Origin of the sequence: Pseudomonas sp. NPDC090755, from assembly GCF_044769005.1 — a bacterium.
GTDB lineage: Bacteria > Pseudomonadota > Gammaproteobacteria > Pseudomonadales > Pseudomonadaceae > Aquipseudomonas.
The window spans coordinates 167,166-211,858 of sequence record NZ_JBIVXC010000010.1 but is presented as its reverse complement, the minus strand read 5'-3'; the positions used below and the strand labels follow the sequence as shown (position 1 = coordinate 211,858).

The 44,693-nt window shown below is 61.9% G+C and carries 39 protein-coding genes, 5 tRNA genes and 1 riboswitch; of the genes, 13 read left to right on the top strand and 31 right to left on the bottom strand.

The genetic code is table 11. From position 1 onward, the window contains the following. Positions 1-256 precede the first annotated feature (256 nt). The 15 genes from ACIQUS_RS16760 to ACIQUS_RS16690 form a co-directional block, all read right to left on the bottom strand. A complete protein-coding gene (locus tag ACIQUS_RS16760) occupies positions 257-1,198 on the bottom strand; it encodes a ketoacyl-ACP synthase III (RefSeq protein WP_403048505.1) in 942 nt (313 codons plus the stop codon). A 289-nt stretch (positions 1,199-1,487) separates the two neighbouring features. Next, positions 1,488-3,056: a flagellar hook-associated protein 3 gene (locus ACIQUS_RS16755; protein WP_403048503.1), complete on the bottom strand. Its 1,569-nt coding sequence runs from the start codon at positions 3,054-3,056 to the stop codon at positions 1,488-1,490. Positions 3,057-3,069: 13 nt separating this feature from the next. Continuing rightward, positions 3,070-5,115: a flagellar hook-associated protein FlgK gene (gene flgK, locus ACIQUS_RS16750; protein ID WP_403048501.1), complete on the bottom strand. Its 2,046-nt coding sequence runs from the start codon at positions 5,113-5,115 to the stop codon at positions 3,070-3,072. Positions 5,116-5,125: 10 nt separating this feature from the next. Beyond that, positions 5,126-6,322: a flagellar assembly peptidoglycan hydrolase FlgJ gene (flgJ, locus tag ACIQUS_RS16745; protein WP_403048499.1), complete on the bottom strand. Its 1,197-nt coding sequence runs from the start codon at positions 6,320-6,322 to the stop codon at positions 5,126-5,128. Positions 6,323-6,333: 11 nt separating this feature from the next. Beyond that, a complete protein-coding gene (locus ACIQUS_RS16740) occupies positions 6,334-7,443 on the bottom strand; it encodes a flagellar basal body P-ring protein FlgI (RefSeq protein WP_403048497.1) in 1,110 nt (369 codons plus the stop codon). A gap of 12 nt (positions 7,444-7,455) precedes the next feature. Continuing rightward, positions 7,456-8,151 carry a flagellar basal body L-ring protein FlgH gene (flgH, locus tag ACIQUS_RS16735; protein WP_403048494.1) on the bottom strand — a complete coding sequence of 232 codons (696 nt, stop codon included), beginning with the start codon at positions 8,149-8,151 and terminating at the stop codon, positions 7,456-7,458. Between the two features lie 54 nt (positions 8,152-8,205). After that, complete coding sequence (gene flgG / locus ACIQUS_RS16730; RefSeq protein ID WP_285865250.1) at positions 8,206-8,991, bottom strand: flagellar basal-body rod protein FlgG; 786 nt, start codon at positions 8,989-8,991, stop codon at positions 8,206-8,208. A 45-nt stretch (positions 8,992-9,036) separates the two neighbouring features. Beyond that, on the bottom strand, positions 9,037-9,777 hold the full coding sequence (locus tag ACIQUS_RS16725; RefSeq protein ID WP_403048492.1) for a flagellar basal body rod protein FlgF: 741 nt from the start codon (positions 9,775-9,777) through the stop codon (positions 9,037-9,039). A 167-nt stretch (positions 9,778-9,944) separates the two neighbouring features. Continuing rightward, on the bottom strand, positions 9,945-10,127 hold the full coding sequence (locus tag ACIQUS_RS16720; RefSeq protein WP_403048490.1) for a hypothetical protein: 183 nt from the start codon (positions 10,125-10,127) through the stop codon (positions 9,945-9,947). A 72-nt stretch (positions 10,128-10,199) separates the two neighbouring features. Next, a complete protein-coding gene (gene flgE / locus ACIQUS_RS16715; RefSeq protein WP_403048488.1) occupies positions 10,200-11,519 on the bottom strand; it encodes a flagellar hook protein FlgE in 1,320 nt (439 codons plus the stop codon). Positions 11,520-11,546: 27 nt separating this feature from the next. Continuing rightward, a complete protein-coding gene (gene flgD, locus ACIQUS_RS16710; protein ID WP_403048486.1) occupies positions 11,547-12,248 on the bottom strand; it encodes a flagellar hook assembly protein FlgD in 702 nt (233 codons plus the stop codon). A gap of 13 nt (positions 12,249-12,261) precedes the next feature. Next, a complete protein-coding gene (flgC, locus tag ACIQUS_RS16705) occupies positions 12,262-12,705 on the bottom strand; it encodes a flagellar basal body rod protein FlgC (RefSeq protein WP_403048484.1) in 444 nt (147 codons plus the stop codon). 3 nt (positions 12,706-12,708) lie between these two features. After that, a complete protein-coding gene (gene flgB, locus ACIQUS_RS16700) occupies positions 12,709-13,116 on the bottom strand; it encodes a flagellar basal body rod protein FlgB (protein WP_403048482.1) in 408 nt (135 codons plus the stop codon). Between the two features lie 1,370 nt (positions 13,117-14,486). Beyond that, a complete protein-coding gene (gene cheR / locus ACIQUS_RS16695; protein ID WP_285865243.1) occupies positions 14,487-15,314 on the bottom strand; it encodes a protein-glutamate O-methyltransferase CheR in 828 nt (275 codons plus the stop codon). A gap of 51 nt (positions 15,315-15,365) precedes the next feature. Beyond that, positions 15,366-16,295: a chemotaxis protein CheV gene (locus ACIQUS_RS16690; protein WP_403048480.1), complete on the bottom strand. Its 930-nt coding sequence runs from the start codon at positions 16,293-16,295 to the stop codon at positions 15,366-15,368. A 69-nt stretch (positions 16,296-16,364) separates the two neighbouring features. Here ACIQUS_RS16690 and flgA point away from each other — a divergent pair, with 69 nt between their 5' ends. The 4 genes from flgA to ACIQUS_RS16670 all read left to right on the top strand — a co-directional run bounded on the left by flgA (position 16,365) and on the right by ACIQUS_RS16670 (position 18,946). Beyond that, entirely contained in the window at positions 16,365-17,117 is a 753-nt protein-coding gene (gene flgA, locus ACIQUS_RS16685; protein ID WP_403048478.1) for a flagellar basal body P-ring formation chaperone FlgA, read from the top strand. A gap of 174 nt (positions 17,118-17,291) precedes the next feature. Next, positions 17,292-17,609, top strand: a complete 318-nt coding sequence (gene flgM / locus ACIQUS_RS16680) for a flagellar biosynthesis anti-sigma factor FlgM (protein WP_403048476.1) — start codon at positions 17,292-17,294, stop codon at positions 17,607-17,609. 45 nt (positions 17,610-17,654) lie between these two features. Continuing rightward, positions 17,655-18,122 (top strand): flagella synthesis protein FlgN, encoded by a 468-nt coding sequence (locus ACIQUS_RS16675; RefSeq protein ID WP_403048474.1) that lies wholly within the window; start codon positions 17,655-17,657, stop codon positions 18,120-18,122. A gap of 80 nt (positions 18,123-18,202) precedes the next feature. After that, positions 18,203-18,946, top strand: a complete 744-nt coding sequence (locus tag ACIQUS_RS16670) for a flagellar brake protein (protein ID WP_403048472.1) — start codon at positions 18,203-18,205, stop codon at positions 18,944-18,946. A gap of 58 nt (positions 18,947-19,004) precedes the next feature. Here the strand turns inward: ACIQUS_RS16670 and ACIQUS_RS16665 are convergent, their stop codons facing one another. The 3 genes from ACIQUS_RS16665 to bkdR all read right to left on the bottom strand — a co-directional run bounded on the left by ACIQUS_RS16665 (position 19,005) and on the right by bkdR (position 22,388). Continuing rightward, on the bottom strand, positions 19,005-20,351 hold the full coding sequence (locus ACIQUS_RS16665) for an MFS transporter (protein ID WP_403048470.1): 1,347 nt from the start codon (positions 20,349-20,351) through the stop codon (positions 19,005-19,007). 93 nt (positions 20,352-20,444) lie between these two features. Then, positions 20,445-21,686: a glutamine synthetase family protein gene (locus ACIQUS_RS16660; protein WP_403048517.1), complete on the bottom strand. Its 1,242-nt coding sequence runs from the start codon at positions 21,684-21,686 to the stop codon at positions 20,445-20,447. A 216-nt stretch (positions 21,687-21,902) separates the two neighbouring features. After that, positions 21,903-22,388 (bottom strand): Bkd operon transcriptional regulator BkdR, encoded by a 486-nt coding sequence (gene bkdR, locus ACIQUS_RS16655; protein ID WP_045189126.1) that lies wholly within the window; start codon positions 22,386-22,388, stop codon positions 21,903-21,905. 202 nt (positions 22,389-22,590) lie between these two features. Here bkdR and ACIQUS_RS16650 point away from each other — a divergent pair, with 202 nt between their 5' ends. From ACIQUS_RS16650 to lpdA, 4 genes are read left to right on the top strand one after another with little or no spacing between them, the layout of a single operon-like run. Next, positions 22,591-23,823 (top strand): 3-methyl-2-oxobutanoate dehydrogenase (2-methylpropanoyl-transferring) subunit alpha, encoded by a 1,233-nt coding sequence (locus tag ACIQUS_RS16650; protein ID WP_285865226.1) that lies wholly within the window; start codon positions 22,591-22,593, stop codon positions 23,821-23,823. Between the two features lies 1 nt (position 23,824). Continuing rightward, positions 23,825-24,883 carry an alpha-ketoacid dehydrogenase subunit beta gene (locus ACIQUS_RS16645; RefSeq protein WP_403048467.1) on the top strand — a complete coding sequence of 353 codons (1,059 nt, stop codon included), beginning with the start codon at positions 23,825-23,827 and terminating at the stop codon, positions 24,881-24,883. Further along, complete coding sequence (locus ACIQUS_RS16640; RefSeq protein ID WP_403048465.1) at positions 24,884-26,164, top strand: dihydrolipoamide acetyltransferase family protein; 1,281 nt, start codon at positions 24,884-24,886, stop codon at positions 26,162-26,164. A 2-nt stretch (positions 26,165-26,166) separates the two neighbouring features. Next, entirely contained in the window at positions 26,167-27,552 is a 1,386-nt protein-coding gene (gene lpdA, locus ACIQUS_RS16635; RefSeq protein ID WP_403048463.1) for a dihydrolipoyl dehydrogenase, read from the top strand. A gap of 54 nt (positions 27,553-27,606) precedes the next feature. Here lpdA and ACIQUS_RS16630 read toward each other — a convergent pair whose 3' ends face one another. After that, positions 27,607-28,605 (bottom strand): diguanylate cyclase domain-containing protein, encoded by a 999-nt coding sequence (locus tag ACIQUS_RS16630; protein ID WP_403048461.1) that lies wholly within the window; start codon positions 28,603-28,605, stop codon positions 27,607-27,609. Between the two features lie 206 nt (positions 28,606-28,811). Here ACIQUS_RS16630 and ACIQUS_RS16625 point away from each other — a divergent pair, with 206 nt between their 5' ends. Next, complete coding sequence (locus tag ACIQUS_RS16625) at positions 28,812-29,375, top strand: hypothetical protein (protein WP_403048459.1); 564 nt, start codon at positions 28,812-28,814, stop codon at positions 29,373-29,375. 50 nt (positions 29,376-29,425) lie between these two features. Here ACIQUS_RS16625 and ACIQUS_RS16620 read toward each other — a convergent pair whose 3' ends face one another. Both ACIQUS_RS16620 and ACIQUS_RS16615 read right to left on the bottom strand, forming a co-directional pair. Then, on the bottom strand, positions 29,426-31,132 hold the full coding sequence (locus ACIQUS_RS16620; RefSeq protein WP_403048457.1) for a hypothetical protein: 1,707 nt from the start codon (positions 31,130-31,132) through the stop codon (positions 29,426-29,428). Between the two features lie 246 nt (positions 31,133-31,378). After that, positions 31,379-32,299 (bottom strand): LysR substrate-binding domain-containing protein, encoded by a 921-nt coding sequence (locus ACIQUS_RS16615; RefSeq protein WP_403048455.1) that lies wholly within the window; start codon positions 32,297-32,299, stop codon positions 31,379-31,381. A gap of 152 nt (positions 32,300-32,451) precedes the next feature. Here ACIQUS_RS16615 and ACIQUS_RS16610 point away from each other — a divergent pair, with 152 nt between their 5' ends. Beyond that, positions 32,452-33,372, top strand: coding sequence for an alpha/beta hydrolase (locus ACIQUS_RS16610; protein ID WP_403048453.1), 921 nt, complete (start codon positions 32,452-32,454; stop codon positions 33,370-33,372). 313 nt (positions 33,373-33,685) lie between these two features. Further along, positions 33,686-34,912: an MFS transporter gene (locus ACIQUS_RS16605; RefSeq protein WP_403048451.1), complete on the top strand. Its 1,227-nt coding sequence runs from the start codon at positions 33,686-33,688 to the stop codon at positions 34,910-34,912. Positions 34,913-35,001: 89 nt separating this feature from the next. Here ACIQUS_RS16605 and ACIQUS_RS16600 read toward each other — a convergent pair. Next, a tRNA-Arg gene (locus ACIQUS_RS16600) sits at positions 35,002-35,078 on the bottom strand. Between the two features lie 219 nt (positions 35,079-35,297). Then, on the bottom strand, positions 35,298-35,876 hold the full coding sequence (gene phnN, locus ACIQUS_RS16595; RefSeq protein WP_403048449.1) for a phosphonate metabolism protein/1,5-bisphosphokinase (PRPP-forming) PhnN: 579 nt from the start codon (positions 35,874-35,876) through the stop codon (positions 35,298-35,300). Between the two features lie 379 nt (positions 35,877-36,255). On the opposite strand from phnN, the gene ACIQUS_RS16590 reads away from it, so the two are divergent. Further along, complete coding sequence (locus tag ACIQUS_RS16590) at positions 36,256-36,582, top strand: Arc family DNA-binding protein (protein WP_003254499.1); 327 nt, start codon at positions 36,256-36,258, stop codon at positions 36,580-36,582. A gap of 65 nt (positions 36,583-36,647) precedes the next feature. Here the strand turns inward: ACIQUS_RS16590 and mgtE are convergent, their stop codons facing one another. The 8 genes from mgtE to alaS form a co-directional block, all read right to left on the bottom strand. Next, positions 36,648-38,090, bottom strand: coding sequence for a magnesium transporter (mgtE, locus tag ACIQUS_RS16585; protein WP_403048447.1), 1,443 nt, complete (start codon positions 38,088-38,090; stop codon positions 36,648-36,650). Between the two features lie 332 nt (positions 38,091-38,422). Next, positions 38,423-38,499, bottom strand: a tRNA-Arg gene (locus tag ACIQUS_RS16580). 76 nt (positions 38,500-38,575) lie between these two features. Continuing rightward, positions 38,576-38,652: transfer RNA gene (locus ACIQUS_RS16575), tRNA-Arg, on the bottom strand. Positions 38,653-38,729: 77 nt separating this feature from the next. Further along, positions 38,730-38,806 (bottom strand) — tRNA-Arg (locus ACIQUS_RS16570). Positions 38,807-38,914: 108 nt separating this feature from the next. After that, a tRNA-Ser gene (locus ACIQUS_RS16565) sits at positions 38,915-39,005 on the bottom strand. Positions 39,006-39,077: 72 nt separating this feature from the next. Then, positions 39,078-39,266: a carbon storage regulator CsrA gene (gene csrA / locus ACIQUS_RS16560; RefSeq protein ID WP_010226667.1), complete on the bottom strand. Its 189-nt coding sequence runs from the start codon at positions 39,264-39,266 to the stop codon at positions 39,078-39,080. Between the two features lie 186 nt (positions 39,267-39,452). Next, positions 39,453-40,688: an aspartate kinase gene (locus ACIQUS_RS16555; RefSeq protein ID WP_403048445.1), complete on the bottom strand. Its 1,236-nt coding sequence runs from the start codon at positions 40,686-40,688 to the stop codon at positions 39,453-39,455. Between the two features lie 88 nt (positions 40,689-40,776). Continuing rightward, a complete protein-coding gene (alaS, locus tag ACIQUS_RS16550; protein WP_403048443.1) occupies positions 40,777-43,395 on the bottom strand; it encodes an alanine--tRNA ligase in 2,619 nt (872 codons plus the stop codon). 356 nt (positions 43,396-43,751) lie between these two features. Next, a riboswitch (FMN riboswitch) is annotated at positions 43,752-43,903 on the top strand. Between the two features lie 93 nt (positions 43,904-43,996). Here alaS and ACIQUS_RS16545 point away from each other — a divergent pair. Beyond that, positions 43,997-44,503, top strand: coding sequence for a 6,7-dimethyl-8-ribityllumazine synthase (locus ACIQUS_RS16545; RefSeq protein WP_403048441.1), 507 nt, complete (start codon positions 43,997-43,999; stop codon positions 44,501-44,503). Positions 44,504-44,693 lie beyond the last annotated feature (190 nt).

The following is a 44,693-nucleotide window of genomic DNA, read 5'->3' as shown; positions in this document are numbered from 1 at the left end:
CAGCGTAGGGCCGTATGCAGGAGCGAGCGGTTTTGCCTACTTTTTCCAAGAAAAAAGTAGGCCGCCGTAAAGGCGGAAGGGGCCAGCAGCGTCACCGCATGGAATGGATAAGCTCGCGCCCCCAACAACCAAAGCCCAAGCCCAAGCCCAAGCCCAAGCCCAAGCCCAAGGATCATCGCCCCCGGAATTCCGTGAAGAACAAAAAAAGGCGCCTGGCGGAATCCCACCAGGCGCCTTTTTCGTTACCACCGAGCGATCAGTCGCGATACAGAATCGCCGAACCCCACGACAGACCAACACCGAAACCACTGATGGCCACACGCTTCCAGCTGCCGTCGAGCATGTGCTTCTCCAGCAGCAGCGGCACGCTGGACGACACGGTATTGCCGGTTTCGAGCATGTCCTTGACGAACTTGTCCTTGACCTGTTTCTCCGGGTCTTCTTCGAAGCGACGAGCCACGGCATCGACAATCGCCGCACTGCCCTGGTGGATGCAAAACGCATCGATATCCGCTGCGGTCAGTTCCGAGGCCTCGAGCAGCTCATGCAGGTGCGCCGGCACCTTGAGCAGGGCGAAGTTGAACACCTGGCGACCGTTCATGAAGAAGTTGCCGTCGGTGACCTTCAGGTGCGCAGCGCCCGAACCGTCGGTGCCGAAGCGTGCCTGCCCCAGCTGCCAGGTGGCGTTCTCGCCCATCCAGGTGGCGGTGGCAGCATCGCCGAACAGCATGGTGGTGTTGCGGTCTTCCGGGTCGACGATCTTCGAGTACGGGTCAGCCGTGATCAGCAGGCCGTTCTTCAGCCCCGCTGCTTCCATGAAGCCCTTGATCGCGTACAGGCCATACACATAGCCCGAGCAGCCCAGCGACACGTCGAAGGCGGCCACACGGGTGGTCAGGCCAAGCTTGTCCTGGACGATGGCCGCCGTATGGGGCAGGCCTTCTTCATCACCGTTCTGGGTGACCACGATCAGCGCATCGATCGATTGCGGATCAAGGTCCGGATTGTTGGCGAACAATGCCTTGGCAGCCTCGACACACAGGTCGGAGGTTTCTTGCTCGTCTGCCTTGCGCGGCAGAAAGGTCGAGCCGATCTTGCCGAAGATGAATTCTTCATCCTTGCCGAATTTCGCGCCCTGGGCATAGTTGTCCAGGCCAGCGGTGGGCACGTAACTCGCGATACTTTTTATGCCAATCATTCTGGCTTCCCAATCAAAACAGCCAAAGACCGCCGCTCGCAGAACTGAGGGCGCCAAAAAACGGGGCAGCACCACCTTGGAGTGGCGCATGGCAGTGTTGTTGCCTGAACCTGCAAATAAAAAACCGGCAACAAATTCTTGCAAATGCCACCGATAGAATACAGGGAAGATGCCCGATTTGACTCATTGGTCACACTCATTTACCGCAAAGTAGGGGTTACCCGCGTGCAACCGGGCATAAAAAAACCCCGGCAGGCAGGCTGCCGACCGGGGTTTTATGCGGTTTGCGTCAGAGCTTGTTGAACAGGCTCAGTTGCGACAAACGGGAAAACGCCATCTGCGACGCCTCGAGCATGGCCTGCTGCAAAGTCAGGGTGATCGCAGCGGTGGACATGTCAGTGTTGCCGATCGCGCTCTGGGTGCTCTTGTTGGCCAGCCCCAGACTGCTGTTCTCCAGGGTCTGGATGTCGAGGGAATTACCCCGGGCGCCGATCGAGCCGCGGGTGATATCAATGCGCTCACGGGCGCTGGCAAGGTTCGCGATGGCCGAGCCCACGGCCTGTTTGAGGGCGAACTCGGATTTCTCGCCGGTTACCGGAGTGTCCAGGGCGGCACGCAGCTGCCCCAGGGTTTCCAGTACGTTCTGGGTCTTGTGGGTATTGGCACTGACCGCGAACTGATCCCCCGCCGCCGGCGTGTTGCCGTCCAGCTGGTAAGTCACCCCGGCCACCGTCAGCGAACTGCCGGTCACCGTACCGGTAGCCAGCGGCTTGCTGTCGGCCGTGTAGGGCTGGGCATACATTTCGTAGTCGGTGGCACTGGTGAACTTGATCACCGCCCCGTCACTGGGGAAACCGCTGCGGTAGGCATCGGCGTCGGTGATGGTGCTGCCGGTGATCTGCGTCAACGACGGATTGCCGGCGCTACGGGTGCTGGTCAGGGTGTCGGGACGCGCTTCAAGCTTGAACACATGCCCGGCCACCGCGGCGTCCGGATCATCACCTTCCTTGAGGTTCACACCGACTTCGAACTCGACACCGCGCAGCGCGATGCGATTGCCACCCTCGGCCTTGGTGTCGAACACGCCATTGGTGGGCGTCTCGCTGGTGATGTCGTTGCCGTTGGCGTCGGTGATGCTGTAGGTGGTGGCGCTGGTAAAGGTCAGGGTGTAAGGCTGGCCCTTGGCAAACCCACCGTTGTTGTAGGTGTTGACCGAGCTCAACAAGCCCTGGGACACATTGACACGGCCATCATCCGTTGCCGGCGCCTGCAGGCTGCTCTGGGTGCGGGACTTGTTGGTGGCCTGGTCGAAAATGCTGAAGCCGGTGTCGTTGGTGGCCAGGTGCAGGGTGTCGGAGATCTGCAGGCTGAGCTGGGTCTGGTCACCATGGTAGCTGTAGGTGCCGTCGCTGTTGCGCACGTAGGGTGGCGACGAGGTCTTGGAGCCACCGAACATGTAGTTGCCATTGGCATCGCGCGAATTGAGCAGGCCGAAGATGTTGGCCTCGATTTCCTTCAACTCGCTGCTGATGGAGGTGCGGTCGGCATCGCTCAGGCTGCCGCCACCGGCACGGATGGCCAGCTCGCTGGCACGCTGCATCGCCTCGTTGATGGTCGAAAGCACGCTCTCTTCCTGCAACAGGGCATTGTTCACCGTGGTGATGTTGGCGTTGTACTGGCCCAGCAAAGCGCTCTGCTGCTGCAGCAGCAACAGCCGCGCGGCGCCGACCGGATCATCCGCCGCCGTCTGGATACGCACGCCCGACGACACTTGCGCCTGGGTCTTGGCCGCGTCGGAGAAGTTCTTCGAGTAGCTGGTGGCGCTGGTCTCATAGAACTGAGCAGTGGAAATACGCACGATCGGCTACTCCTTACAGGGCGTTGATCAAGGTGCTGAAGGTTTCTTGCGCGGTCTTGATGATCTGCGACGACGCGGTGTAGTAGTGCTGGAACTTGACCAGGCCGGCAGCTTCGTCATCCAGGTTGACCCCGGACACCGCGCCACGGCTGGCCTTGGCCGAATCGATCACGGCGCCGCTGGCCTTGGTGTCGATCTGCGCCTGGCTGGCCTTGGCACCCACCCGCTCGACCAGCGAGGCATAGGCCGAGGTAAAGCTGATGCCGCCGCCGGAGCCGGTGCCGACCGTGGATTGGGTCTGCAGGCGAAGCAGGTCCTGGGCATTGCGGTTGTCGGACTTGCCGTCGACGTTGAAGCCCAGGGTGAAGCTGTCGTCACCGGCCGGGCTGCCGCCAATGGTGGTTTCGACCTCGAAGGTACGCGGGTTGCCGCTGCCATCGAGAATCGGTGCCCCCGTCGCATCGCGCATCGGCACGGCGAAGGACAGCTTGTTGTCCTGGCCTGGCACGATGCTGCCGCTGCCGATCTCGGTGCCCTTGGCATCGAACAGCTTGTAGCCCTGGGTGCCGCCGCTGGCGTCACTGAACACCACCCGCACCGGCATCGACTGCTTGATCGAGTCCTGCATCAGCGCAAGGTCGGCGCCGCTGTAGATATCCAGGCGATCGCCCAGGGTCGGCTGGCTGATGGTGCCGGTGCCACCATTGCCGCTGCCGGCGGTGGCGCTGATCGGCCCGGCGAAGGCTAGCTTGTTGGCATCGGTCATCACGGTATTGATGCTGCCCGCCGCCGCGCGGGTGGGAATGACCTTGAACGAGTCACCGGCCGCCAGGCCACTCCCGTTGAGCTTGAGGCTGAAACCGTCGATCACCGGCGCCGGATCGTCGTCCAGGCTGAAGGTACCCATGTCGGTGCCGTCGGAACGGCGCACGGTGTACTGCTTGTCGCTGGTGAACTTGACCTCGTAGTCGTGGGTGGTCAGCGCACCGCTGTTGGCGATGGTGACATCGAGGTTGCCCGAGCCTGCGCTGTTGCCGGAGGCCGCCAGGCTACGCTGGCTGATGGCAGTGGCGCTGTTGATGCTGGAGAACAGGTTGCTGCCGAACTGGCCGTTGGCATCGAGCCCCTGCCCCAGCTGGCTGTTGATGCTGTCGGCGACCACCAGGGCGACGCGCCCCAGTTCATTGATCGACGGGTTGAGCACATCGTTGCGATAACGCAGCAAGCCACCGATCTGGCCACCGGTGACCACCGAGGTGACATCGGAGCTGAAGGTCTGGTAGTTGATGGTCAGGCTGTACTGGCTCTTGTCGCGGGCGCTGGGCCCGACCGATAGGGTGTTGGCGGTGTTGCCGGTCACCAGCGACTGGCCGGTGCCCAGGTACACATCGATACTGCCGCCGCGCTCCTGCACGGTGACACCGACCAGCTCGTTGAGCGAGCGCACCGCTTCGTTGCGCGCATCGATCAGGTTGTTGGGGGTGTTGCCGGTGGACGACAACTGCACGATCTGCTTGTTGTATTCGGCAATGCTGGAGGTCAGCTTGTTGACCTGGCCGCTCAGGGTATCGAGCTGCGAATTGATGCTGTCGCTCTGTTGGCTCATCTGCGAGGAGATGGCGTTGAAGCGGTTGCTCAGGGTCTGCGCCTGGGTCAGCAGCAACTGCCGCGAAGCGACGTCGCCCGGGGTAGCCGACGCGGTCTGCAAGGCGGAGAAGAACGAGGTGAGCACCGAGCTGATGCCGGTGTTGCTGTCGGCCAGCAGCTTGTCGACGCTGGTGATCTGGTCCTGGAATGACAGGGCATCGGCGTTGAGCGAAGTGGCGGTGCGCAGCTGGTTGTCCAGGTAGCCGTTATAAATGCGGCGCACATCCGACAGGGTGGTACCGGTGCCGATGAAGCCGACGCCGATGTTCTGCATGCCCCCGGCGGCGACCTGCACGGTCTGCTGGCGCGAGTAACCCGAGGTCGCGGCGTTGGCGATGTTGTTCGAGGTCACCGCGAGCGCTGCCTGGCTGGCATTCAGGCCACTCAGCCCGATCGAGATCAGATTCGACATGCTTCAATCCTTATAGATTTGTGGTACCGCCAGCCAAGGCGTACTGCGGGGTGGGTTGCAACTGCCGGGCAATGTTGATGATCTTGCTCGCGTACGAGGGGTCAGTGGCATAGCCGGCCTTTTGCAGCTCTCTGGCAAACTGTTCCGGTGTATCGGCCGCACTGAGCGCATCTTTATAGCGCGCGTTGCTCTGCAACAAGGTGACCAGGTCGTGGAAGCTGTCCTGGTAGGAATCGTAGGAACGGAACGCCGCCGTTTCCTTGACGAACTGGCCGTCGCGGAACTCGCTGGTGATCGCCCGCGCCTGGCCACCCTGCCAGTTGCCGGTGGCCTTGATGCCAAACAGGTTGTGGCTGCTGCTGCCATCGGCCTGGCGCATGACCGACTTGCCCCAACCGGTTTCCAGGGCCGCCTGGGCCACCAGGTAGCGCGGGTCGATACCGATGCGCTTGGCGGCCTGCTCGGCCATCGGCAACATGGTGGCGACGAACTCATCGGAAGAACTGAAGGCACGCTTGGCCGGCGCCAACGGCGGCTGGGCCATGGCGCGTCCCTGGATTCGCAGTTCGCCGGGTGCGGCAAAGGCCTGGGCCGGCTGCCAGTCACCTTTGACCACGGCGTCACCGGCCAGGGTCGAGCGCCCGGGGATCGGTGCGGTATTGATGGCAGCCGGCGTACCGGCGGCCGACGGCACCAGGCCAGCCAGCAAGCGATCGGTGAGTTTGCCGGGCAAGGCCAGGCGACGGGAATTGAGCGCGGCCACATCATTACGGACGGTGCCGGTGGCCTGCGGCTGATCGGCCGCGCCAACCGCCGTCGCCCCCAGCGCACGAGGCTGGACATCGAAGCGTGGGAACGGGCTGTTGTTCACCGCTGCCGCCTTCTGCTTGGACAGCTGGCGCATCAGCACATCCTGCAGGCCGATACCGCCACCCTCGCGGGACATGCTCACCGCCAGCTGCTGGTCGTACATCTGCTGGTACTGCTTGGTGGTCTCGGTGTTGAGCGGGTTGTCCTTGGCCAGCACATCACTGGCCGAACGCATCGACTTGAGCATTTCGTTGAGAAACAGCGACTCGAATTCCTGGGCCACCTTGCGCAGGTTGGCGTCGCTGTCGCGGTCGCCGACCTTGAGCGAGCTCAGGCGATTGAGGTCGGTATAAGCGCCGCTGTCGGCGGCGCTGAATGCGCTTTTCGGCATGTCCATGGCCACCCCCCTCAGATCACGATCAGGTCGGCCTGCAGGGCGCCGGCCTGTTTCAGGGCTTCGAGGATCGCCATCAGGTCACTGGGGGCCGCGCCCACCTGGTTCACTGCGCGCACGATCTCATCCAGGGTGGTACCCGGACCGAACTTGAACATCGGCTTGGCTTCCTGCTCGGCATTGACCCGCGAGCGTGGCACCACCGCGGTCTGGCCATTGGAGAACGGCCCCGGCTGGCTGACGATCGGGTCTTCGGTGATGGTCACGGTCAGGCTGCCGTGGGTTACCGCCGCCGGCGACACCTTGACGTTCTGGCCGATGACAATGGTACCGGTACGCGAGTTGATGATGACCTTGGCCACCGCCTGGCCCGGATCGATCTCCAGGTTCTCGAGGATCGACAGGTAGTCGACCCGCTGGCTCGGATCGAGCGGCGCGGTCACCCGCACCGAACCACCGTCCACGGCCTGGGCCACGCCCGGGCCGAGCAGCTCATTGACCTTGTCGACGATGCGCTTGGCGGTGGTGAAGTCCGGACGATTGAGGTTCAGGGTCAGGCTGTTGCCCTGGTTGAAACCACTGGGCACGGCGCGCTCGACCGAGGCGCCACCGGGGATGCGCCCGGCCGACGGTACGTTGACGGTGATCTTGGAACCGTCACGGCCTTCGGCATCGAAGCCACCGACCACCAGGTTGCCCTGGGCGACGGCGTAGACGTTGCCGTCGATACCCTTGAGCGGGGTCATCAACAGGCTGCCGCCGCGCAGGCTCTTGGAGTTGCCGATCGACGACACGGTGATGTCCACCACCTGGCCTGGCTTGGCGAACGGCGGCAGGTCGGCATGCACCGACACGGCGGCGACGTTCTTGAGCTGCACGTTGCCGGTACCTGCCGGTACCTTGATGCCGAACTGCGAGAGCATGTTGTTGAAGGTCTGCAGGGTGAATGGCGTCTGGGTGGTCTGGTCACCCGTGCCATTGAGGCCCACCACCAGGCCGTAGCCGATCAGCTGGTTGCTGCGTACGCCGGAAATGCTGGCGATATCCTTCAGGCGTTCGGCCTGGACGGCAAACGCGGCAGACATCAGGAACGCGGCGGCGATCAGCTGCTTGAAGTTGAACATGGTCATCCGAACCTAGAAAGGCCAAAGCGGGCTGATGAAGAAGCGGTCGAACCAGCCCGGCTGGCTGGCATCGGCAAAGGAGCCGGTCCCCGAATAGGTGATGCGCGCATCAGCCACCCGGGTCGAGGGCACGGTGTTGTCGGTGGCGATGTCGTCGGCGCGGATCATGCCGGCGATGCGCACCAGTTCATCACCGGTGTTGAGGGTCAGCCACTTCTCGCCCCGCACGGCGATGATGCCGTTGGGCAGCACATCGGCCACGGTCACGGTGATCGAGCCGGTCAGGCTGTTGCCCTGCCCGGCCTTGCTGTCGCCCTTGGTGGCGCGGTCGCCGCTGTAGCCTGCACTCAGACTCAGGTCGCCATCGCTGAACGGGTTGTTGGTGGTCATGGACGAACCAAACAACGAGGTCAGGCCGATGTCGGCCTTGCTGTTCTTGGCGATCTGCGAATTGGCGTTCTTGCTTGCCTGGGTCCGCTCGTTGAGGGTGATGGTGATGATGTCACCGACCCGGAACGCCTTGCGGTCGCTGTACAGGTTCTGCTCGAAACCGGCCTGGTAGATCGAGCCGTTGTTGGCCGCCGCCGGCAGGGGCGTGCGCGGCAATACCGGCGCATAGTAGGGATCGTTGGGCTTTGGCGTCGGCGCAACGCAGCCGGCCAGCACGGTGACCCCACTCAGGGCAAGTACGGATAACAGACGACTCATGACTCTGACCTCACGGTGTAACAGGCGCTATGCGAGCGACCTCGAAGACTTCACTTACAGGTTCTGGGTAACGAACGAGAGCATCTGGTCGGCCGTGGAAATGACCTTGGAGTTCATCTCGTAGGCACGCTGGGTAGTGATCATGTTGACCAACTCTTCCACGGTACTGACGTTGGAGTTTTCCAGGGTCTGCTGCTGGACCATGCCGAAGCCGTTCAAGCCCGGGGTACCGACTTGCGGCGCGCCGCTGGCGGCGGTTTCCAGGAACAGGTTGCCACCCACCGCCTGCAGGCCGGCCGGGTTGATGAAATCGGCGGTCTGGATGTTGCCGATCACCTGCGCTGCCGGGTTGCCGGCGGTGGTGATGGACACCGTACCGTCGCGACCGACAGTGAAGGTCTGCGCCTCGGGCGGAACAACAACTGCCGGCTCCAGGGCAAAGCCGCTGGCGGTGACGATCTGGCCGTCGGAGTTCAGGTGAAAGGTACCGTCACGGGTGTACGAAACGGTGCCATCAGGCTGCAGGATCTGGAAGAAACCACGGCCATCGATGGCCATGTCCAGGGGGTTCTCGGTGGTCTGCAGGCTGCCGGCAGTGAAGTTCTTCTGGGTGCCGACGATGCGCACACCGGTACCCAGTTGCAGGCCCGAAGGCAGCTCGCTGTCCTGGGTCGAATTGGCGCCCGGCTGGCGGCGGGTCTGGTAGAGCAGGTCCTGGAATTCGGCGCGATCACGCTTGAAGCCGGTGGTCGAGACGTTCGCCAGGTTGTTGGAAATGGTGGTCAGGTTCATGTCCTGGGCGGACAGACCGGTTTTACTGACCCAAAGAGCCGGAAGCATGCTGTTCTCCTTGCGCGCCTGTTTTACGGCGCTACCTGAAAGTGATTAGCCGATTTGCAAAACCCGAGCCATGGCTTCATCGCCTTCCTTGGCCGTGGTCATCATTTTGATGTGCAGTTCGAATTGACGGGACAGCGCCAGCACCGAGGTCATTTCCTCGACCGCATTGACGTTGCTGGTCTCAAGGAATCCCGACACCAGCCGGACGTTGCCATCCGCCGCGAGCGGCTGGCCATTGTCGGGATGGATCAAGCCATCCAGGCCCTTGGTCATGGTCTTGAGGTCGGGGTTGACCATCTTGATCCGGTCGACCTGGGCCATCACCTGCGGCCCCTCGCCCATGGCGCGGATGGTGATGGTGCCGTCTTCACCGACCTCGATCTTCTGCTCCGGCGGCACGGCGATCGGCCCGCCATTGCCCATGACCGGCATGCCGTTGCCGGCACGCAGCACACCCAGGGCGTCGATGTTCATGCTGGCCGTGCGCACATAGGCTTCGCTGCCGTCGGGCGCCTGCACGGCGATGAAACCGTCACCGCCGATGGCCACATCCAGGTCACGGCCGGTCTCCAGCATCGAGCCTGGCGTGAAATCCGTCGCCGGCCGCTCGGTCATGGCATAGGCACGCGCCGGAAAGCTGTCACCGAATACCGGCATCGAGCGCGCCTGCTCCAGGTCGCGCTGGAAACCGGTGGTGGAAATGTTTGCCAGGTTGTTGGCATGCGCCTTCTGCGCCAGTGCGTTCTGGCTGGCCCCGGTCATGGCCACGTAAAGCATCTTGTCCACAGGATCTCCTCTGCACGGCCCCTCGCCGCGCTGCCACCTTGGCCTGCTTGAAGCAATTATCGAACCATAATGAACAAAGCCCCGTATTCCGGGGCTTTCAGGCTTGACGCAAGGGGGAGCGCCGTCAGTTTGTCGGCGAACTCTTGCCGCCAGCGGCAAGGCTGCCTTCAGTAGCGGCGGCAACCGGCATTGTCATAGGGCCCGGAATGCCGCACCCAGCCCTCGCCAGGATCGACCTGGGCACACAGGTAGCGCCCGGTGACCTTGCTTTGCCATTGGTACCAGGGCGCTGGCGCCGCCTGTGCGACAGAGCACAGCAACAGCACCGCTATCACTGCCAATCGCCTCATCCGCCCTCCTCCCCGATCGTTCACCTGATAAAAAAAGCCCCTGCAAGCAGGGGCTCGGCACACCATGACGCATCAGGTCATCTGGATGATGGTCTGCATGATGGTGCTTTCGGTGGAGATGGTCTTGGCGTTTGCCTGGTAGTTGCTCTGTGCCTTGATCAGGTTGACCAGCTCGCCGGTCAGGTCGACGTTGGAGTCTTCCAGGGAGCCGCCATAGATCTTGCCCAGGGTGCCGGTATCCGGCTCACCGATCACCGGCACACCGGAAGCGTAGGTTTCCTGCCAGCTGGTGCCGCCCACCGGCTGCAAGCCCTGGACGTTGGCGAAGTTGGCGATGGCCACCTGGCCGATCACCTTGTCCTGGCCGTTGGTGAAGTTGGCGAACAGGTTGCCGCTCTGGTCGACCGTCAGGCCGCTGAGCTCGCCGGTGGCGTAGCCATCCTGGTTCTTGGCGGTGGTGGCGGAGGCGGCGTTGTACTGGGTGGTCGCCAGCATGTCGAGGGCGACGCCACCGGCACGCGCGGTGGCGCCATTGGCCACCCAGTTGCCTGCTGCATTTTTCTCGGCCGGAATCCAGTTATCGATCTGGAACGACTTGTCAGCGCCGATGGTCAGCCCGCCAGGTACTGCCCCCGGGGTCATCGCGGCGGTATCGAGGGTACCGTCAGACTTGAACGGCAGCTTGTTGACCAGCGGCGTGGACAGGGTCGGGTCCGCCGGGTTGCGGCCGTTGATGGTGCTGTACATGGTCCAGGAGTTGGTGCCGGAATCCTTGACGAAGTACTGGTTCAGCTGGTGGGCGTTACCCTGGCTGTCGTACACATCGGTGTTGAAGGTGTAGTTATAGGTGGCGACGTTCGACGGATCGAACGGCGTGACCTTCGGCTCGGTGGCGCTGGAGTTGAGGTTGACCGTCTCGGAGATGCGCGAGGTCGGGCGCGGCTCCAGGTTGGAGGTGTCGATCTTGAGATCGGTCATCACGCCCTTGACCAGCTTGCCATCGGCATCCACGCCATAGCCTTGCAGATTGGAACCCTGGGCGTTGACGATGTAGCCGGCCTTGTCGCTGTAGAAGGCACCGGCACGGGTGTAGATCTTCGAGCCGTTGTCGTTCATGGCGAAGAAGCCGTTGCCGTCGATGGCCAGGTCCAGGCTCTGGCCGGTGCCGGTGAAGTTACCCTGGGTGAACATCTGCGACACGGCGGCAGTGGTCACACCACTGCCCACTGCGGTCTTGCCGCTGGTACCACGGATCGACGACGCGTACTGGTCGGCGAATTCGGCACGGGAGGTTTTGAAACCCGTGGTGGCAACGTTGGCGATGTTGTTGCCGGTGACATTCAGGGCCTTGTTTGCTGCATACAGGCCGCTAAGACCGATATTGAAAGACATGTGCTCACTCCTGCCGTGTTGTCGGCCCTAGATTCCAATGGATTGAATTTTCGACAGTCCGATGCTGCCGAGGCCGGCCAGGTTCAGCATCATTTCCGAACCATTGCTGCCCATGGTCACACTGCTGACCGAGGCCGGCAGGTTGGTCGTCATGGTCGTGGCCACCCCTTCGATGGTGCCCGAGGCCTTGAAGCTGTAAGTGCCGGCAGGTGCTACTTCGCCGTCGCTGTCCTTGCCATCCCAGGTGAAGTCCACCCGGCCGCCCTTCTGGCTGCCCAGGTCGAGGGTGCGCACCAGCTCGCCGTCACTGTCATAGATGCCGACAGTGGTCGCGGTGCTGGACGAGGTCAGGTTGACCGAGCCGCGCATTTCCTTGCTGGTGTCGACGACCGCCTTGTCGGTCTGCACGACCACATTTCGCCCGACCAGCGAAGAGGCCTGCAGGGCGATGGACGAGAGGAACGCGCCACCAATGGTGGACACCGAATCGTTGAGCGTCTGAATGCCTTCCAGGCTGCTGAACTGCGCCAGCTGCGCCACGAACTCGCCGTTCTCCTGCGGATCGAGCGGGTTCTGGTTCTTCATCTGGGTGACCAGCAATTGCAGGAACGCATCCTTGCCCAGGGCGCTGCCTGCGGTGCCGGTCTTGCTGTTGCCAGTGGTTTCCGGCTTCTGCAGCGATTGCAGTACAGAGCTGGAAACGCTGCTGGTGGAGTCTGTCGTACTCATTCCAAAGCCCCTATCACTGACCCAGGGTCAGCACTTTCTGCATCATGGTCTTGGCCGTGTTCATCAGCTCGGCATTGGTCTGGAACGAGCGACTGGCCGAGATCATGTCGGCCATTTCCTCGACCACATTGACGTTCGGGTAGTAGACGTAGCCGTCCTTGTTCGCCGCCGGGTGGTTGGGCTCGTAGCGCGCTTCCAGGTTGCTCTGGTCCTCGACCACGCCGAGCACCTGCACGCCCTGGCCGGCGTTGTCCTGGTCCTGGAACAGCGACTGGCTGACGCCGCCCTGGGCCTGCTGGAAGGTGGTGGCGAACACCGGGTGGCGAGCACGGTAGGTCTGGTCGATGCTCGACGACACGGTCTCGGCGTTGGCGATGTTCGAAGCGACGGTATTCAGGCGCGTGGTCTGCGCGCTCATGCCGCTACCGGCAATGTTGAAGACACTGGCGAGGGACATGACTTACTCTCCGCGCAGGGCCGAAACCAGCCCTTTGAATTTACTGTTGAGCAGCGTGAAGCTGGCCTGGAAGCCCACGGCGTTTTCCGCGTAGCTGGATTGTTCGAGCTGGGCATCGACGGTGTTCTGGTCGATCGACGGCTGCATCGGCGTGCGGTACTGCAGGGTGTCGTCGCCCATGGTCAGGCCTTCGGCCTCGATGTGCCGGGTGTTGGTCCGGTCCAGGGCGAAGCGGCCGCTTTTGGCCTTCTCGCTCTCGGCAGCCAGCACCGAGGAGAAGTCCATGTCCCGCGCCTTGTAGTTGGGCGTATCGGCGTTGGCGATGTTGTTGGCCAGCACTTCGGCACGCTGGGCGCGAAAGCCCAGTGCCTTTTCGTGAATGCCGAGCGCTTTGTCGAAGCTGATGCTCATGTCGGGGAAACCTTCGAAGGTTGACCGGATAATTCGTTGGCAGTGACAGAGCAAGAGCCATGCCAAAAAACAAAGCCCCGTATTTACGGGGCTTTCAACGGTTTTCCATCAGGGGCAATGCCAGAAAAGCGGCAAGGGCATTCCGCCTGGCGCCGGCAAAGCGGCAATTTGGCGGCGCCGGCGCTTTGGTCTGGCGTGTTGCGAGCTGATCCATTTGATGCAGTGACGCTGCTGGCCCCTTCCGCCTTTACGGCGGCCATCCATGGCCTGCACCCGACTACGCAATACCTGCGTTCAGCCTCCTGAAGGGACGAATCGCGTCGTCTGGGCTGGCGATGTACGAACAGCAAAAGCAAAAGCGCAAAGCCGAGCCCGCGCTTCACTCTGCTTTTGCTCTTGCTTCTGAACGCGCGATATTCCAGGCGCCATCGATCGTCCCTTCAGGAGGCCGAGTGGAACCCTTGCGTAGTGGGGCGACGGCCATGGATGGCCGGCGAGCGCCGTAGGGCCAGGGACGGCCCTTCGGCGCGCCCCCACGGGAGCAAGGGTGGAACGAGGGTACCCGTAGCGCAGCGAAGGGCCGGATGCAGGGACACGGGTTTTGCCCCACTTTTGCCCTCAAAAGTGGGTCGCCGTAAAGGGCGAAACCAGCCGTTGGAGCCGCCACAGGGAATGGATATGCTCACCGCCTTCAGTGCCAACGCTTTGGCTTGCCGTGTTGCGAGCTGATCCATTCGCGATGGTGACGCTGCTGGCCCCTTCCGCCTTTACGGCGGGCCACTTTGTCATGGCAAAGTGGCGCAAACCGTGCGTCCCTGCATCCGGCCCTCCGCTACGCTGCGGGCCCCTTCCCTCCGGCATTGCTCCCGCCGGGGCGCACCGAAGGGCCATCCATGGCCCTGCGGTGCTTGCAGGCCATCCATGGCCTGCACCCGACTACGCAATACCTGCGCTCAGCCTCCTGAAGGGACGAATCGTGTCGTCTGGACTGGCGATGTACGAACAGCAGAAGCAAAGGCAAAGGCAAGGGCAAAGGCGAAATCGGAAAGCTGAGACCAAGCTTCGCTCTGCCTTTGCTCTTGCTTCTGAACGCGCGATATTCCAGGCGCCACCGATTGTCCCATCAGGAGGCCGAGTGGAACCCTTGCGTAGTGGGGCGACGGCCATGGATGGCCGGCGAGCGCCGCAGGGCCGGATGCAGGGACACGGGTTTTGCCCACTTTTGCCCTCAAAAGTGGGTCGCCGTAAAGGACGAAACCAGCCAGCCGCGCCGCCGCGGGGAATGGATATGCTCATCGTCGCCAGCGCCAACGCATTGATGACGAGCTGATCCATTCGCGGGGCAAGCCCGCTCCTACACGGCGTGCGCTTTACTTGGCCTGGTAGATGATACCCGGGCTGCACTGAACCATCTGGTAGTGGTCCGGCAAGCCATTGAGCGCCTCGGAAGCCCCCAGGAACAGGTAACCACCCGGCTTCAAGGTACTGTGAATGCGCATCAGGATGTCCTTCTTGACCTGCGCCGAGAAGTAGATCAGCACGTTGCGACAGAACACAATGTCGAACTTGCCCAGGCTCGCATAGCTGTCGAGCAGGTTGAAGGAACGAAACTCCACGCGGCTGCGGATCGGCGCCTTGACCGCCCAGCGACCCGGTGCCTTGACATCGAAGTAGCGCTGCAGACGCTCCTGGGACAGCCCGCGGGCGATGGCCAGGCTGTCGTACTCACCGGTACGGCAGTTGTTGAGCATCGACCCGGACAGGTCGGTGGCAACGATCTGCGCGCCCATCTTCAACTGGCCGATGTTGCTGCGCTCGAACTCGTCGATGGCCATGGAGATCGAGTACGGCTCCTGCCCCGAGGAACAGGCAGCCGACCAGATGCGCAAACGCTGCCCCGGGTTGGCCTTGATCTGCTCGGGCAACACCTTGTTCTTGAGCACTTCGAACGGATAGGTGTCGCGAAACCAGAGGGTCTCGTTGGTGGTCATGGCATCGACCACCTGCTCGCGCAATCCGCTGCGTGGCTGACCCTGGATACGCTGCACCAGCTCGCTCAGGGACTTGATGCCCTGTTGCTCCATCAGCTTGTTGAGACGGCTGGAGACCAGGTACTGCTTATTTTCGCCCAGCAGGATGCCACAGGCTTTTTCCAGGAAGACCCGGAACTGTTCGAAATCCAAATTACCCGTAGACAATGATGCCGCCTCTTAAATCGTGTGAACCACCAGGGGCCATGCCCCTGGCCGTTAATGCGTGGCCTTGATGCGGTCGACGACGCGCTGGGCGAGGTCGTCCGGCTTGAACTTGGCGAGGAAATCATCCGCCCCGACCTTCTTGACCATCGCCTGGTTGAACACCCCGGACAGCGAAGTATGCAGGATGATATGCAGGTTTTGCATGCGCGGGTCGCTGCGGATCTCGGCGGTCAGGGTGTAGCCATCCATCTCCGGCATCTCGATGTCGGAGATCATCATCAGGAACTCGTCCTCCGGCCGCTTGCCCTCATCCACCAGCTTGCGCAGGTAGTCCAGCGCCTGGCGACCATCATTGAGCGCCACCACTTCGACCCCGACGGTCTGCAGGCAACGACTGACCTGCTTGCGTGCCACCGACGAGTCATCGACCGTCAGCACCCGCAACAGCACTGCCTTGTCCTGCACCTCGGCATCGACCACGCCTTCGGAGATCGATTCGGAAGTCGGTGCCACTTCGGCGAGGATCTTCTCCACGTCGATGATCTCGACCATCTTGCCGTCGACCCGGGTCACCGCGGTCAGGTAGTGATCGCGCCCGGTGCCCTTGGGTGGCGGATGGATCTCCTCCCAGTTCATGTTGACGATGCGCTCCACCGAGTGCACCAGAAAACCCTGGGTCTTGGTGTTGTACTCCGTGATGATCACGAAGCTGTTGCTGGTCTCTTCACGCAGACCGGGCATGCCGGTCGCCATCGCCAGATCCAGGATCGGGATGGTTGCTCCTCGGATATTCGCGACACCGCGCACAACCGGGTTGGACCTGGGCATCACGGTCAGCGATGGGCACTGCAGTACCTCCCGCACCTTGAACACGTTGATCCCGTACAACTGATCGCCATTGAGGCGAAACAGCAGCAGCTCCAGGCGGTTCTGCCCCACCAGTTGCGTGCGCTGGTTCACCGAATCCATTACACCCGCCATGCCAGACTCCTTCACCAAACGCTTCGAGCCACGTACCCAGTCGGCACGCGCTTTGCTTTTTTTAATCGCATGAACATGAAAACGACATTTTTCCGACGCCTGACCCGCCAACTGCCCGGCCTCCTTGCTGCGCTGGGCCTGCTGGTTCCTGGCGTTCGAACCCTGGCTGACGCGTTCACCTTGCCTGAACAGCTTATCGGTGTCACCCAGGGGTTTCTTGAATTCACCGTTGAAGATTATCTGGCCAGCAGCCAGACCGAAGGCCGCTACGAAATCCAGGTCAACACCCTCGATCCGCGTCTGCGCATGCCGCTTTGCGACCGGCAGCTGGATGCCAGCCTGGAAAGCCCGGCACAGCCACTGGGACGCGTCACCGTGCGGGTTCGCTGCGAAGGCGCCGCCCCCTGGACCGTGTTCGTACCGGCCCAGGTCCGCCTGTTTCGCAATGTGGTGACCGTGGCTCGCCCGCTCAAGCGCGAGAGCATTGTCGGCGAGCAGGATGTCATCCTGCGCGAGCGTGACGTCGGCACGCTGAACCAGGGTTTCCTGTCCAGCCTGGACCAGGCCATCGGCTTCAAGGTTATCCGACCGACGGTCATGGACCAGGTGCTGACACCCCAGCACCTGGAGCAGGCCGACGTCATCCGCAAGGGCGATCAGGTGGTCATCACCGCCCGCAGCGGCAGCCTCAGCGTGCGCATGCCGGGCGAAGCCCTGAGCAAGGGCGGCCAGAGCGAACAGATCAGGGTGCGCAACCTCAATTCAAAACGCGTGGTCAAGGCCAGGGTCACAGGGCCGGGACAGGTGGAAGTGGCCATGTAGACAGCAGACCTGCGAACAACCCTGGCGATCGGCAAGCGCTTTTCCTAAACTGTGTCCGATTGGGAGCCCAGCGCTTGAGCCTGCCGTGCAGATTGCCGTGCAATTGCGCCTAAAGTTTCTTTCGGGTTGGCCGAAAACAAGGCAAGCGTCCAAATACCCAGAGGTTTTTTGATCATGGTCATCGACTTCAGTCGTTTGAATAACTCTCCGTCGGTTGCCGGCGGCGTGCGCACTGGCAACAGCCAGGAAAGCACCGCCAGCAATGCCGCGGCCAAGAGCGACAGTGTCGTTCAGGGCAGCGCCAGCGGCGAAACCGTACACCTCAGCCAAGAGGCCCAGCAGTTGCAACAGGTCACTGACAAGCTGCGCGAGCAGCCGGTTGTCAACAGCGCCCGGGTGGCGGAGTTGAAACAGGCCATCGCCAACGGCAGCTACCAGGTCGACAGCAACCGCGTTGCCAGCAAACTGCTAGATTTCGAAGCCCAGCGCTAGCCCCAGGCGCGCTGACTTCAGGACGCCGGAAACCAAGAGCCAGCCATGCACGACATTACCCTGCTGCAACTGATCGAAGACGATTTTGCGCCAGCGCAACAACTGCTCGAATTGCTGCAGACCGAGTCGATTGCCCTGCACGGCCGCGACATGCCGCTGCTGGAAGACATCCTCGCGCGCAAGCAGTCGCTGGTGATTCTTCTCGATCAGCAAGGTCGGCGGCGCAGCGAACTGCTCGCCAGCCTCGGCCTGAGCCAGGACCGTGACGGTGTCGTACAACTGGCCAGCCACTCGCAGGCGGGCGAGCGGCTCCTGCAACAACTGGATGCCCTGGGCAAACTGCTCGCCGAGTGCCAGGCGCTCAATGCGCGCAACGGCCAGCTGATCCAGATCCAGCAAGGCGCCACGGCCAACCAGCTGAGAATCCTCATGGGTGGCGAATCACCGTCGCTGTATGACAGCCGCGGCTCGACCTCCCCCCTTGCCAAGCCACGGGCGCTTAGTCAGGCTTGATTCCCTGTATCAAGGCACGGAACATACTGGCAAAATGCCGTTAATTGCGTGTGTCGTTTTTGCCTGGAGATTGACTACCCGTGTTGAATGAAGCAGAAGCTCCGCAGCCTCCGAAGGTGCTGACCACCCCTTTGGAAATTGCCGCCAACTTGCGGTCACTGCAAGAGAGCCATGACCCGCTGATCATCACCTTCCACGAACGCAGCCAGCGCTTCCAGAGCTATGTGGTCGATGTCGACCGCGAAGGCAATCGCCTGTCGCTGGACGAAATGGTGCCCCGCGACGGCGAGCGCTTTCTCGAGAATGGCGAGCCGTTCCGGGTCGAGGGCTTTCATGACGGCGTGCGCATTGCCTGGGAATGCAACACCCCGCAGACCATCAGCGAGGTCGACGGCCACCGCTGCTACCGTGGCGCGTTGCCGACCGAGGTGGCCTATCACCAGCGGCGCAATGCCTTCCGTGCTGCGCTGAAGCTGTCGCAACTGGTCGACATCAAGCTCGATGGCGACAAGCTCAAGGGCAAGGGTGAGCTGCGTGGCAAACTGCTGGACATCTCCGCCACCGGCTGCAAGCTGCGCTTTGAAGGGAATGTCGAAGAGCGCCTGCAACTGGGCCAGGTGTACGAGAAGTTCGCCACCGGTACGCCACTGGGCCTGACCCAGGTTGAAGTGGAACTGCGCCACCTGCATTTCGAAGAGCGCTTCAACACCACCTTCGCCGGCGTGCGCTTCCACAACATCAGCGGACAGATGCAGCGCAAGGTCGAGACCTTCGTGTATCAGCTGCAACGTGAAGCGCGGCGTTTCGATAAAGACGACTACTGAGGTGTAGCCGCTGCCGAGGAACGAGGCTGCGATCGATCGCAGCCTGCCGGCAGCGGCATCACACCGGTGCCGGTTTTTCCCCCGACTCACCCGCATCACCCTCTTCTTCCACCTGTTCGTCTTCCGCCTCGGTGTCCTCGGCGGCCACTGGCGCCTGCATCTGCTCCTGCACGACCTGCTCATCGACCCGTGGGTCCAGCGCTGCCGACAGCGGCGAACCGGCCGCCGGCATGGCCACGTGGTTAAGCGGTGCATCGTCGACCTGGTGCAGGCCGGTCACTGCTTTCGGACGAATCCTCCACACCAGCACCAGGGCGAAGAACGCGCAGAAGGCGTAGAGCATCTGGGTGCCCAGTACCTTCATCAGCACCCCCGCCACCAGCGGCCCGATACTGGCGCCGACACCGTAGGTCACCAGCAGCATGGCGGTGAGTGACACCCGCCGCTCGCTCTCGACATGGTCGTTGGAAAAGGCCACCGCCAGCGGATACAGGCAGAACTGCAGCAACGACACGGCGAACCCGGCGGCAAACAACACCACCAGCGGCACCACTGGCATGATCGCCAAGGGCAAGGCGACAATTGCCAGGCCGATGGCCACGCTACGGATCAGCACCGCGCGGTCGTAGCGGTCCGACAACCAGCCCAGCGGCCACTGCACCAGCAGGCCGGCGAAGATGCAGCAGCCCATGAACAGACCGACCTGTTCGGTACTCAGCCCCTGCTTGGCCGCGTACAGGGGAGCCAGGCCATAGAAGGAGCCAACAATCAGCCCCGAGCCCAGCACGGTACTGAGCGACTGTGGCACCCGCTTGATGAAGAAGCGCGGATCCAGCGGCGCCGGACGCAATGCCGCCGGGTGAATGCGCCGGGTCAGCGCCACCGGCACCAGGCACAGGGCAAAGCACATGGCGACCAGCATCAGAAGTTCCGGTCCGAGCTGCGGATGGGCGACCAGGATCAGCTGGCCGAGCACCAGGCCCAGGTAGGACGCGATCATGTAGCCGCTGAACACGGCGCCCCGCTGCTTGGCATCGGCCTGCTCGTTGAGCCAGCTCTCGATGACCATGTACTGGCACATCATCCCCAGGCCGACGATCACCCGCAGCACCAGCCAGGCCGGCAACCAACTGACCATCCCGTGCCCGAGCACCGCCGCGCCGACGATCCCGGCACAGGCGGCATAGGCACGGATGTGCCCGACCCGGGCAATCAGCCGGTGGCCGATCTTGCCGCCCAGGGCCAGACCGAAGTAGTTGGCCGCCATCAGTGCACCGACCCAAAGGCTATCGACATGATCGGCAGCCAGGCGCAGGGCCAGGTAGGTACTCAACAAGCCGGAGCCGATCAACATCATCAGCGCAGCGAAATACAGCGCGCGAAAAGACTTCCAGATCTGTCGCATCAGCGTCCCGTAGGGCTCCTTGAGCAGGTGGAAAAACTGCTTGAAAGCATAAGTGAAATTAGCGCTGCTGCAGACCTGGGGCGTAAAAAAAGGCTAGGCCTGCGCTGCCAGCACACGGCGCTCCCACGGGGTGATTTCATCGAAGAAGCTGCTCAGCTCCAGGGTCTTGGTGGCGATGTAGCCATCGATGAATTCCTTGCCGAACAACTCCCGTGCAAGTTCGCTGCGTTTCAGACGCTCGAGCGCGGCATGCAAGGTACAGGGCAGGCTCAAATGATCCGGCACCTCGAATTCACCCTGGATCGCCGGCGTCGGTTGCAGTTGCTGTTCGATACCGTACAGGCCTGCGGCAAGGCTGGCGGCAATGGCCAGGTAAGGGTTGGTGTCGGCACCTGGCAGACGGTTTTCCACCCGCCGCGCCACCGCAGCGCTTGCCGGAATACGCAGGCCGGCGGCGCGGTTGTCTTCGGACCAGCAGGCGTTGTTGGGCGAGGCGTAGGGATGGCACAGGCGTTGGTAGGAGTTGACGTTGGGGGCGAACAGCGCGGTGAAGTCGGCCATGCACGCCTGCAGACCACCGATGAAATGGTGGAAGGTTGCGGTCGGCTTGCCGGCGGCATCGCTGAACACATTACGCCCGCTGTCGATCTCCACCACGCTTTGATGGATGTGCATGGAACTGCCCGGCGTATGCGCCAGCGGCTTGGCCATGCACACCACGGTCAGGCCGTGCTTGAGGGCGACTTCCTTGAGCAGGTGCTTGAACAGCAGGGTCTGGTCGGCCAGCAGCAGCGGGTCGCCATGCAGCAGGTTGATCTCGAACTGGCTGACACCCATCTCGTGCATGAAGGTATCGCGGGGCAACCCCAGGGCCGCCATGCAGCGATACACCTCGGTGAAGAAAGGACGCAGGCCGTTGTTGGAGCTGACGCTGAACGCCGAGTACCCCTCTTCACGGCGGCCGTCCTTGCCTACAGGTGGCAGGAACGGCTGGGTCGGGTCGCTGTTGGGGGCGAAGACGAAAAACTCCAGCTCAGTGGCCACTACCGGTGCCAGACCACGGGCGGCATAACGGGCGATCACCGCCTTGAGCAGGCCACGGGTCGACAGGCCTGAACTGTCTCCATTCAATTCGACCGCATCACAAATCGCCAGGGCGCGAGGCTCGTCGCTCCAGGGCAGGCGGTGGATCTGCTGGGCGTCGGCCACCAGGGCCAGGTCGCCATCATCGCTGCCATAGAAACGGGCGGGCGGGTAGCCGCCCATGATGCACTGCAACAGCACTCCACGGGCCATCTGCAAGCGCCGGCCTTCGAGAAAGCCCGCAGCGGTCATGACCTTGCCGCGCGGTATGCCGTTGAGGTCGGGCGTGACGCACTCGACTTCATCGATGCCATTCAATCGTTCGGCGAGGGAGCACTGGCCACTGGTCGTCATGACGCTATCCTTGTTGTTTTCGCATGCCGTGTACGGCGACAGCTACAACATAGGCACCGGGCGTTCGGAATTTCAAGCACCTCGACCCGGGTTTGATCGTTATTTTCGACAACGTCACCCCGGCAAGGTCAGGCCATTGGCCGGCAACGGCAACGCGGTCTTGTAGCGCACCTGCTTGAGGGCAAAGCTGGAGCGGATGTTGGCCACCCCGGGCAAGCGGGTCAGGTAGTCGAGAAAACGCTCCAGTGCCTGGATGCTCGGCAGCAACACCCGCAGCAGGTAGTCCGGGTCGCCGGTCATCAAGTAGCACTCCATGACCTCCGGGCGTTCGGCGATCTCTTCCTCGAAACGGTGCAACGACTGCTCCACCTGTTTCTCGAGACTGACATGAATGAACACATTGACGTCCAGCCCCAACACCTCCGGCGCCAGCAAGGTCACCTGCTGGCGAATCACGCCCAGTTCCTCCATGGCCTTGACCCGGTTGAAGCAGGGGGTGGGCGACAGGTTGACCGAGCGCGCCAGCTCGGCATTGGTGATCCGGGCATTTTCCTGAAGGCTGTTGAGAATGCCGATATCGGTGCGATCCAGTTTACGCATGAGAGAATTTCACCTGTTTTTTGTCTTTATAAGGAATGTTTATCCGCAAGCCCGCGCAAAGGCAATGAACTTGAGAAAAATATTCTTCAGGCGCCGGAATATCATGTAGGGCAAGACTGACTCCCTGGTCACAAGCCGGGGTTTGAGTAGCGACCGCTTCAAAGCTCAACAAAAACACAAGACAGAGCGAGCGTAAAAAAGCATGAACGAGTACGCCCCCCTGCGTCTGCATGTGCCCGAGCCTACCGGCCGGCCAGGCTGCCAGACTGATTTTTCCTACCTGCGTCTGAACGATGCCGGTCAGGTCCGTAAACCTCCCGTCGATGTAGAAGCCGCTGATACCGCCGATATCTCCTATAGCCTGATCCGGGTGCTGGACGATAAAGGCAATGCCTTGGGCCCCTGGGCCGAGGACATCAGCCCCGAGATCCTGCGCGAAGGCATGCGCACCATGCTCAAGACCCGGCTGTTCGACAGCCGCATGGTGGTCGCCCAGCGGCAGAAGAAGATGTCCTTCTACATGCAGAGCCTGGGAGAGGAAGCCATCGGCGCAGGTCAGGCCATGGCCCTGAACCGCACCGACATGTGCTTCCCCACCTACCGCCAGCAAAGCATCCTCATGGCCCGCAATGTGTCGCTGGTGGAGATGATCTGCCAGTTGCTGTCCAACGAGCGCGATCCGCTCAAGGGCCGTCAGTTGCCGATCATGTACTCGGTGCGCGAAGCCGGCTTCTTCACCATCAGCGGCAACCTGGCGACCCAGTTCGTCCAGGCCGTCGGCTGGGCCATGGCCTCGGCCATCAAGGGCGATACCAAGATCGCCTCGGCCTGGATCGGCGACGGCGCCACGGCCGAATCCGACTTCCACACCGCCCTGACCTTCGCCCACGTCTACCGCGCGCCGGTGATCCTCAACGTGGTCAACAACCAGTGGGCGATCTCCACCTTCCAGGCCATCGCCGGCGGTGAATCGACCACCTTCGCCGGCCGTGGCGTGGGCTGCGGCATCGCTTCGCTGCGGGTCGACGGCAACGACTTCATCGCCGTCTACGCCGCCTCCCGCTGGGCCGCCGAACGCGCCCGTCGCGGCCTGGGCCCAAGCCTGATCGAATGGGTCACCTACCGTGCCGGCCCGCACTCGACTTCGGACGATCCGTCCAAGTACCGCCCGGCCGACGACTGGAGCCACTTCCCCCTGGGCGATCCGATCGCCCGCCTCAAACAGCACCTGATCGCCATCGGCCACTGGTCCGAGGAAGAGCACCAGGCGGTCACCGCCGAACTCGAGGCCGAGATCATCAAGGCGCAGAAAGAAGCCGAGCAGTACGGCACCCTGGCCGGTGGCCAGATGCCGAGCCCGGCCTCCATGTTCGAGGACGTCTACAAGGAGATGCCGGAGCACCTGCGCCGGCAGCGCCAGGAACTGGGGATCTGACATGAACGATCACAACACCACCATCCAGTTGGAAACCGCCATGGCGACTACCACCATGACCATGATCCAGGCCCTGCGCTCGGCCATGGACATCATGCTAGAGCGCGATGACAACGTGGTCGTCTACGGCCAGGACGTCGGCTACTTCGGCGGCGTGTTCCGTTGCACCGAAGGCCTGCAGACCAAGTACGGCAAATCGCGGGTCTTCGACGCACCGATCTCCGAGAGCGGCATCGTCGGCACCGCCGTGGGCATGGGCGCCTACGGCCTGCGCCCGGTGGTCGAAATCCAGTTCGCCGACTACTTCTACCCGGCCTCCGACCAGATCGTTTCGGAAATGGCCCGCCTGCGTTATCGCTCGGCCGGCGAGTTCGTCGCCCCGCTGACGCTGCGCATGCCTTGCGGTGGCGGCATCTACGGTGGCCAGACCCACAGCCAGAGCCCCGAGGCGATGTTCACCCAGGTCTGCGGCCTGCGCACGGTGATGCCGTCCAACCCCTATGACGCCAAGGGCCTGCTGATCGCCTCGATCGAGAATGACGACCCGGTGATCTTCCTGGAGCCCAAGCGCCTGTACAACGGCCCGTTCGATGGCCACCACGACCGTCCGGTGACCCCCTGGTCGAAGCACCCGGCCAGCGCCGTGCCCGATGGCTACTACACCGTGCCGCTGGACAAGGCCGCCATCACCCGCCCTGGTAATGATGTGACCGTGCTGACCTACGGCACCACCGTGTACGTGTCCCAGGTGGCCGCCGAGGAAACCGGCGTCGATGCCGAAGTCATCGACCTGCGCAGCCTGTGGCCGCTGGACCTGGAAACCATCGTCGCCTCGGTGAAAAAGACCGGTCGTTGCGTGGTGGTCCACGAGGCCACCCGCACCTGCGGATTTGGCGCCGAGCTGATCTCGCTGGTCCAGGAACATTGCTTCCATCACCTCGAAGCCCCGATCGAGCGCGTCACCGGCTGGGACACCCCCTACCCGCACGCGCAGGAATGGGCGTATTTCCCCGGCCCCTCGCGAGTGGGCGCGGCATTGAAACGGGTCATGGAGGTCTGAATGGGCACGCACGTCATCAAGATGCCGGATATCGGTGAAGGCATCGCACAAGTTGAACTGGTGGAATGGTTCGTCAAAGTCGGCGATACCGTCACCGAAGACCAGGTCGTGGCCGATGTCATGACCGACAAGGCCACGGTGGAAATCCCTTCGCCGGTCAGCGGCAAGGTCCTGGCCCTGGGCGGCCAGCCGGGTGAAGTCATGGCGGTGGGCAGCGAACTGATCCGCATCGAAGTCGAAGGCGCGGGTAACCATCAGGAAGGCGCAGCAGCCCCTGTTGCTGCCGCTGCCTCTCCGGTCCAGACTCCAGCCAGCAAGCCGGAACCACAGGTTGAAAAACCGGCGCCGGTGGCTGCCGCTGCGCCCGCCAGCGCACAGGTCTGCGCTCCGATCGTCCCACGCGAAGCCAACGAGCGCCCACTGGCCTCCCCGGCCGTGCGCAAGCGTGCCCTGGATGCCGGTATCGAACTGCGCTACGTGCACGGCAGCGGCCCGGCCGGACGCATCCTGCATGAAGACCTGGATGCCTTCCTGACCCAGCCGACCCGCGCCACGCAAAGCCCGGGCGGCTATGCCAAGCGCAGCGATAGCGAGCAGATCCCGGTGATCGGCCTGCGCCGCAAGATCGCCCAGCGCATGCAGGACGCCAAGCGTCGCGTCGCGCACTTCAGCTATGTCGAAGAGATCGACGTCACCGCTTTGGAAGAGCTGCGCCTGCACCTGAACAAGAAGTGGGGCGACAGCCGCGGCAAGCTGACCCTGCTGCCGTTCCTGGTCCGCGCCATGGTCGTGGCCCTGCGCGAGTTCCCACAGATCAACGCCACCTACGACGACGAAGCCCAGGTCATCACCCGCCATGGCGCGGTGCATGTGGGCATCGCCACCCAGGGCGACAACGGCCTGATGGTGCCGGTACTGCGTCACGCCGAGGCCGGCAGCCTGTGGAGCAACGCCGGTGAGATCGTGCGCCTGGCCAACGCCGCCCGTGGCAACAAGGCCAGCCGTGAAGAACTGTCGGGTTCGACCATCACCCTGACCAGCCTGGGTGCCCTGGGCGGAATCGTCTCGACGCCGGTGGTCAACACGCCGGAAGTGGCCATCGTCGGGGTCAACCGCATGGTCGAACGGCCGATGGTGATCAACGGCCAGATCGTCATCCGCAAGATGATGAACCTGTCCTCGTCCTTCGATCACCGGGTGGTCGACGGTATGGACGCCGCACTCTTCATCCAGGCCATCCGCGGCCTGCTCGAACAACCCGCCAGCCTGTTTGTGGAGTGACCATGCAACAGACCCAAAACACCACCCTGCTGATCATCGGTGGCGGTCCTGGCGGCTATGTCGCGGCCATTCGCGCCGGCCAGCTGGGCATTCCCACCGTGCTGGTCGAAGGCCAGGCCCTGGGCGGCACCTGCCTGAACATCGGCTGCATTCCGTCCAAGGCACTGATCCACGTGGCCGAGCAGTTCCACCAGACCCAGCAGCACAGCCAGCAGTCGAGCCTGGGCATCAAGGTTTCGCCACCGACCCTGGACATCGGCCAGAGCGTGGCCTGGAAGGACGGCATCGTCGATCGCCTGACCAGTGGCGTCGCCGCCCTGCTGAAAAAGCACGGGGTCAAGGTGATCCATGGCTGGGCGAAGATCCTCGACGGCAAGAACGTCGAAGTCGACGGCCAGCGCATCCAGTGTGAACACCTGCTGCTGGCCACCGGCTCCAGCAGCGTCGAATTGCCGATGCTGCCGCTGGGCGGCGCGGTGATTTCCTCCACCGAGGCCCTGGCGCCGAAAAGCCTGCCCAAGCACCTGACGGTGGTAGGCGGCGGCTACATCGGCCTGGAGCTGGGCATTGCCTACCGCAAGCTCGGCGTCGAGGTCAGTGTGGTCGAAGCGCGCGAGCGCATCCTGCCGACCTATGACAGCGAACTGACCGCACCGGTGGCCGAGTCGATCAAGAAGCTTGGGATCACACTGTACCTCAAGCACAGCGTCGAAGGCTTCGATGCCGCCAGCCAGCGCCTGCAGGTGCGTGACCCGAACGGCGAACTGCTGCAACTGGACACCGACCAGGTGCTGGTGGCGGTCGGACGCAAGCCACGCACCCAGGGCTTCAACCTGGAAAGCCTGGCCTTGAAGATGAACGGTTCGGTCGTGGCCATCGACGAGCGTTGCCAGACCAGCATGCGCAACGTCTGGGCCATTGGTGACCTCAGCGGTGAACCGATGCTCGCCCACCGGGCCATGGCCCAGGGTGAGATGGTTGCGGAAATCATCGCCGGCAAGACCCGCCGTTTCGAACCCAATGCCATCGCTGCGGTGTGCTTCACCGATCCGGAACTGGTGGTGGTCGGCAAGACCCCGGAGAACGTCGCCGAGCAAGGCCTGGACTGCATCGTCTCGCAGTTCCCCTTCGCCGCCAACGGCCGGGCCATGACCCTGGAATCGAAAAGCGGATTCGTGCGCGTGGTCGCCCGTCGCGACAACCACCTGATCCTCGGTTGGCAAGCGGTTGGCGTCGGTGTTTCGGAGCTGTCGACGGCGTTCGCCCAATCCCTGGAAATGGGTGCGCGCCTGGAAGATGTGGCCGGCACCATCCACGCGCACCCGACCCTCGGCGAGGCGGTCCAGGAAGCGGCACTGCGCGCCCTGGGCCATGCCCTGCACCTGTAGACACTGAAGCGGCCAAGGCCGATTTGACCCGCTGCACTGCGCAGCGGGTCCTTTTTACTCGCTGATCACCGCCTTGCCGGCCTGCTTGGCCCGGTACAACGCCTGCTCAGCCCGGCTCAGCAATGCTGCCTGCCCTTCCCCGTCCTGCCATTGCACCAACCCGAAACTCAAGGTCAATCGGCTGTCGCCGACCGGTGATGCCTGTTCCAGCGCCTGGATAATCCGCTCGGCCAGGGCGCGCGCCCGGGTCAGCTGCTCGTGGGGCATGACCACGACGAACTCGTCTCCCCCCCAACGCGCCAGCAGGTGCGCCTCGGACAGGCAACCCTTGATCCGCTGCGCTACCTCGACCAAGGCCGCATCGCCACGGGCATGACCGTAGCGTTCATTGATCGGCTTGAAGTCATCGACATCCATGACCAGCAACGCCAGCGCGTGACGAAAACGTTGCGCACGCTCGCACTCCAGTTGCAGTACCTTTTCCAGGCGATAGCGGTTGGCGACTTGGGTCAGGGCATCGCGCTCGGCCAGGTCGCGATTCTCGTCGAGCTGGCGCTGCAGTTGCTGATTGACCCAGGACAATTCGCAGGTACGTTCGCCCACCAGCGATTCCAACGACCGCTTCTGCTGCGTCAATTGATCCACCAGGCGCTTGCTGGCATCGATGTTGCGATGGGCACCGAGCATGCGCGCGACCGTGCCATCCGGATTGCGCGCGAGGATGTGGCCGCGGTCTTCGATCCACAGGTAACTGCCATCCTGGCAGCGGCAGCGGTATTCCACCCGATACTGGTCGGACTGCGAATGGATATAGGCCTCGAAATGCGCCATCACCCGCGGGTAGTCCTCCGGGTGAATGATGTTTTCCCAGGTGAGCACCGAGTTGTCCAGGGAGTGGCTGGCATACCCGAGCATCCGGTACCAGCCAGGGTTGCGGTAGACGTAGCCGGTGTTGGCATTCCAGTCCCAGATACCGTCGCTGATCAGATCGAGCAAGGTCTGCAACTGGTCGTGCTCGAGGGTGAGGAATGGAACCTTCGAAATCGCACTCATGGACGCTCTCCTTGTCCGTGCGGATGAATGGCTTGCCGCCGACGGCAAAGGTTTTCCCCTGCTCGGCAACAAGGTTCCGGGGCGATGAATGCCGCACAGCCCCGCAACCCTTTACATACTAGAGCCTGCGTAGCCATTGGCCAGCTGGCATAGCTTTTGCCCCTCGCACCCTCGCAATCCTGCAGCCCATCAAGGAGCGAGATCCAGTGAACATTATCAATGGCGCTGGCTGGCAACAGTTGGCCAACTATCCCCTGCGCGGTATCGCCGAAGCGAGCGCCGAGCAGCAAACGCAGTTTCACCCACTGACCGCCACCAGTGGCGCGGCCGCACAGCAGCAGAGCCGCGGCAACACCGCCCAGCAGAATGCCGATGACGCTCGCGAAGAAGCCTTCGCCAAGCTCAAGGTGCTGCTGCAGAACCCGGACCATGCCCTGGGCGAAACGACTGCTGTCGGTAAATCGTCGGTTGCCGGTTCAGGCGCTGCCCAGGAGTTTCGCGACTACATGGCGCTGTCGCCTGCCGAGAAGATCAAGGCCAAGCTGCTCGCCGAACTGGGCATGAGCGTGGAAGAGTTCGAGAACCTGCCACCTGAAGAACAGGAAAAGATCGAGCTGAAGATCGCCGAGCAGATGAAGCAGCAAACCGAAATGGAATCGCTCGCTGCGCTCAACACGCAGATGCAGTCCTCGCCAGCGCCCCTGGCAGCGGTAGAAGGGGCCGCACGAACCACGACTGAAGACCGGCACAAAGACGCCCTGCCGGCCTGATCCCCCCATGCCCCGGTAAAACCTGAGGCTGCCTGGCAGCCTCAAGGGTTTCAGGCATGCACCCAGAACGCACTTTCGGCAAACTGCTCGCCGTTCCACCAGTTGGGCTTGCCGTTGCCATAGCGAAAGTTGCTGGCGCCCGCCTGGCTCTGCAGGGGTGACGTCACTTCGCCCGCCGCATCGCGCCTGGCGCTGAACTCGGGTGTTTCGGGAACCACCGCGACAATATGCCCGGACTTGCCGTCTTCCTTGCGCCGCGCCACGATCAAGCCGATACCGCCCTGGTTGGCGGCTTGCTGAAGCTTGCTCAAGGTCCCGGTCTGGCGCCATCCGAAATCAGGCCCGAACTCACGCAACCAGCGGAACAGGTCATTGGCGCGCACCTCGAAGATCGTTTCGCCGATCAGGGGCTCGACCGTCTGCCCCTTGGCCAGCGCTATGGCAGCCTTGGACGTCCACCACACCCGTGGCAGGTAAGCACCGGCCAGGTGGCAATAGTCGTGACAATAGATGTTGCAGAACGTCAGGCCGTCGCGCGGTTGATAACGTTTGTGCGCCGGGTTATCCACCGCCAGCCATTTGATAATGGCCGCAAGCTCCACACGCAGCTCGTCCGGCGAGGCACCTTGTCGCGTCGGCTGGCCCGACTCGTTCAGCGAATGCGCACCGGCCGGATCCGTGCGCCGGGTTATCCGGCCGGGCTTTCTCGGCATCGACACGGCCACCACGCCACTGCCCGGCAGCGAATCGGCGGGCGCGACAACCGGAATGTCGGCGACATCGGACGCCGCCACCAGAAACTTCTGCGACACGAAACCATGCAACAGCGCACCGGCCAGGGAGGTTTCCACTTCGCGGAAACCGCCCTCGGCTTTTTTCGTGACCGCCCGCACCGGGTGCCCATCGGGCAAGTGACCGATGACATTCGCCTGTTCCGGATCGCTGATCTTCGGTTCGCTTCGCACCCGAAGCATGCCCTCACGAGTGTCCACCCTGAAGAAGTCACCAAGCGCCACCACCGGGCTTGGCGCCGGCATCATGGCAAGCCCCATGGCTGGTGCTGCAAGCTGCGGCGCATTGCCCGGCAAGGCCACCGTCTGGGCAAGCTGGATGAAGTCGAAGATCTTCTGGCCGTAGAACTGCTTGCCGTCGAAATGGCCCTGCTGCAGACCTTTCTTCGGGTTGAAGCCGCCTGTGTTGTAGGCGATGGCAACAGCACACAGCTCAAGGGTCGTCAGCTCCGAGCGCCCCTGAAACCCCAGCTTCTTCAGGCCACGCTTGAGCTCGCCCAGGCACATGTCCAAGGTGTCATCGAAGTGCTCATAGCGCCTTTGCAGGAAGTAATCCGGATCGGTCTTGAAGAACTGCAAATCGCGTTGGAACAGACCGAAGCCATGGCAGAACTTGTTCGGCTTCTTGGCTACCGCCGCGAACCCGGGAATGTGCACGGCCATGTCGACCAGAGCCTGGTGGGCCAGATCGAACATCTGTGCACCTCCAGGCACCGCCAGCAGGTCGGACTTGGTCTTTGGGAATGCCGAGCGGCCTTTGTCAGCGTCCAGCGTATCGCCCACGCACAGGGCCAGGACCTGCTTGGTTGTCATCCGCTTGGAGCGAAGGACCGACCAGACATGCCCGGTTTCCTGGCAGGCAATGGCAGTGATGAAATCAACGGTGAACGGCAAACCTACGAGCCGAGGTTCGATCGATGCCTGGAATTGCGTCTTGAACCACAACACATCAGCACTGTTTGGCATGGCAGCTCTCCCGAGAACAAGTGCACACGCACGGGGATACCACCCGGACTGCGACTCGGGAAAACTGGTTACTATTCAGGGCTTTCTATAGTGAATTAAAGACACCGCCAGGAAAGCGTCAAGGTTTTGCAGGCGACCGGATGTCTGCTAATTCAACGACAGCATGAGCCGTCTGGATGACGGATGGGGAAATGGTGTCCTGGGGCCGGTTCGAACTGCTCAACCTTACCCTTTCCTGTGGCCTGCCTACCCATTCAGGGTGAACATCACCTCACGTTTTTCCACCAGAAAATCGATCAGCGCCCGTACCTTGGCAGGCATCTGAGCACGCGTCGGCGCATAGATGTAGAAACCTGCGAAGGGCTTGCACCAAGGCTCCAATACTCTGACCAGTGCGCCTGATTCCAGTTGCGCTCGCACAGCGATATCGATGTGCTGCACCAGCCCGACGTTCTGCAAAGCGCAGCGAATCATGCTGTCATCGTCGTTGGTGGTGAGGCCCCCGCTGGGCTCCACGGTGAAGACATGCCCATCCTCTGGCGACGCGAACTCCCAGGGCAGAATCGCGCCGCCTGGCATGCGGAACCGCAGGCAGTGGTGTTGCCCGAGGTCAGCAGGTGTAACCGGCTGCCCATGGCGTTTGAAATAGGCCGGTGTCCCCACCACCGCCATCGACAAGGGCGGTGTGATGGGCACCGCCACCATATGCTCGGCCAAGCTCTCGCCCACGCGAATGCCCGCATCACAACCCTCGGCCACGATATTAGCCAGCGCATCATTCGTGACCAGCTCCAGATGAAGCCGAGGATAGCGCGTACAGAACTCCTCTATATGCGGCTCGATCAAGGTCTTGGCTGCAACGCGGGAGGTGTTTATGCGAACCACTCCGGCGGGATCATTACGCGTGTCATGCATGTCACGCACGGCTCGCTCCACGGAAACCAGCGCGGGATACCACACATCGTAGAGCCGCTGCCCTGCTTCAGTCAGCGACATATCTCGCGTGGTGCGGTACAGCAGCTTGACGTTCAGACGGCGCTCCAGCGCCTTTACGTTTTGAGAAAGATTGGCACGTGACACCCCCATCTCAGCTGCGGCTTTGGTAAAGCTGCCATGGTGGGCGACGTGGGCAAACCAGGCGAGGGACGGTAAGAGCGAAGGATCCATGCGCACCTAATTGTAAATTTTTAAATACAACTGTAGTCCTGATTGATGCCTATGACAAAACCAATCCTGGGCCTACAGTTCACTTGTCGGCTAGGCAACCTGTCATCCCACATGCTGCGGCCATCGATTCCAACCCTCTAACGGAGCGCGCCATGAAAAGCATCAACATCAAGCACACCTACTGGGACATCGCCGCAGACCTGTACTTCCCACCGGACTTCGACGAAAGGAAGAAGTACCCGGCCATCATCAGCGCTCACCCAATCGGCAGTTGCAAGGAACAAACCTCGGGCAACGTCTACGGCCAAGCCTTGGCCAAAGCAGGCTTTGTCGTTATCGCCTTCGACGCCAGCTTTCAGGGTGCCAGCGGCGGTGAGCCGCGCTTTACCGAAGATCCCACGCTTCGCGTCGAGGACTTTCGCGTAGTCTGCGATTTTCTGGTCACACAGCCCTATGTGGATGAAGAGCGCATCGGCGTGCTGGGCATTTGCGGCGGTGGCGGCTACGCCATCAACGCAGCAATGACCGAGCGCCGCATCAAGGCCGTGGGCACGATCACGGGCGCCAACTATGGCCGCCTGATGCGTGAGGGCTTCAGCGGCTTCGACCCTATCGGCGCGCTGGAGGCCATGGCCAAGCAGCGCACGGCAGAGGCTCGCGGCGAAGCCCTGCGTGTCGATGACCTGCTGCCCCCGTCGCCCGAAGCCGCCCACGAAGCGGGCATCAAGGAAGTTGACGTGCTTGGTGCCACCGAATACTACCGCTCTGATCGCGGTCGCGCGCCCAATGGTCTGAATCGTGCGCTGTACTCGCACCAGGCTGTGGCCATCGGCTGGGATGCCTTCCACCTGTGCGAAACCCTCCTGACTCAACCGCTGATGGTGGTGGTGGGTGACCAGGTGGGGGCGTTCGGTGCCTACCGCGATGGCTGCGAAATCATCGGTCGTGCCGCGTCCAAGAAAAAGGAGTTGGTGGTCATCGAGGGCTGGTCGCACTACGACCTGTACGACAAGCCCGAACCGGTGGGCCAGGCACTGGCCAAGTTGATTCCCTTCTACCAGGAAAGCCTCTGACAACGGCTGCGATATAAGGTGACACGTTGAGGTGAGCAGCAGGCACCTCAACCTGCACCGATGTTCCAACTTGAATGTACGCGTGCGTCAGTGACGCAGTTTCTGCGTATACAAGGCGTCATCCCAATGACCAACGGATTGATCCTGGGCGCCAGTGGTCAGATTGCTGCCTGGGCCGTCTTATCGATCTCGGTGATGATTACTATCGAAACGACCGCCTGCCTGGCTGCCAAAACCGACTTTTATAATCACTCCCGATTTCGCCCCCGCGTCCCCGCCTGTTTCAGGCGTCATCCCTCTTGGAACCAACACCATGCCAAGCGCCAGTCAGGCCCTTCACACCCCCCCGAAACATAGTGAACAAAGCGTCAAGCAGCAGTGGCTGGCGATTCTCTCCGTCGCCGTGGGTGCCTTCGCCCTGGTGACCAGCGAATTTCTCCCGGTGGGCGTACTCAATGATGTCGCCGGCGACCTCGGCATCAGTGCAGGTCACGCCGGCCTGATGGTCACCTTGCCCGGCATCATGGCCGCCCTCGCCGCCCCCTTGCTGTCGGTGGGTATTGGCGCCCTGGATCGTCGTTACCTGCTGATCGTCCTGACGCTGATCATGATCATCGCCAACCTGGTCGTGGCCTACGCCAGCGACTTCAGTCTGCTGCTGTTCGGCCGCATACTGCTGGGCATCAGTATCGGCGGCTTCTGGGCTACCGCCATTGCGCTGAGTGGCCGCCTGGCGCCCAAGGGTGTGGGCGTAGCCCAGGCCACATCGATCATCATGGTCGGTGTGACCTTGGCCACCGTGCTAGGCGTACCTGTAGGCACCTGGCTGAGCGGCCTGCTGGGCTGGCGCATGACCTTCCTGGTAACCGCGCTGCTGGGCGTACCCGTGCTGCTCGCGCAGATTCTCCTGCTACCGCGGCTCAACCCGGACAAGGCCATCAGCATCAGTGACCTGCCGGCACTGTTCATCAATCCACAGGCCCGGGTCGGCTTGATCGCCGTCTTGCTGATTGGCCTGGCGCACTTTGCTGCGTACACCTATGTCGCCCCTTTCTTCAAACAAAGTGCCGGTTTCGATGGTGCGACGATTGGCTCACTACTGCTGCTCTATGGCGTGTCCGGGGTCATCGGGAATATTTTCGCCGGCTTCGCCGCGAACCGAAGCGTGCGTCACACGCTGTTGCTTGTCGCCCTCATGATCGGCATCAGCACTGCGCTATTCCCCTCCTTCGCCACCGGCATGACCGGCGCTGCGATGCTGATCGCGCTTTGGGGCTTCGCGTTCGGCGCCTTCCCGGCCTGCGCCAGCATCTGGATGTTTGTTGTAGCGCCCAAGGATGTCGAACGCGGCATGCCGCTGTTCGTCGCCCTGTTCCAAGTGATCATTGCGTTGGGCTCGTTCTTCGGCGGGCGGATCGTCGACCAGCTGGGCAGCTCGGTGCTGTTGAGTCTGGCCACGGCCTTGGTGGGCTGTGGGTTTATGACGGTGCTTGTGCTGGGGCGCAACATCAGCAATAGCCTGGCGGCCCAGCCCGGCTAATCCATGACGAGCGTCTGCCTTGGGTCGATCTGTGTCGGTCATGACCAAAGCGATCGGTCAGGGAAAAGTCTTGAGAGGCTTGAAATAGATGGTGTCCCAGGGCAGGTTCGAACTGCCAACCTTCCCCTTAGGAGGGGGATGCTCTATCCAATTGAGCTACTGAGACACTGAGGGCCGGTAACGGGCGTTACACGGCGGGGACGGCGTGCATGTTAACCAGCATGTCGACATTTGTCATGTCATCCATGGGGGTTTTTGCCGGTGGTTTTTTCCGAGCGTGCGTCATGGATCGTGCGCACTGCAGTCGGGCACCGCCCCACCCTTGCAGCATACAGGGCGCGACCCTCGACACAATCAGGCAATCCATTGATTCAACACGCATGAATCAGCTGGCCTGGTGCGACTCAGTCGTACCAAGCGCCCCCTGTTCGCGCAACAACGTCAGCAATCGCTCGACGGCATCAATGAGTCGGGCCGAGTTGTCCAGCAGGTGAACGCCGGGGGCCTGCTGCGACAACTCCCGGCTACGGGCCAGCCGGCGCTCGATAGCCTCCAATGGCTCCCGCCCCCGGGACAGCAAGCGCTGGCGCAATACCTGCGGCTCGACCGTCAACAGGATGGCCAACAGGTCCGGATAGCGTTGCCGGGCCTGGGCCAGGTGGGCGCGAGAGCCATTGACCAGCACCGTGCGCCCCTGCCGCAACGCGTCATCGATCTCAACCGGGATGCCATAGGACAGGTCGTTGGCCTGCCAATGCAGGGCGAAGGCACCTTCTGCACACAGCTGCTCGAAACGTTCGGGCGAAACGCTCAAGGCATCTTCACCCTTGGCTTCAGCCGAACGCGTGATCACTCGCCTGACGACGAGCACATGGTGGCGCTCAAGCGTGGTCCGGGCAGCTGCCATCACCGAGTCTTTGCCGGAACCGGACGGGCCCATCAGGTAGACCAGGCGCCCAGGCATTGCTGCACGCTGCGTCGCGCTTGCGTCATGCTGCATAGCCACTATTCTCAAAGGTGGGAACCCTGCGCATTTTAGACGCTTTGCGCGGCTTTTTTGCGCCTATTGAGCGTAGCCGGTGAACAGGTTCCGACGGGACGCCAGGTGGAGGAAATGAAAACTTTTCAAACCAGTGCTCATTTCTGATAATTGGTACTGGCAATACGCCTTTATCCGGCTCACTATTTGTCACAGAATTGACGCCAAGGAACCGGCGATTATGAGGCATGATTCACACCTCATTCACAATTCGGGTTGAACATTTTGTCGCCCTGATGGTCGTAGTTCCATCGTGCGGCCAATTTCGAGAACCGCTTCCCCTGAACTAAAACCGGTCAATTATATGCGCCCAATGAAACAGGCTATTTACTCCAGCCGCACCGCAGACAAATTTGTCGTCCGCCTCCCCGACGGAATGCGTGAGCGCATTGCCGAGGTAGCGCGCAACCACCATCGCAGCATGAACTCGGAGATCATTGCCCGCCTGGAGCAGAGCCTGATCCAGGAAGGAGCCCTGGGTGATGAGCTGAGCATGCGCCTGGACAGCCCGGAGCTGTCGCTGCACGAGCGCGAATTGCTGCAACGCTTCCGCCAGCTTTCCCACCGCCAGCAAAACGCCCTGGTGGCCCTGATTGCCCACGACGTCGAGATGGCCGCTGACGCATCCTGAGTCCGAACCGCAATTGAAAAAGCCAGCGTAAGCTGGCTTTTTTGTTGCTGCGAATTTTCTGCCCCCTACAAGAGGAAGATGGTCGCAAGCCCAAGGAAGATGAAGAACCCGCCGCTGTCGGTGACCGCCGTGATCATCACGCTGGAACCCATGGCCGGATCTCGCCCCAGGCGCACCAGGGTCATGGGGATCAGCACCCCCATCAATGCAGCCAGCAGCAGGTTGAGGGTCATGGCGCCGGTCATTACCACCCCAAGCGACCAGCTGTCGTACAGCAGGTAGGCCACCAGGCCGATCACCCCACCCCAGATCAGGCCGTTGATCAGGCCCACTGCCAGTTCCTTGCGCATCAGGCGCGTGGTGTTGCCAGGGCTCACCTGGTCCAGGGCCATGGCGCGGACGATCATGGTGATGGTCTGGTTACCGGAGTTGCCACCAATGCCGGCCACGATCGGCATCAGCGCCGCCAGGGCCACCAGCTTCTCGATCGAGCCTTCGAACAGGCCGATCACCCGCGAGGCGACGAAGGCGGTGATCAGGTTGATCGCCAGCCACGCCCAGCGGTTGCGCAGCGAACGCCAGACCGAGGCGAAGATGTCTTCTTCCTCGCGCAGACCGGCCATGCTCAGCACTTCGCTCTCGCTCTCTTCACGAATCAGGTCGACCATCTCGTCGATGGTCAGACGGCCGACCAGGTGATTGCTCTTGTCCACCACCGGGGCGGAGATCAGGTCGTAACGCTCGAACGCCTGGGCGGCGTCATAGGCATCTTCGTCCGGGTGGAAGGTGACCGGGTCGGCGGCCATGACCTCGGCGACTTTCTTCTCCGGGTCATTGACCAGCAGGCGCTTGATCGGCAAGACGCCCTTGAGCATGCCGTCGTAGTCGACCACGAAGAGTTTGTCGGTGTGCCCTGGCAGCTCCTTGAGCCGGCGCAGGTAACGCAGGACCACTTCCAGGCTGACGTCTTCACGGATGGTGACCATCTCGAAGTCCATCAGCGCGCCGACCTGCTCCTCGTCATAGCTCAGGGCCGAACGTACACGCTCGCGCTGCTGGGCATCGAGGCTTTCCATCAGCTCGTGGACGACGTCACGCGGCAGCTCGGGCGCCAGGTCCGCAAGTTCGTCGGCGTCCATTTCCTTGGCGGCGGCGAGCAGCTCGTGATCGTCCATGTCGGCGATCAGGGTTTCTCGAACCGAGTCGGATACTTCCAGGAGGATGTCGCCGTCGCGCTCGGCCTTGACCAGTTGCCAGACGGTCAGTCGATCGTCCAGGGGCAAGGCTTCGAGAATGTAGGCGACGTCGGCGGAGTGCAGGTCGTCGAGCTTGCGCTGCAGCTCAACCAGGTTCTGGCGGTGAACGAGGTTTTCTACCAGGTCATGGTGATGACCTTCCTGACGGTGCGTCAGGTCTTCTACCACGCGTTGACGCTGCAGCAACTCGACCACCTGGGCCAGGCGATCCTGCAGGCTGTCTTGAGCCTTTTTTACTTCGATTTCGGTCATAGGCGAACTCCACTCCCAGCAGCGGAGCACGCCGGGAGAATCAATCAGTCAGATCTTGATTGGCAAAACTTGCTATTGAGTAACTACTGGGTAAGTCCATGGTGGTTTTCCACAAGCCCCGGCGGGGCTGACGGGCGCAATCATACACCGCTTGAGCTGTCAGGGTGCTGAAAAAATCGTGGTTAGAACAATCGTTTGCGCGACATAGTTGTGACAACGTGTGCAGCCATCAGTGCGACGGCGGCCGTAGGCAAAAGAACACATGGTCGTGAGAAAAACAGTAGACGCCAGAAAGCAAAAAGCCCGCCTTGGTAGGCGGGCTTTCTGTTGTATGGTGCACTCAGGAGGATTCGAACCTCCGACCGCTCGGTTCGTAGCCGAGTACTCTATCCAGCTGAGCTATGAGTGCAGGTTGGCGCTTGATAGACCAGGTCACCTCTGGTTACTGCTGAAACAATCTTCGATATGAACATTGCTTCGTCGTATGGTGCACTCAGGAGGATTCGAACCTCCGACCGCTCGGTTCGTAGCCGAGTACTCTATCCAGCTGAGCTATGAGTGCAGGGTTGGCGCTTGATGGACCAGATCACCTCTGGTTACTGCTGAAGCAATTTTCAATATGAACACTGCTTCGTCGTATGGTGCACTCAGGAGGATTCGAACCTCCGACCGCTCGGTTCGTAGCCGAGTACTCTATCCAGCTGAGCTATGAGTGCATTTGTTACCGCGCATTATAGGCCGCTAAATCTTTTTGCCAACCTTTTTTTCGTTTAATTTCAACGACTTAGGCGATTCAGGCAGATTACAGCGTCCTACATGAATAATGGCGGAGAAGGGGGGATTCGAACCCCCGATACCCTTGTGAGGTATACTCCCTTAGCAGGGGAGCGCCTTCGGCCACTCGGCCACCTCTCCGCAACACGGGGCGTATAATAACCAGACCCTTCCCCGTTTGCAAACTCTTTTTTGAAAAAAAATCGATAAAAATTAATGGGTTGGTTCTTCGTCCTTCTCTTTCTTGATCCGCAGGTAGATTTCCTCGCGGTGGACGGCGACTTCCTTGGGGGCATTCACCCCGATTCGCACCTGGTTTCCTTTGACGCCGAGCACGGTCACGGTGATCTCGCCGTCGCCTATGATCAGGCTCTCGGCGCACCGTCGAGTCAGAATCAACATACCTTTCTCCTAACGAAATTCAGTTCAGGGATTAACAGTCTGCAAAAAAAAGGGCTTCGACCCGCAACCCGCAAGGGCTGCCGACCTACGCCTAAGTATTGACCAGCGCGCACAAAACGGCAGATTTCTCACACCCGCCAGAAACACGAAGGGCGCGGCATGGCCGCGCCCTCTTGAGACAACGCCTTACTCGCCTTGGCGGGCCGGGGCGTCCAGCTCGAAGGCGGTGTGCAGGGCGCGCACTGCCAGTTCCAGGTACTTCTCTTCGATGACCACGGAGACCTTGATCTCGGACGTGGAGATCATCTGGATGTTGATGCTCTCCTTGGCCAGGGCTTCGAACATGCGGCTGGCCACGCCTGCGTGGGAACGCATGCCGACACCGACGATCGAGACCTTGGCGATATTGGTATCGCCCACCACTTCGCGAGCGTTGAGCTCCTCGGCGGTCTTGTCCAGGACCTTGTGGGCCTTGTCGTAGTCGTTGCGGTGCACGGTGAAGGTGAAGTCGGTGGTGTTATCGTGCGAAACGTTCTGCACGATCATGTCGACTTCGATGTTCGCGGCACTGATCGGGCCGAGGATCTTGAAGGCAACGCCCGGGGTATCCGGTACGCCACGAATGGTCAGCTTGGCTTCATCGCGGTTGAAGGCGATGCCGGAAATGATCGGCTGTTCCATGGATTCCTCTTCATCAATAGTAATGAGGGTACCCGGACCCTCCTGGAAGCTGTGCAGCACGCGCAGCGGAACGTTGTACTTGCCGGCGAACTCGACGGCACGGATCTGCAGGACCTTGGAACCGAGGCTGGCCATTTCCAGCATCTCTTCGAAGGTGATCTTGTCCAGGCGCTGCGCCTGGGACACCACGCGCGGGTCGGTGGTGTAGACACCATCGACGTCGGTGTAGATCTGGCACTCGTCAGCCTTGAGCGCCGCCGCCAGGGCCACGCCCGTGGTGTCGGAGCCACCGCGACCGAGGGTGGTGATGTTGCCGTGCTCGTCGACACCCTGGAAACCTGCGACCACGACCACGCGGCCAGCCTTCAGGTCGCCACGGATCCGCTGATCATCGATCTGCAGGATGCGCGCCTTGTTGTGCGCGCTGTCGGTGAGGATGCGCACCTGGTTACCGGTGTAGGACACCGCCGGAACGCCGCGCTTGATCAGCGCCATGGCCAGCAAGGCAATGGTCACCTGCTCGCCGGTGGAGACGATCACATCCAGTTCACGCGGAACCGGTTGATCGCTCACCTGCTTGGCCAGGTCGATCAGGCGATTGGTTTCGCCGCTCATTGCCGACAGTACAACCACCAGGTCATCGCCGGCATCGCGGAATTTCTTGACCTTGTCGGCAACCTGCTCGATTCGCTCGACCGTGCCGACCGAAGTGCCGCCAAATTTCTGTACGATCAACGCCATTTCAAAGCCGCCTCAGCCCATGAAGGGCACCCAATAAACATTCAAACGACACCGTGGCCCGCCACTAGACGACGGGCCGGTCGGCGCCTTAAACGCCCTGCTCCACGAATGGAACGGTCAGGGCCAGTGCGTTGTCCAGCGCGGCGGTGTCTACGCCACCACCTTGCGCCATGTCCGGACGACCGCCGCCTTTGCCGCCCACGGCAGCAGCAGCTTGCTTCATCAAATCACCGGCTTTGAGTTGGCCAGTCAGGTCCTTGGTCACGCCGGCAACCAGCACGACCTTTTCCTCATGGACACTGCCGAGCAGGATCACTGCGCGGCCGAGTTTGTTCTTCAGCTGATCGACCAGCGCCAGCAGCGCCTTGCCATCCTGGCCGTCCAGGCGTGCAGCCAGGACCTTGACGCCCTTGACCTCGACCGCCGCATTGGACAGATCGTCACCCGCAGCGCTGGCCGCCTTGGCCTGCAGTTGCTCCAGCTGTTTTTCCAGCTGGCGGTTGCGCTCCAGCACAGCCGACAGCTTGTCGATCAGGTTGTCGCGACTGCCCTTGACCAGCTGCGCGGCTTCCTTGAGCTGCTCTTCGGCAGCATTCAGGTAGGCCAGTGCCGCAGCCCCGGTGACCGCCTCGATACGGCGCACGCCGGAGGCTACGCCACCTTCGCTGATGATCTTGAGCAGGCCGATATCACCGGTACGCTTGGCGTGGATACCACCGCACAGTTCGACGGAGAAATCGCCGCCCATGCTCAGTACCCGGACGCTGTCGCCGTACTTCTCGCCGAACAGCGCCATGGCGCCCTTCTGCTTGGCGGTGTCGATATCGGTCTCTTCGGTTTGCACCTCGGAGTTCTTGCGCACTTCGCGGTTGACGATGTCTTCCAGGGCCTTGAGCTGCTCCGGCTTGACCGCCTCGAAGTGGCTGAAGTCGAAACGCAGGCGCTGGCTGTCGACCAGCGAGCCTTTCTGTTGTACGTGATCGCCCAGCACCTGGCGTAGGGCTGCGTGCAGCAGGTGGGTGGCGGAGTGGTTCAGCGAGGTGGCGTGCTGGACATCGGCATCGACCCGGGTCTGCACCTTGGCACCGACCACCAGGTTGCCGCTGGCAACCACGCCGTGGTGCAGGTAGGCACCACCGGTCTTGGTGGTGTCGCGCACGTCGAAGCGCACGTTGCCGGCCTGCAGGTAGCCGGTGTCGCCAACCTGGCCACCGGCCTCGGCATAGAACGGCGTGCGGTCGAGGATGACCACGCCCTGCTCGCCTTCGCTCAGTTGCTCGACGACTTTGCCGTCCTTATAGATAGCAACGATGCTGGCTTCACCGTCGGTGCTGGTGTAACCGGTGAACTCGGTGGCCACATCGACCTTGACCAGGGTGTTGTAGTCCAGGCCGAAGGCGCTGGCGGAACGGGCGCGCTCACGCTGCGCTTCCATTTCGCGCTCGAAGCCTGCCTCGTCGATGGTCAGCTCGCGCTCGCGGGCGATGTCGGCGGTCAGGTCCATCGGGAAGCCGTAGGTGTCGTAGAGTTTGAACACCACGTCGCCCGGTACCACGGTGCCCTTGAGTTCGGCCAGGTCCTGCTCGAGGATCTTCAGGCCCTGCTCCAGGGTCTTGGCGAACTGCTCTTCTTCAGCCTTGAGCACGCGCTCGATGTTGGCCTGCTGTTGCTTGAGCTCCGGGAAGGCCTCGCCCATCTCGGCCACCAGGGCCGCGACGATCTTGTAGAAGAAGCTGCCGGTGGCACCCAGCTTGTTGCCGTGACGGCAGGCACGACGAATGATGCGGCGCAGCACATAGCCACGGCCTTCGTTCGAAGGCAGCACGCCGTCGGCGATCAGGAAGCCGCAGGAGCGGATGTGGTCGGACACGACCTTGAGCGAGGATTGCTCCTCGTTCTTGCAGCCGATGGCCTCGGCGGCAGCGTTGAGCAGGTTGCGGAACAGGTCGATCTCGTAGTTCGAGTGCACGTGCTGCATGACCGCACTGATGCGCTCCAGGCCCATGCCGGTGTCCACCGACGGCGCTGGCAGCGGGTGCAGTACGCCATCGGCAGTACGGTTGAACTGCATGAAGACGTTGTTCCAGATCTCGATGTAACGGTCACCGTCTTCTTCCGGCGAGCCGGGTGGGCCGCCCCAGATGTCCGGGCCGTGGTCGTAGAAGATCTCGGTGCAAGGGCCGCACGGGCCGGTATCGCCCATGGTCCAGAAGTTGTCGGACGCGTAAGGCGCGCCTTTGTTGTCGCCAATGCGCACCATGCGCTCGACCGGGACGCCGATTTCCTTGGTCCAGATGTCGTAGGCCTCATCATCGCTGGCGTAGACGGTGACCCAGAGCTTTTCCTTGGGCAGCTTCAGCACGCCGGTGAGGAAGGTCCAGGCGTAGGTGATGGCATCGCGCTTGAAGTAGTCACCGAAGCTGAAGTTACCCAGCATTTCGAAGAAGGTGTGGTGACGGGCGGTGTAGCCGACATTTTCCAGGTCGCTGTTCTTGCCACCGGCGCGTACGCACTTCTGGCTGCTGGTGGCGCGGGTGTAGGCGCGCTTTTCCTGGCCAAGGAAGCAATCCTTGAACTGGTTCATCCCCGCGTTGGTGAACAGCAGGGTCGGGTCGTTGCCCGGAATCAAGGAGCTGGAGGCAACTCGGGTATGTCCCTGCTCTTCGAAGAAGCGAAGGAAGGCTTCACGGATTTCTGCGCTTTTCATAGGTTCTTCCACGGAAACGGCGGCCTGAGGCAAATGCTTGCGTCAAATTGACGAAACGACGGCAAAGGGCCGCATTATATCGGGCCTTAGGCTTGGGTGCAGTGTGTTTATGCTATGGAAACCGTCAATTGGACGGCTTGCAACGACAATGGCAGACGAAAGCAGGAAAAAATCGTCGCCATACACGTCCCGGATACCAGGCCCTGGCTGATTTAGCTGACAGGATATTAGTGGTAGAGCCCTGGCCATTGGCAAGATTTCCCGGATGAAACGTCGTTAATCCCGGAAAAATCGTTAGCAGCCTATACGTTCGCTTGAAATCTGTGCTAATAATTCCCCGCCACCGACGACGGTGGCAACGTTCTCAGGGCGGGGTGCAATTCCCCACCGGCGGTAATTGCGCACACTGCGCATAGCCCGCGAGCGCTTGCAGGCAGCCCTGCAAGGTCAGCAGACCCGGTGTGATTCCGGGGCCGACGGTCATAGTCCGGATAAAGAGAGAACGGGATAGGCACGTCCGTGCCTGTCGTTGCGCACCTGCGCGGCGAAGTCCCCTTCGATCCAGATGCCCTGTTTCTCATACAAACAGGAGTCCGTTTCAATGCAACCTACCGCAATCGATAGCAAAAACCCTACCCACGAGCGCATCGCCTTCATCCAGGCCTGCTGGCACAAGGATATTGTCGACCAGGCACGCAAGGCTTTCGTCGAAGAGATGGGTAAACAAGGCTATCAGGCGAGCGACATCGATTTCTTTGAAGTCGGCGGTGCCTTCGAGATTCCCTTGCACGCCAAGCTGCTGGCCAATAGTGGTCGTTATGCCGGCATCGTCGCCGCCGGCCTGGTGGTCGATGGCGGCCTGTACCGCCATGAGTTCGTCGCCCAGTCGGTGATCAGTGGCCTGATGCAGGTGCAACTGGAAACCGAAGTGCCAGTGTTCTCCGTGGTCCTGACCCCGCACCACTTCCACGCCGGTGACGAACACCAGAACTTCTACTTCGAGCATTTCCTGGTCAAGGGCGAAGAGGCGGCGAAGACCTGCGCCGATACCCTGCGCAAGGTACGTGCCCTGCGCCAGATGACGGCCGTGCAAAAACGCGCCGTGTAACGCCGGGCACCACAGGCCAGCCCTGCCACAGGGCTGGCCTAACTATGTACCGCATGCCACACCGTTTACAGCAATAGGCTGGGGCTCCCTTCAAAAGAGAGTGTCACCATGCCTGATATGACCTTACCCCCTGTTTACATCGATGGCAGTCAAAAACCTCACCATGCCGTGCCGCATGAGCTGACGGAGG

Bases quoted from the DNA above. Each gene is read 5' to 3' on its own strand.
- ACIQUS_RS16760 (WP_403048505.1), bottom strand. From the start codon at position 1,198: ATGATTGGCATAAAAAGTATCGCGAGTTACGTGCCCACCGCTGGCCTG.
- flgK (WP_403048501.1), bottom strand. From the start codon at position 5,115: ATGTCGAATCTGATCTCGATCGGGCTGAGTGGCCTGAATGCCAGCCAG.
- flgJ (WP_403048499.1), bottom strand. From the start codon at position 6,322: ATGGACATGCCGAAAAGCGCATTCAGCGCCGCCGACAGCGGCGCTTAT.
- ACIQUS_RS16740 (WP_403048497.1), bottom strand. From the start codon at position 7,443: ATGTTCAACTTCAAGCAGCTGATCGCCGCCGCGTTCCTGATGTCTGCC.
- flgH (WP_403048494.1), bottom strand. From the start codon at position 8,151: ATGAGTCGTCTGTTATCCGTACTTGCCCTGAGTGGGGTCACCGTGCTG.
- flgG (WP_285865250.1), bottom strand. From the start codon at position 8,991: ATGCTTCCGGCTCTTTGGGTCAGTAAAACCGGTCTGTCCGCCCAGGAC.
- ACIQUS_RS16720 (WP_403048490.1), bottom strand. From the start codon at position 10,127: ATGAGGCGATTGGCAGTGATAGCGGTGCTGTTGCTGTGCTCTGTCGCA.
- flgE (WP_403048488.1), bottom strand. From the start codon at position 11,519: ATGTCTTTCAATATCGGTCTTAGCGGCCTGTATGCAGCAAACAAGGCC.
- flgD (WP_403048486.1), bottom strand. From the start codon at position 12,248: ATGAGTACGACAGACTCCACCAGCAGCGTTTCCAGCTCTGTACTGCAA.
- flgC (WP_403048484.1), bottom strand. From the start codon at position 12,705: ATGTCCCTCGCCAGTGTCTTCAACATTGCCGGTAGCGGCATGAGCGCG.
- flgB (WP_403048482.1), bottom strand. From the start codon at position 13,116: ATGAGCATCAGCTTCGACAAAGCGCTCGGCATTCACGAAAAGGCACTG.
- ACIQUS_RS16690 (WP_403048480.1), bottom strand. From the start codon at position 16,295: ATGGCGGGTGTAATGGATTCGGTGAACCAGCGCACGCAACTGGTGGGG.
- flgA (WP_403048478.1), top strand. From the start codon at position 16,365: ATGAACATGAAAACGACATTTTTCCGACGCCTGACCCGCCAACTGCCC.
- flgM (WP_403048476.1), top strand. From the start codon at position 17,292: ATGGTCATCGACTTCAGTCGTTTGAATAACTCTCCGTCGGTTGCCGGC.
- ACIQUS_RS16675 (WP_403048474.1), top strand. From the start codon at position 17,655: ATGCACGACATTACCCTGCTGCAACTGATCGAAGACGATTTTGCGCCA.
- ACIQUS_RS16665 (WP_403048470.1), bottom strand. From the start codon at position 20,351: ATGCGACAGATCTGGAAGTCTTTTCGCGCGCTGTATTTCGCTGCGCTG.
- ACIQUS_RS16660 (WP_403048517.1), bottom strand. From the start codon at position 21,686: ATGACCGCTGCGGGCTTTCTCGAAGGCCGGCGCTTGCAGATGGCCCGT.
- bkdR (WP_045189126.1), bottom strand. From the start codon at position 22,388: ATGCGTAAACTGGATCGCACCGATATCGGCATTCTCAACAGCCTTCAG.
- ACIQUS_RS16650 (WP_285865226.1), top strand. From the start codon at position 22,591: ATGAACGAGTACGCCCCCCTGCGTCTGCATGTGCCCGAGCCTACCGGC.
- ACIQUS_RS16645 (WP_403048467.1), top strand. From the start codon at position 23,825: ATGAACGATCACAACACCACCATCCAGTTGGAAACCGCCATGGCGACT.
- ACIQUS_RS16640 (WP_403048465.1), top strand. From the start codon at position 24,884: ATGGGCACGCACGTCATCAAGATGCCGGATATCGGTGAAGGCATCGCA.
- lpdA (WP_403048463.1), top strand. From the start codon at position 26,167: ATGCAACAGACCCAAAACACCACCCTGCTGATCATCGGTGGCGGTCCT.
- ACIQUS_RS16630 (WP_403048461.1), bottom strand. From the start codon at position 28,605: ATGAGTGCGATTTCGAAGGTTCCATTCCTCACCCTCGAGCACGACCAG.
- ACIQUS_RS16620 (WP_403048457.1), bottom strand. From the start codon at position 31,132: ATGCCAAACAGTGCTGATGTGTTGTGGTTCAAGACGCAATTCCAGGCA.
- ACIQUS_RS16615 (WP_403048455.1), bottom strand. From the start codon at position 32,299: ATGGATCCTTCGCTCTTACCGTCCCTCGCCTGGTTTGCCCACGTCGCC.
- ACIQUS_RS16610 (WP_403048453.1), top strand. From the start codon at position 32,452: ATGAAAAGCATCAACATCAAGCACACCTACTGGGACATCGCCGCAGAC.
- ACIQUS_RS16605 (WP_403048451.1), top strand. From the start codon at position 33,686: ATGCCAAGCGCCAGTCAGGCCCTTCACACCCCCCCGAAACATAGTGAA.
- phnN (WP_403048449.1), bottom strand. From the start codon at position 35,876: ATGCCTGGGCGCCTGGTCTACCTGATGGGCCCGTCCGGTTCCGGCAAA.
- ACIQUS_RS16590 (WP_003254499.1), top strand. From the start codon at position 36,256: ATGCGCCCAATGAAACAGGCTATTTACTCCAGCCGCACCGCAGACAAA.
- mgtE (WP_403048447.1), bottom strand. From the start codon at position 38,090: ATGACCGAAATCGAAGTAAAAAAGGCTCAAGACAGCCTGCAGGATCGC.
- csrA (WP_010226667.1), bottom strand. From the start codon at position 39,266: ATGTTGATTCTGACTCGACGGTGCGCCGAGAGCCTGATCATAGGCGAC.
- ACIQUS_RS16555 (WP_403048445.1), bottom strand. From the start codon at position 40,688: ATGGCGTTGATCGTACAGAAATTTGGCGGCACTTCGGTCGGCACGGTC.
- alaS (WP_403048443.1), bottom strand. From the start codon at position 43,395: ATGAAAAGCGCAGAAATCCGTGAAGCCTTCCTTCGCTTCTTCGAAGAG.
- ACIQUS_RS16545 (WP_403048441.1), top strand. From the start codon at position 43,997: ATGCAACCTACCGCAATCGATAGCAAAAACCCTACCCACGAGCGCATC.